The organism is Variovorax sp. DAIF25, assembly GCF_050711835.1.
GTDB lineage: Bacteria > Pseudomonadota > Gammaproteobacteria > Burkholderiales > Burkholderiaceae_C > Variovorax.
Genome location: NZ_CP136637.1, coordinates 511,429 through 566,287 on the forward strand (window position 1 = coordinate 511,429; position 54,859 = coordinate 566,287).

The window sequence follows — 54,859 nt, forward strand, 5'->3', positions numbered from 1 at the left end:
ACAGCTGCTCTCGCTGGAAGCCGCGGGCCTCGTGCGGGCGACCTTCGATCGGCCGCTGCGGGAGCGAACGGGGGAGTTCTACATTCCGCGCGCCATCGTGCTCGAAGTGACCGCCGAAGGGCTCTCGGCGTTGACGCGCGCGCAGCGTCAGCAGCCGGGCATTCTCGGGGAAGCGCAAGGCCGCCGACCCGCGCGGTCGAGCCGGGGGCCCAAGGCCGGAACGCGCGCGGAGTCCATTCCCGGACCCTCGATAGTGAAATGACATGGCGCAAGCCCCGCGGTCTTGGCTATCATCCGCGCCCGTCGGAGGTCTCCCCATGCCGATGGATTTTTTACGCCGTATCGAGGATTCGCAGTTTCCGCTCGCGCTTCATGAAGAAGCCGACATCCGCAACGCCATCGTTCTCGAGGCCGCGGGCCTGATCGAGGCGCGGCTTCCGCCGCCGGGTGTTCCATTGACCCAGGCCCCCTCGATCATCTTTCGGGTGACGCCGGAGGGCAGGGCGGCCCTCTCGAAGGCCAAGCGCCCGGATTAAGCCCGCACGCGGCGGGCTCGATCCAGGGCGCGACGACTCAAGCCGCCGCCGTCAACTCGGCCATCAGTTCTTCCTTGCGCGCCGCCATCAGCTCGCGCATGGTCACGAGGTCCAGGCCCTTGGCCGCGCGTGCCTTGGGGAACATCTCGTTGCGCTCTTCCTTGACGTGGTGGTCGATGTATTCGCCCAGCACCTTGACCTTGGCATCGAACATCTCGTCGACCTCCCCGGCGTCCTGGATCTGGGCGATCAGGTCCTTGGCGCTGGCGTGCTCGACCTCGGCCTCGTCGAGCAGGTCGGTTTCCTTGATTGCTTCGCGCACCGCCGGATAGAAGATCTCCTCCTCGATCTGGGTGTGCACCGTGAGTTCGGCGCAGATCTGCTGCGCCAGCTGGCGCTTCTTCTCGGTCGCGCTCGCGGCCTTCGAGCCGACGAGTTCGTCGTAGGCCGTGAACAGCTTCTTCACGTTCTTGTGGTCGGTATCGAGCAGGCTGCAGGCATCGGGTTCGGCGCGTTTGGTGGTCATGAATGGCTCCTGGTTGGGGTTCGTGGGAGCCATGACATTCGGTTCGGGGTTGCCTGCATCGCGTAGGCCTGCAGCGCATCGCCACGCAGGAATGCCGCAATCCGCGAGCGCGCCGCCTCATGCCATGTTGGGTTGTCCGTTCGAGGCCATGAGCCCGCCGTCCACCGGCAGCGCCACGCCCGAGACGAAGCTCGCGTCGTCGCTCGCCAGGAAGGCCACGACCGCCGCGATCTCCGAGGGCTCGGCTCCGCGCCCCAGCGGAATGCGCTCGCGGAATTTCGCCATCAGCTTGCGGTCGCCCTTCATGTCCTCGGTCATCGGCGTGAAGGTCAGGCTCGGGCAGACGGCGTTGACGCGCACGCCGTCCTTGCCATGGTCGAGCGCGAGGGCCTTGGTGAAGTTGACGATCGCGCCCTTCGAGGCGTTGTAGAAGCCGAGCGCCCAATCGCCGCCGAGCCCCGAGACCGAGCCGGTGTTGACGATGCAGCCGCGGCTCGCGATCAGGTGCGGCATGGCCGCGCGGCAGCCGTGGAACACGCCGCCGACATTGGTCGCCATGGTCTTCGCCCAGCCGTCGAAGGGCGCCTCGGTCACGCTGCCCTCGACCGCGATGCCCGCGTTGTTGAACAGCACGTGCAGCGCGCCGAAGCGCTTGACGGTGGCGGCCACCAGGGCCTGCACCTGCTTGTAGTTCGACACGTCGGTGAGCTTGACCAGCGTGCGCTCCGGCGGCAGGTCGGCTGCGACGCGCTCGAGCTTGGCCCTGGTGTCGCCCGCGAGCACGACGCTGGCGCCCTCCTGCGAGAAACGGCGGGCCGTGGCCTCGCCGATGCCGGAACCGGCGCCCGTGACGATGACGACGCGATCGATGAAACGTTGCATGCTGCTGCTCCTGGACGTTGAAGCGCCGCAGCTTGTGCAGCCGCAGCGGCGCGCGGTGTCGGTGCGCGGCGATTGCGTTGTCGGACGCGCGCCTGCGGGGCGGTGGCCGGCAAGGGCCGCGCGGTGCCTGCTCACGCGCGTTGCCGGCAGGCTGCGTGTCCCTCGGATTGCGGCCCGGGCATCATGCGCGCGACGAAATCGATGAACGCCCTGACCTTGGCCGGAACGTGCTCCCTGCCCGGGTAGTAGACATAGAGCGGGAAGGTCTCGTCGGGCCAGTCCGTCAGCACCGGCACCAGCGTGCCCGCGCGCAGGTGCGTTTCGATGCCGAGGTCGATCACCTGCGCGATGCCGTAGCCCGCGAGGCAGGCGCCGATCTTGGTGCCCGCATCGGTGACCGTCAGGCTGCCGCGCACGGCCACCTTCAGCTTCTCGTCGCCGCGCCAGAACTCCCAGTCGAAGAGCCGGCCGGTGGACGGGTCGATGGCATGGATGCATTCATGGCCGCCATCGACCAGGTCCTGCGGCGACGCCGGCCGGCCGCGTTGCGCGAGGTAGGCGGGCGCGGCCACGGTCAGGATCCGCGGGCTGTAGAGCCTGCGGCAGACCAGCGTCGACACCGATGGCGCTCCGAACCGGATGGCGAGATCGAATCCGTCGCTCACCAGGTCCGGGAGATCGTTGCGCGTCTCCAGCTTCAGTTGAAGCGCGGGGTGGCGCTGGAGAAACTCGGCCAGCTCCGGCGCCAGCACGAGGCGGGCGAACACCGCATCGCAGGCCACGCGCAGCGTTCCGTCGACGACCGAGGTCTGAGCCGACGCACCGACCGTCGCCTCCTCGATGCCCTGGAGCAAGGGCAGCACCTTCGCCAGCAACGCGTGCCCCGCATCCGTCACTTCGACCTGCCGGCTGGTGCGATGCACGAGCTTCGCGCGCAGCCGGTCTTCCAGCCGCTGGATGGCGCGGCTCACCGCGGGCTGTGTCCGGCCCAGGCGCGAGGCGGCAGCACTGAAGCTCTTGCAGTCGGCGACCGCGGCCAGCACCAGCAACCCGCCTACGAGTCCTCCATCGAGGTCTTCCATGATCCATGTGTTCCTGTAATGGCAGCGATGCCCGATTCGCGGTAGCGGGGAAGGGGAGGAGCTTTCACCATACGAAGCTTCCATCCCTTGAAGAGATTTCGCAATGACCCAGACCCAAGCCGTCGCCGCCCTGATCGACGACTATTTCCATCTCGCCTACGAGCCGAAGAGCCGCGACTTCCACCAGGTCTTCCATCCGAGCTGCCTCGTCCAGTGGCTTCAGGACGGCGAGCTGCAGACCCTGTCGTCGACCGACTATGCGGCGCTCATCCACGGGAGGCCGAGCCCCGGTTCGACGGATTCGCCGCGCGAGGAGGCGATCCTGTCGATGGCGCACATCTCGGACAGCCTCTCGACGGCCATCGTGAAGGTGCGGATCGGCCAGAAGCTGTTCAACGATCACTTCGTGATGCACGAGGTCGAGGGCCGCTGGTCGATCACGAACAAGTCGTCGTTCGTGGCGCGGACCTTCGACTGAGACGCGCGGCGGCATGCCTGCTCAGGCGCGCCGCGCCTCCGACCGATTGGCCCGGCGAATGACCTGCGGCGGCTGCCCATAGGCCCGCAGGAAGGCCCGGCGCATGCGGTCGGGATCGCCGAAGCCGGTGTCGCGCGCCACGGTCTCGATCGGCAGCAGCTGCGACTCGATCATCAGCCGCGCGGTCTCGGTGCGCAGCCGCTCGATCGCCTTGGCGGGCGTCTGGCCGGTCTCCTCCCTGAACACGCGGCCGAACTGGCGCGGGCTGAGGCTGGCGGCCTCGGCGAGCTCCTCGAGCGAGAGCTCGTTCGTCAGGTGGCTCTTCGCATAGGTGAGCGCCTTCTGGATGCGGTCGGTGCGCGGGCGCAGCTCGAGCAGCGCGGAATGCTGCGACTGGCCGCCGGTGCGCCGGTGGTACACGACCATGCGCTTCGCCACCAGCTTGGCGACATCGGCACCGCAGTCCTCCTCGACGAGGGCCAGGCCGAGGTCGATGCAGGCGGTGGCGCCGGCCGAGGTCCAGACGCTGCCGTCCTGCACGAAGATGCTGTCCTCCTCGAGCAGCACCTCCGGGTGATGGCGCCGCATCTTGACCACGTGGGCCCAGTGGGTGGTCGCGCGCTTGCCGTCGAGCAGCCCGGCCTGCGCGAGGTTGAAGGCGCCGGTGCAGGCCGCGCCCATGCGCCGCGCGCGGCGCGCCGACTTGCGCAGGAAGCCCAGCATGGCGGGGGAGCCCTCGGTCACGACGGTATCGCCGACCACCAGCACGGTGTCGTAGCGCGCGTTGCCGAACGGCACCGTGCCGACCTCCACACCGCACGAGGACCGGACGGGCCCGCCGTGCTCGGACAGCAGGGTGTGGACATACAGCGGCTCGGCCAGCGACATGTTGGCGTACTCGAACACCGAGACCACCGCCAGGGTGAGCAGCTGAAAATCGGGATAGATCACCACGCCGACACGAATCATCCGACACCTCGTTGCATGGTGCGCACAGGGCGAACCCATGGCGCAAAAAGACGGAAACCTGACCTTAACGCCATCGAAGTTTAGACCGAAGATCCCTGCCTGTCACCCCGCGAGGGGCCCCACTTCAGGAGCACGCATTGACTTCCACCCACTCCGACCCGACGAGAAACACGGTCGCGCATTTCCGCCAGCTTCACCGCGCCGCCACGCCACTCGTTCTGCCCAATGCCTGGGACGCGGCCTCGGCCCGGCTGTTCGAGCACGCCGGTGCCGCGGCCATCGCCACCACCAGCGCGGGGCTCGCCTGGTCGCTGGGCCATGCGGATGGCCGGGCGCTGCCGGTCGACGAAGCCGTCGGTGCGGTCGCGAGGATCGCCAGGGTGCTCACGGTGCCGCTGTCGGTCGACATCGAGAACGGCTATTCGGACGACCCACAGGCCGTCGTCGATCTCGTGCAGCGGCTGCTCGACCTCGGCGTGATGGGCATCAACATCGAGGACGGACGGGACGCCCCGGCGATCCTGGCGGCCAAGATCGAGGCGATCCGGGCCTTCCTGCACCGGACGAACGCCGACCTGTTCGTGAACGCGCGCACCGATGTCTTCCTCGCCGGGCTCGCGGAGCCCTCGGAGCGCGTGGAGGAGACGATCCGGCGCGCGACGCTGTACTCGGCCGCGGGTGCCGATGGCCTGTTCGTGCCGGGCCTGCGCGAGCCGACGGAGATCGAGGACGTCGCCCTCGCCACGCGGCTGCCGCTGAACGTCATGGCCTGGGGTGGCCTGCCCGGCGCGGCGGCGCTCTCCAAGCTCGGCGTACGGCGCCTCAGCGCGGGGTCCGCGATCCCGCAACTGGTGTGGGGGCAGGCCGAACGCGCCGCCCGGGGCTTCCTCGAGACCGGCCACTCCGATCCGCTCTCGGCCGACGCGAAGCCGTTCGCCGAGGTGCAGCGGCTCTTCGTTGCGTCGCGCTGAAGGAAAAGCCATGGACAAGCGATTGCTGGTGCTGGCGCTCGGGATGTTCGCGCTCGGCACGGACACCTTCGTGATGGCCGGCATCCTGCCGCAACTGGCGCACAGCTTCGACGTCGACATCGCAGTGGCCGGCCAGTTGACGACGCTCTATGCGATCGCCTATGCGCTGCTGGCGCCGACGATCGCCGCCGTCGCGGGCAACGTTCCGCGCAAGCAGCTGATGCTGGCGGGGCTCGGCATCTTCGTGCTCGCGAACCTCGCCACGGCGCTCGCGCCCAGCTTCGCGGTCGCGCTGGTGTCGCGCGTGTTCGCCGGACTGGGCGCGGCCATGTACTCCCCGACCGCGACCGGAACGGGCGCGAGCATCGTGGCGCCGAACCGCCGCGGCCAGGCGATCGCCGTGATCGTCGCGGGCCTGACGGCGGCCACGGCGCTGGGCTCGCCGATCGGCACGGTGCTCGGGGGACTCGGCGACTGGCGCTGGACGATGTACTTCGTCTCGGCCGTGGGGCTGGCGGCGGGCCTGGGCATCCTGGTGCTGCTCAGGCAGGTGCCGCTGACGCCGCGGATCGGCCTCAGGGCGCGCCTGGCGCCGCTGAAGGATTCGCGCATCGGCTGGACCCTGCTGACCACCTACCTGGGCATGGCGGGCAATTTCCTGGTCTACGTCTACTTCTCGGTCGTGTTCGATCGCGTGCTGGTCAACGCCCTGGTGTTCGGTGCGCTGCTGGTGGTCTGGGGCGCCAGCGGAACGCTCACCAACATCGCGCTGGCGCGCGTGCTCGACAGGACGAGCCCGACGAAGGTCATGTTCGTGGTGCTGGCGGCCCAGGCGGTGGACATGGCCTTCCTGCCCTGGACCAGCGCCTCGCTAGGGCCCGCCGTCGTGGCCGTCGCGATCTGGGGGGCGACAGGGTGGGGCATCCAGGGGCCGCAGCAGTATCGGCTGGTCAATATCGCGCCGCCCATCGCCCCGGTGCTGCTCGGCCTCAATACCGCGGCGACCTACCTCGGCGTGACGACGGCCGGCATCCTGGGCGCCGTGGGCATCCATCTGCTCGGCGCCCACTACCTGAGCCTGCTGAGCGTGGGCGTCTTCATGCTCGCGATCTTCACCTCGCACATGGCCGGCCGCCGGATCGCCGGGTACCGTGCCGAGGGGGTTGCGAGCGCCGCGCTGCCGGCGCGCTCATGACGAGGGGCGCGTCGCGGAGGCCGCCGGCTGCTGCTTGTTGCGGGCCGATCGCGAGGCTTCGCTGCGCGCCAGCCACAGGCCGCTCGCGACGATCAGCGCGCCGCCACCCAGGGTCCAGGCATCGGGCACGGCCTGCCAGAACAGCCAGTCGAGCAGGATGGCCCAGGCCAGCGCGCTGTACTCGAAGGGCGCGATGGCGGCGGCCTGGCCGTGGCGGAACGCCTCGGCGATGGCCAGTTGCCCGAGGAAACCGCTGAGGGCGAGGCCCGCGAGCATCCATGCGTGCTCGCTGCGGATCGGCACCCATTGCGGCGCCGCCAGCAAGCTGCCGCCCAGGGCCATGCCGACCGTGGTCCAGAACACCAGCGCGGCGCTCGGCTCGGTGCGGCTGATGAGCCGGCCCAGCATGTTCGACAGCGCATAGCAGACCGCGGCCACCAGGATCGCGATGGCGCCCGTCGAGAGGAAGGCACCTTGCTCGGGCCGCAGCGCGATCACCACGCCCGCGAAGCCCAGCCCGATGGCGATCCAGTGTCGCGCGTGGATCGACTCGCCGAGCATCGGCACGGCGATCAGCACCATCAGCAGCGGCGCGATGAAGGTGAGCGTGTAGGCCTCGGCCAGCCCCAGGGTCTTGAGGCCATGGACGAAGAGCACGAGCATCGCCATGTTCAGCACGGCGCGCAGCAGGTGCAGCCGCCAGCGCAACCGGCGGTTGAAGACGCCGGCCGCCTCGCGGCGCCAGGCGACGTAGAGGCAGACCAGGGGCAGGGCGGTGAGGCCGCGCAGTGCCATCACCTGCGCCGGCGGATAGTGCGCGGCCAGGGTCTTGAGCAGCGCGTCCATGCAGGCGAAGAAGGCGCAGGCCAGCAGCATCGCGGCGATGCCGCGCAGGGTTCCGGTCGATTGCATCGGGTGGGTTGTCTCGCGACGGGGCGGGATCGTTGCCGCCGTCGGGCTTTTGCGGGATGTTTGGCGCATTCTGCCTGTGCGGCGAAATCCTACCCACGATTCCGACGGCTGCCCACGGGCCGCGCGGGGCGCATGCGTAGCCTCTTTTCTTTGTCGCAAAGGAAGCCCCGCATGGCCCACAAGAAAGTCGCCGACCTCGTCATCGAAACCCTGCAGAAGGCCGGCGCCAGACGTTGCTACGGGATCGTCGGCGACACGCTGAACCACGTGACCGACGCGATCCGCCGCAGCGAGATCGAATGGGTGCATGTGCGCCACGAGGAAGCGGCCGCCTTCGCCGCCGGCGCGGAGTCGTACCTGACGAGCGAGCTGAGCCTCTGCGCGGGTTCGTGCGGGCCGGGCGGGCTGCACTTCATCAACGGCGTCTTCGAGGCGAACCGCAATCGCGCACCGGTGGTGCTGATCGCGAGCCAGATCGTGACGGCCGAGCTCGGCATGGAGTTTCCGCAGGAGGTGGACTTCAAGTCGCTCTACGCGGGCTGCAGCGTCTTCTGCGAACAGGTGCAGTCGGCCGAACAGGCGCAGCGCGTGGTGGCGCTCGCGGCGCAGGCGGCGCTGTCGCGGCGCGGCGTGGCCGTCGTCATTTTGCCGAGCGACATCGCGCAGACCGAGGTGAAGGAAGGCCTGGGCTTCTCGGTGCACCGCGCCGCGCCCGTGATCCGGCCCAACGATGCCGAACTCGCGCAGCTGGCGGCCCTGCTCGGCAAGGGAAGGAAGATCGCGATCTATGCCGGCCATGGCTGCGAGGGCGCGCACGAGATGCTGCTGGCGCTCGGCCAGTGCCTGAAGGCGCCGATCGCCCACACCTCGCGCGCCAAGGATTTCGTGGAGTACGACAACCCCTTCAACATGGGCATGACCGGCATCTTCGGCGTGGAGTCGGGCTACCGCGCGCTGCAGGAGTGCGACACGCTGCTGCTGCTGGGCGCCGACTTCGCATGGAGCCAGTTCTATCCGGCCAAGGCGACCATCCTGCAGATCGACGTCGACGGCAGCCATCTCGGGCGCCGCCATCCGGTGGCGCTGGGGCTGGTGGGCGACATCGCGCACACCATCGAGGCGCTGATCCCCCTGCTCGAGGAGCGTGCCGACCGCAGCTTTCTCGACGAATGCCTGCGCCATCGCCAGGCTTCGCTGGAGACGCTGCGCCGCGACGAGCGGCCCGGCAAGGCGGGGCTGATCCATCCGCAGCACCTCACGCGGGTGATCGACGAACTGGCGGCCGACGACGCCGTCTTCACGGCCGACGGCGGCAGCCCGATGGTGTGGTCGCTGCGCCACCTCACGATGAACGGGCGCCGCCGCACGCTCGTGAGCCTGCTGCACGGGACCATGGCCAACGCCATGCCGCAGGCGCTGGGCGCGCAGAAGGCCTTTCCGGGCCGGCAGGTGATCTCGCTGTCGGGCGATGGCGGCATCGCGATGCTGCTGGGCGACCTGATGACGGCGGTGCAGGAGAAGCTGCCGATCAAGGTCGTGGTCTACAACAACGCGAGCCTGAACTTCGTGGAGCTCGAGCAGAAGGTCGAGGGTCTGCTCGACAACTACACCGACCTGCTGAACCCCGACTTCGCGCGGCTGGCGGAGGTGATCGGCTTCTACGGGCAGAAGGTGGAGCGCGCCGAGCAGTTGCCCGATGCCGTGCGCGCCTTCCTCGCGCATCCCGGGCCGGCGCTGCTCGACGTGAAGGTCAACCGCACCGAGCTGGTGATGCCGCCGAAGGTGGAGTTCAGCCAGGTCGCGGGCACGATGCTGTACTCCGCCAAGGCGGTGCTCGGCGGGCGCTCGTCCGACGTGGTGGACCTGATCAAGGACAACTTCACCGAATGACGCCGGCCCTGTCCATGCTGCACGGCAACGTTCTTCTGTCCCATGGCGAGACGCTGCTGCGCCTGTTCGTCGCCGCCGCGCTCGGCAGCCTCGTCGGCCTGGAGCGCGAGCGCCTGCTGTGGGCCGCGGGCATCCGCACGCACATGCTGGTGAGCGTGGGTGCCTGCCTCTTCATGCTGGTGTCGGCCTATGGCTTCGCGGACAGCCTGCGCGGCGAGCACGTGGTGCTCGATCCGTCGCGCGCGGCCGCGCAGGTGGTGTCGGGCATCGGCTTCCTCGGTGCCGGCGCGATCCTCGCGCGCGGGGAGATCGTGCGCGGACTCACGACCGCCGCGAGCATCTGGACCGTGGCCGCGATCGGGCTCGCGGTCGGCGGCGGGCTCTACTTTCCGGCGGCCGCCTCGACCGTGATCATCCTGGTGATCCTCGCGGGCATCAAGCCGCTGGAAGAGGCCTACCGCGCGCGCAGCCAGAGCTGCCGGCTGCGCGTGGTCGCGACGCACGGCGCGGTGAGCCCGGAGTCGCTCGAGCAGGGGCTCGAGCTGCAGCCCGCGCGGTTGCGGCGTTTCCTGGTCGCGGTGCGGCCGGGCGGTGAGCTCGACGACATCACGGTGCAGCTGGTGCGCGTGTCGTCGGCCGACATCGGCAATTTCGTGCGGCGGCTGGAGACGCTGGAAGGCGTGCAGTCGGTCGAGGTCGTGACGCGCGGCGGCGGGCACGGCGCCGAGGCCAGCTGAGGGCGTCGCGCGGGCTCAAGCCGACGGTTGCGCGGCGAGTTCGTGGCTGCGCAGCGAGGGTTCGAGCGAGAGCGCACGCCTCGCCGCCTGCGCCCGCGCGGCATCGAGCTCGACCAGCAGGCTGATCTCTCCCGCCACGCTGGTCGCGATCGGCACGCCGTCGCAGTACAGCACGCGCGAGCCCGCGACCCGCGGCACCTTCGGGCCGTTCACGACGGTGCCGAGCAGGTTGGCCGGGTCGCTGGCCGCGAGCGCGATCAGCGCGCCGTCGCCCGGCTCGCGGCGCACGCGCCGCATCGACGCCACCGCCTCGGGCAAGGCGAACTGCTCGCCCGACACGCCGGCGATGAAGCGGCCGCCACGGATCTCGCCGCGCGCCTCGAGCCGGCGGCACACGCGCACCAGTTCGCGCCAGGGCGGCAGCCACGCAGCCTCGCGCTCGAGCAGCCGCCAGCAGACGACGCCGTAGCGACGCAGCAGCACGTGCACCACCTGTTCGATCGCCTCGGCGGAGCTGGCGGCCAGCGCTTCGGCGGCGGCGGGGGGCCGCACCAGGGTCCAGCGCCCGGCGTCCTCGATGCTGAAGAGGGGCGCGCGCCGCCGGCGCCGCAGGTCGGCCGAGGCGCGCTTGGCGGCCGGCACCAGCAGGGCGCGCAGGCCCGCGTAGCTGTCGCAGCGCGCGCGGCCCTTGGCGACCAGTTCGGTCAGCGCCTCCTCGATCTCGACCGGCAGCAGCCGGGTGCCGTGCGCGATCTCGTCGAAGAAGCAGGCGCCGTGCTGGGCCAGGTGAGTGGCGACGCGTGAAGCGCGCGAGCCCAGGTTGTCGTCGTCGGCAGGTGCGGGCGCGAGCGTGGTCCACAGCGCCGAACTGCGGCGCGGCAGCAGCACCACCGGCGTGGCGCGCAACGACAGGCTGCCCGCGCCCTTGCGCCCCTCGGTGGCCGTCGGCCGCAGCCGCGTCCACAGCACGCGCCCGGCGGTGCACAGGTCGTCGAGCCAGGCGCCCGCGTAGTCGCTCACGCGCGCGGACAGCAGCTCGGCCTCCCACAGCGGCGCGGGAGCCTCATAGCCTTCGAGCTGCGAGAGGATGCCCGACAGCGCTTCCGGGCCGCTCACGCGCGAGCCCGCGCCGATGTGCTGCCATTCGAAGAGAAAGCGCACGAAGTCGCGCGGCTCGACCGGTTCGATCTCGCGGCGCAGGCGTCCGAGCGTGTAGCGATGGATGCGTGCCAGCAGATGGCGCTCGCACCATTCGGGCTCGGTGCCGCCGGGCGTGAAGCGGCCCTGCAGCACGCTGCCTTCGGCTTGCAGCGCGAGCAGGGCGCCTTCGACCTCCGCGGCCGACAGGAAGAGCGGCGCAGCGAGCTGCGCGACCGTCACCGGGCCGAGCCCGCCCAGGCGCGAGCGCAGCAGTTCGCGCAGCGCGGTGTCGCGGTCGGCGGGCTGCTCGGCGTCGTCCGGCGCGACGATGGCGGGCTGCATCGGCGCATCGGGTGCCACGGCGCGCAGCAGGCCCAGCCGTTCGGCAGTCACCCAGAGGCCGCGCGCGGAACGCCCCTTGCCCTCGAACAGCAGGCGCGTCGCGCGGCCGGCCTTGGCCAGTGCCGTCAGCCATTTCTTCCAGTCCGCCTGCTGCGCCACCTCGTCGTCGCTCAAGGCGCCGAGCATGCCGAGCGCCTCGTGCATCTCGTCGGCACTGCGCGGCTGCGGCCAGGCCTCCTCGCGCACGCTCGCGATGGCCTGCGCGTCGAGCTGGCCGACGTCGTCGGCGCTCTGCGGATCGGTGTAGCGCCGGTTCTGCACGGCCTGCGTGCGGCGTTCTTCCAGCGGCGCGTCGTCGAGGAAGGCATAGGGCCGCGCGTTCAGGGCCTCGAGCGCGAGCGGCGAGGGCGCGGGCAGGTCGCGCGCCAGCACGCGCACCGCGCCGACCTCCATGCGCCGCAGCAGCGCGAGCCAGCCGTCGGCGTCCATCGCGTCGTGCAGGCAGTCGTCGAGCGTCTGCGCGACCAGCGGATGCTCGGGGATCTCGCGCTCGCCGACGATGTTCTCCGCGCACGCGACCTGGTCGGGAAAGACGGCCGCGAGCAGGTCCTCGGAACGCATGCGCTGCAGCTGCGGCGCCACCTTGCGCCCGCCCGTGAAGCGCGGCAGCGCGAGCGCGGTGGTGGCGTTCCAGCGCCAGCGCACGCCGAACAGGGGCGCGTCGAGCAGCGCCTGCACCAGCACGTGCAGCGCCGAGGCCGAATGCAGGTAGCGCGCCACCTCGTCGAGCGGGAAGCTGTGGCTGGTGGACAGCGACAGCACGATCGCGTCTTCGGTCGCCGCGGCCTGCAGCTCGAAGTTGAAGGTGCGGCAGAAGCGCTTGCGCAGCGCCAGGCCCCAGGCGCGGTTGAGCCGGCTGCCGAAGGGCGCGTGGATCACCAGCTGCATGCCGCCCGAGGCATCGAAGAAGCGCTCCATCACGAGCGTGTGCTGCGTGGGCAGGTCGCCGAGCACGGCGCGCGCCTGCGCGAGGTGCGCGACGATCTGGCGCGCGGCTTCGTCGTCGAGGCCGATGGCCTGCGTCAGCAGCGCCATCGCCGCGTCGTCGCCGCCCGCTGCGAGCGCCTGCGACACCTCCTCGCGCAGCCGCGACACGCCGAACGACAGCTCGTCGCTGCGCCCCGGCGCTTCGCCGAGCCAGAACGGGATGTTGGGCGCCGCGCCCTGCGCGTCCTCCACCCGCACGCGGCCCGGCTCGATCTTGAGGATGCGGTAGCTGGTGTTGCCCAGCTGGAACACGTCGCCCGCGAGGCTCTCGACCGCGAAGTCCTCGTTGACGGTGCCGATCTTGTCGGCCTGCGGTTCCAGCACGACCGTGTAGTCGCCCGTCTCGGGGATGGTGCCGCCGGAGGTCAGCGCGGTCATGCGCGCGCCCTTGCGTTCGCGCAGCAGGTGGTGCACGGCGTCGCGGTGCACATAGCCCGCGCGCTGGCCCTGCCGCGTGGCGAAGCCCTCGGACACCATGCGCACCACCTCCATGAAGCGCGCCTGCGACAGCTGCGCGTACGGCCAGGCGCGGCGCACGAGGGCGAACAGCTGGTCCTCGTTCCATTCGCGGCAGGCGGTCTCGGCCACGATCTGCTGCGCGAGCACGTCCAGCGGCGCCGGCAGCACGCGCAGCGCATCGAGCTCGCCGCGGCGGATGCAGTCGAGCAGCGCGGCGCATTCGACCAGCTCGTCGCGCGACTGCGCGAACAGCCGCGCCTTCGGCACGCCGCCCACCGCATGGCCCGAGCGCCCGGCGCGCTGCAGGAAGGTGGCGATGGCGCGCGGCGAGCCGAGTTGGCACACGAGGTCGACATCGCCGATGTCCAGGCCCAGCTCGAGCGAGGCCGTGGCGACGAGCACCTGGAGCTCGCCGCGCTTGAGGCGCTGCTCGGCGGCCAGCCGCGTTTCCTTCGACAGGCTGCCGTGGTGCGCGGCCACCGCCTCCTTGCCGAGGATGTCGCCCAGGTGCCGCGCCGCGCGCTCGGCCATGCGGCGCGTGTTGACGAACACCAGCGTGGTCTTGTGCAGCCACACCAGTTCGGCCACGCGCGCATAGACCTGCGTCCACTGGTCGCCCGACATCACGGCCTCGAGCGGCGTGGGCGGCAACTCGAGCGCGAGGTCGCGCTGCTTGGCATAGCCGATGTCGACGATCTCGCAATCGGCCGTGCCGTCGGCGCGCAGCGCGCCCGCGCCGACCAGGAAGCGCGCCACCTCGTCGATGGGCTTCTGCGTGGCCGACAGGCCGATGCGCACGGGCCGCGCGCCACCTTGCGCCGTGCAGAGCTCCTGCAATCGCTCCAGCGACAGCGCCAGGTGGCTGCCGCGCTTGCTCGCGGCGATGGCGTGGATCTCGTCGACGATCACGCTGCGCACCGTCGACAGCATCTTGCGGCCCGAGGCGGAGCCCAGCAGCACGTAGAGCGACTCGGGCGTGGTCACCAGCACGTGCGGCGGCCGGCGCAGGCTCTGCTGGCGCTCGCGCTGCGGCGTGTCGCCGGTGCGCACGGCGGTGCGGATGTCGACCTCGGGCAGCCCCAGCGCCGCCAGCTCGGCGCGAATGCCCGCGAGCGGCGCATCGAGGTTCAGGCGGATGTCGTTGGACAGTGCCTTCAGCGGCGAGACGTAGACGACGGCGGTCTCGTCAGGCAGGCCGGCGGGATCGAGGCCGCGGCGCACCAGGTCGTCGAGCGCCGCGAGGAAGGCCGTGAGCGTCTTGCCCGATCCGGTGGGCGCGGCGACCAGCGTGTCGCGCCCGGCCCGGATCGCCGGCCACGCCTGGGCCTGGGCCGAGGTGGGGCCGGGGAAGGTTCGCAGGAACCAGCGGGCGACGGAGGGGTGAAACGAGTGCAGGTCCACGGAGCGTGCAGGCTACGGCAGCGAGCGCGGTGGCGCAACGCATGGGGCCGTAGACCCTGCAGGTCGGGACGTTGCGGGGCAACTCAAGAGCGGCTGCGGCAGCTTCTCGTGTGCCGACCCGTTTCAGGGCTTCTGGACGAATTGCTTGTAGAAAGCACCCGTCGCCATCGCCCCCGCATGCTCGTTGATGATCTTGCCGACCTGGCCGTTGGTGACGTCGCGCGTCCAGTCGGCCTGCAGCTCCAGAAGCACCGGCAGCCAGGTGATCGGAACCGCCCCCGCCTGCACCAGCCGCTGCACCGCGCGCTCGTGCGAGGCGGCATCCGGGTCGCCGCTGGCGTCCGTGACGACATAGACCTCATAGCCTTCCTTGAGCGCCGCCAAGGCCGGCAGCATGACGCAGTTGTTCGTCCACAGGCCGGCAATAATCAATTTCTTGCGGCCCGCTTTCTTGAGGGCATCTCGCACGCGAGGCTCGGCCCAGGCATTGATGGGCGTCCGGTCGATCACCGAGACATCGGGTGCGGCGGATTGGATTTGAGGAAACGTGGGCCCGGCATAGGCTTTTGCGGTGATCGTCGTGATGACCGTCGGGAGCTTGAAAGCCTGTGCCACCTTTGTCAGCGCCGTGGCGTTGTTCAGCAGCGCATCGATGGTGATGGATTGCGTTGCAAATGCGTACTGCGGCTGGTAGTCGATCAGCAGGAGTTGGCTGTTTTCCGGTGTCAATTGATCGTAGACGGGCCGCGGTTGCGCGCTCGACTCGGCGGCATTGGAAATTGCCGCGCCAAAGGAAAACAAGGCGAGGAGGGCGATCGCGGCCCTTTTCTTGAAGCGATTGATCATGGAAAACCTTTAGCGATTTCAGAGCTGCGGATTCTGCATGTGCCGACGGCTCGCATCGTTGCCGTCACGCGATTTGATCATTCGCCGAGCAGCAACAATCAATTCTCCGGGCCGGGATTTTTTCTATAAATTCAACCGCGCATGAATCGCCTTGCTTCCATGGAAATATTCGTTGCCGTCGTCGAAAGCGGATCCTTTGCCGCGGCCGCGGAGAAACTCGGCATCGTCCGCTCGGTCGCGAGCCGCCGCGTCAAGTGGCTCGAGGAGCAACTGCAGGCCAGGCTCCTGCACCGCACCACGCGCTCCGTGGCGCTGACCCCGGCAGGCCTGCAGTTCTACCGAAAGGTTCGCGAGGGCCTCGGGTCGATTCGCGACGCGGAGATGGAATTGCATGCGAAGCGGGACGAGGCGACGGGCAAGCTCGTCGCGGGCGTGCCCATGAGCTTCGGGCTCATGCATGTGCTGCCCGCCCTGGCGAGCTTTCGCCTGTCCCATCCGAATATCGAGCTGGAAATCGTTTTCGACGACGCCAAATCGGATCTCGTCAAAAGCGGCATCGATGTCTCGCTTCGAATATCGGAGCTTGCTGATTCTTCGATGGTGGCCCGGCGTCTGGCCACCATTCGACATGCGGTTGTCGCGTCTCCCGCCTATTTAGCCGCCCGCGGAATTCCTCTCGAACCGCCGGACCTCGCCAGGCACGATTGCCTCGTCTATACGATGAAGCTCCAGCCGCAACGCTGGCAATTCACGCGTGCCGATACCGAATCGGTCGTATCGGTGCGCGGCGGAATTTCGGCCAACAACAGCCTGGCGATCCGGGAAATTCTTCTGGCGGGCATGGGGATTTCGCTGGTACCCATTTACCTCGTGGACCAGGATTTGCGCAGCGGGGCGCTGAAAGAGGTGCTGGCCGATTGGAAGGCTTCCGACCTGGCGCTTTCCGTCATTTATCCGACCCGGCAACACGTGCCCTCCACGGTCCGGGCATTCATCGCGTTCGTCGAGAAAATAGTCGAGCACTCGAGTTTTTCGAATTGAAACGTCGGTCAGGAATTCCGGTGCGGATGAATTCCTGAGCGAAGGAGGTCCTCACGAGGACCCGTCGCGCACCATGTCGATCAGGGCACGCAAGGCACCGGAGACGTGGCGGTGTCCGGGATAGTAGAGACACAGGCCCGGATAGGCGGGACACCATTCATCCAGCACGCGTTCGAGCCTGCCGTCGCGCAATGCCTCCAAGGCGAGGTGGTCGGGCACGAAGGCGATGCCGATGCCCTCGATCGCGGCATCGACCATCAGCGGCTGGTCGGTGAGGGTGATCGGCCCCTTGACGTCGATGCTCTCCTCGACGCCATGGCGGGCGAACTCCCAGCGATAGAGGGCACCGCTCTCGAAACGGAACCGGATGCAGTCGTGCTGGTGCAGGTCCTGCGGCACGGCAGGCCGACCGCGTGCCGCGAGGTAGCTCGGCGAGGCAACGGCCGCAAAACGCACCGGCCCGCCCACGCGTACCGAAATCATGTCCTGCGGCACGGCTTCGAACAGGCGAATGCCCGCGTCGAAGCCGTCGGCCACGACGTCGCCGAGCTTCCCGTCGCAGACGATGTCGAGATGGACCTGCGGATAGGTGCGCACGAAGCGCGCGAGCAGGGGCCGCAGCACCAGGCGAACCGCGCCTTCGCTGGAATTGATGCGTATCGTGCCGCTCGGGGTGTGCTGGAACTCGTCGACCTCCTGCAAGGCCTGCGTGAGCGACGACAAGCTGGGCCGCAGCTTGACCGCCAGCCGCTCCCCGGCATCGGTCAACGACATGCTGCGCGTGGTCCGGTTCAGCAGTCTCACGGCCAGGCGCTGCTCGAGCGTCTTGATGGAGTGGCTGACGGCTGATGCCGTGATGTCCAGCTCCCGGCCCGCAGCACGAAAGCTGCGATGCGTCGCGACCGAAAGAAAGACATTCAAGGCGAACAGATCGCAGCCCTTGAATTGATGAACGGGATTCATCGGAGCAACAAGCGTTGGTGGGATTGTCCGAATGGTATGGCCTTCCTAGACTGGCTCGCACAGTCACACGAAAGGTATTCGAACCATGTCCCAGAAGATCTTGATCACGGGTGCGAGCTCGGGCTTCGGCCGCGGCTCGGCCATCGAACTGGCCCGGCAAGGCCACCAGGTGGTGGCCGCCGCTGAAACCTGGCCGCAGGTCCGCGGCCTGCGCGCGGATGCCGCCGCCGCCGGGGTCGAGATGGAGGTGATCAAGCTCAACCTGCTCGACGGCATCGACATCGCACACGCGGGCTCCTTCGATCCCGACGTGCTGGTGCTCAACGCCGGCGTCATGGAGGGCGGCTCGATCGCCGACATCCCGATGCAGCGCGTGCGCGAGTCGTTCGACATCAACGTGTTCGGGCATCTGCAGCTGGTGCAGGCCATCCTGCCCAGGATGGTGGCGCGCCGCTCGGGCAAGGTGGTGTGGACCTCGTCGATGGGCGGCATCCTGGTGGTGCCTTTCCTCGGCATCTACTGCGCGACCAAGCACGCGATCGAAGCCATTGCCGGATCGATGAAAGCGGAACTCGCGCCCCTCGGCATCAAGGTCGCGACCGTCAACCCCGGCGTCTTCGGCACCGGCTTCAACGACACCGGGGCCGAGAGCTTCGTGCAGTGGTACGACGCCGACAAGGCGGTCGTGCCGATGCCCGACTTCAGCGGGAGCCTGCTCGATCAGGCCGATCCGCAGGAAATGATCGACGCCATGGTCGAGATCATTCCCGCCGACGAGCACCTCTACCGCACGATGCGTCCGCTGGCGACGATCGATGCCGCCAGGCAGTGGCAGGCGACGGAGTGGTCGCAGAATGCCTGACATCGCCATCGACCATGCCCACCGCGTGGTGGCCCGGGGCCGGCAGGCCGCACAAGAGGCCGGCGTGAACGCGGTGTTCGCGGTCCTCGACCGCGGCGCGAACCTCGTCACCTTCTCGCGCATGGACGATGCGTGGCTCGCCTCGAGCGAACTGGCCATCGCCAAGGCCCGCGCCTCCGTGATGTTCAGGATGCCGAGCGAAGCGCTGAATGCGCCGCTGCAGGTGGGGGTACCGGCGCCGCACTTCGACCACATCCACGCGGGCGGTCTGCTGCTGATGGGCGGCGGCTTGCCGCTGTTCGATGGCGACGGTGTGCTGATCGGTGCGCTGGGTGTGTCCGGCGGAACACCCGATCAGGATGCGGCACTCGCACGCGCGGCGGTGGCGTGATCGACGCGAGAGGGCATGCAGGCGCCGATGCCCTCGCGTTCAAGCCTCGGGCGGCACCGCGCCATAGGCATCGGTGATCAGGTGCGCGAGCGCGCGCGAGGCTTCGTTCATGTTGCGCTTGCTGCGATGAACCAGGCCGATGTCCCGATGGAAGGTGTCTTCCTCGAGGTCGATGACGCGGACCGCGGCGGGCCAGCGCCGGTTGCGCATCGTCTGCGGAACCAGCGACGCGCCCAGCCCCAGGGCGACCAGACGGACCAGCGCCTCGAGTTCGTCCGCTTCGCAGACGTCCCTCACGGCCATATGTTCGCGTCGCAGGAATCGGTCCACCTGCCGGCCGGCCAGCGATGCGCGGTCGTACCGGATGAAGGGGAGCGTCATGAGGAGTTCCCGCCAGCCGATGTCCGGCGCATCCCTCGGAACGATGAGCCGGAAGGGCTCCTGCGCCAGCGTGGTCCATCTCAGGTCGCTGTGCAGGGAGAAGGGCGGTCGGATGACGATCGCCATCTCGAGTTCGCCGGCATCGACGAGCTGGGCCAGGTCCATCGAGAGGCCCGGCACCAGCCGGGTCCGGACCTCCGGAAACTGCCGATGGAAGCGCGCGATCGCCTCGGGCAGCAGGTGCGATTGCGCCGAAGCGATCGAGCCGATGCTGAACCGGAACGAGGTCGGCGTTCCGATGTTGCCGGCGCACAGGTCCGAATACATGCGGATGAGCTGCTCGGCCTGGCCGACCATCTGGTGCCCGCGATCGTTGAGGCGGGCGGTGCGGCCGGCGCGGTCGAAGAGGTCGTGGCCCACCTCGGCCTCGAGGCGCTGCATCTGGGCGCTGATGGCCGACTGGGTGAGTCCGATCTTGTCGCCGGCGGCCGAGAAGGTGCCCTCGCTCGCGACCGCCAGAAGGGTCTTCAGTTCTCGGATCATGGAAGCGATCTGCTGTTCTCGAGCACCGGGGCGAGCCCGGGCCTCTCGGCTTCATACAAAAATTATTTGTCTAAAACCGCAATATTAATTGCTTTTTTTATTGCATCGGCATGCCTATCGTTCGAGCCTGTACAACCACACCGAGGACCCCGATGCTTGCCCCCCGCACCAACCCCGCGATGCTGTCGCCGTTCCATGTCGCGTTTCCCGTGCATGACCTCGCGCTCGCGCGCCGGTTCTATGGAGAGACCCTCGGCTGCCCCGAGGGCCGCAGTTCTCCGGACTGGATCGACTTCAATTTCTACGGCCACCAGATCGTGGCCCATCTCTCGCCCGAGGAGGCCGGAGTCGCGCAGAAGAACGATGTAGACGGCAAGGGCGTTCCGGTGCGCCACATGGGCATCGTGCTTCCGCGCGCCGATTGGGACGCGATGGCGGACCGGCTGAAGACCGCCGGCATCCGGTTCATCATCGAACCCTACATCCGCTTCAAGGGCGAAGCGGGCGAGCAGGCGACGATGTTCTTCCTCGATCCGTCGGGCAACGCGATCGAGATCAAGGCGTTCGCCAACATCGAGATGCTGTTTGCCAAGTAGCCGGGAAGGTCGCGCCCAAAGAAAAACGGGCCAGACGCCTGAGCGTCTAACCCGTGGTTCTAGAACCGAAATTCTGGTGCGGCTGGCAGGAATCGAACCCACGACCCCTTGGTTCGTAGCCAAGTACTCTATCCAGCTGAGCTACAGCCGCGAAGCCTTCGATTATAGCCCGGAAATCGGCACCTACCCTCGCGGGCTGGCCGTGCACCACGCCCACGATCTGGCGGCTGGCGCCCAGCGAGGATTCGCCGTCACCCCTGCGACTATCAGCCCGAGGACCGGCCGCTGCCTGGCCAGGTGGCAAGCGCTTGATCGGCGACGGCCTCCAGCACTTCGCGGCTGAAGCCCGCCTTGGCCTGCACTGCCATGCCGTGGCACACGGCGCAGACATAGGCCGCCAGCGCATCGCACTTCGCATCGGAGGGCAGGTCACCCTCGCGCTTGGCGCGCTCGAAGCGCTCCTGCAACGTCGCTTGAGCGGCGGCACGGGCCTCGACCAGTGCTCGACGCACCGGCTCCGCGTCGTCCGACCCGGCCAGCACGCCGTGTATCGCCAGGCAACCGGCGCGTTCGGGGTCGCGGGTGTTCAGTTCCGCCGTGTTGTAGAGGATGTGCGCGGCAACCTCGCGCGAGGTCGGCAACTCGAGCGCGGCGGGGAAGAACGCCAGGTAGTGGGCGTAGTAGCGCTCTAGCGCCTGCCGGAACAGGGCTTCCTTGTTGCCGAACGCCGAATAGAGCGCCGGGCGTTCGACGCCGATGGCTTGCGTCAGATCGGTGTACGAGGTGCCCTCGTAGCCCTTGCGCCAGAACATGGTCAGCGCGGCGTCCAGTGCCTGCTCCACATCGAATTCGCGCTGACGTCCCATCGGTCACACCACCTTGGTTTTTTCGTAACGATCGATATTAAACCGCTTGACGCTCCTCGTCCATTTCCATATCGTTCGTTACGATACCGATCGTTATGAATTCCCGATGCCCGGGACACGGCGCCCGGTTGTCTTCGAAAGAGCATGTCATGCAGCAATTCTTGAAGGGCAAGCTTGCCCTCATCACTGGCGGTTCGCGGGGGCTGGGTGCCGCGACCGCGGAAGCGTTGGCCGACCTTGGCGCCGACATCGCGATCACCTACGTGGCCTCTGAGGAAAAGGCGAATGCGGTGGTGGAGAAATTGAAAGCCAAGGGCGTTCGGGCCCTGGCCATCCAAAGCGACCAGGCCGACACGACCGCAGCGAAGACCATGGTCGACCAGGTGCTGTCGCACTTCGGCCGGATCGACATCCTCGTCAACAACGCCGGCATCGCCGTGCAAGGCAAGACCGTCGACGATCCCGCACTCGACACGGTCAACCTCGACCGGCAGTGGCAGGTCAACGTGATGGGAACGGTGGCCACCACGCGCGCGGCGGCACCGGTGCTTTCCGATGGCGGGCGCATCGTCTTCATCGGCTCCTTGCTGGGCACCCATGTTCCGTTCGCCGGGGCAGCCGACTACGCGGGAAGCAAGGCGGCCCTGGTCGGCTATGCGAAGGGCGTGGCGCGCGACCTCGGCGGTCGCAACATCACCGTCAACGTCGTGCAGCCGGGCGTCATGCCGACCGACATGGCGGCCGAGGTCCTCGGCGACGGAGTGCCGGAGGCGCTCCTGAATCTGCATCCGATACGCCGCATTGCGACGCTCGAGGAAGTGGCGGCCCTGGTCTGCTTCCTGGTCGGACCGAACGGCGCCTACATGACGGGCAGCGTGATCGACGTGGCCGGCGGCCTGGCCGTCTGAGCTTCAGCGGCTCGGCCAATGAAATTCGAACTGAACAACGTGCAAGAACCAAGATATGAGCAGGAAATTTGATGCGAAATCGACCGCCCAAGACGTGCTGGCGGATGTCGATCTGAAGGGCAAGCGCTTCCTCGTCACGGGGACATCGGCGGGGATCGGTGTCGAGACCGCGCGTACGCTCGTCTCGCGCGGCGCCAGCGTTGTGGGACTGGTGAGGGACCTGGCCAAGGCCCAGGCGGCAACGGCATCGGTGCGCAATGCGGCGTTGCAGGCCGGAGGCAGCTTCGAGCTGGGCGAACTCGATCTCGCTTCCCTGCGAAGCGTGCGCGCCAGCGCCGACAGACTGCTCGCCGACGGTCGTCCGTTCGACGCCATCATTGCCAACGCCGGCGTGATGGCCACGCCGTTCGGTCTGACGGACGATGGCTTCGAGATCCAGTTCGCGACCAACTACCTGGGTCACTTCGTTCTGATCCATCGGGTCGAACCGCTTCTCGTCGACAACGGTCGCCTGGTCATGTTGTCGTCCCAAGCGCACCGCGTTGCCGATGTGGACCTCGACGATCCGAACTTCTCGCAACAGCCCTACGACCCGTTCGTCGCGTACGGTCGATCCAAGACGGCGGAGACCCTGTTTGCGGTGGCGTTCGACAAGCGACATCGCCATCGTGGCGTCCGGGCGGCTGCGGTGATGCCCGGCAACAGCCTGACCGAACTGCCGCGCAACTTCTCTGCGGAGCAATTGCAAGGCCTGTTCGAAACCGTGGGCAAGGCGCGTGCTGAAGCAGGTCTTCCCCCAGGGCAACTGAAAGATGTCGGACAGGCAGCCGCGACTTCGGTCTGGGCGGTGGTCGTCGCCGACCCGGACGAGATAGGAGGCCGCTATCTCGAGGACTGTGCCGTCGCTCCGGTGAACGATTCGCCCAATCCGTTTGCCGACGGTGTCAGGTCCTATGCACTCGACGCTGGACGCGCCGAGCAACTTTGGGCCAGGACACAGGCACTTCAGGCCGATCGGATTGCAGGTGCCGTGCCCATCGGTACGATCGGTACGTAATGCATCTCATGGGCAAGGGCGCAAAGACGGCCAAGGTGGCCTTGCCCTCGCTGGCCCGCTCGCCGAAAAGCTCCGCCTCGCCAGTCCGCACTGGATGCGTCACACGCACGCGACCCACGCGCTGGCGCGGGGGGCCGAGCTCACCATCGTTCGCGACAACCTGCGGCACGCCTCCCTGCGGACCACGTCGGTCTACCTGCACGCCGATGAAGTCGCGCGTTCACGGCAGATCGACGAAGCATTTCCGTCTCGGGACTGATTGCTGAGCTTCACGGCCAAACGGGCCAGAAGCACACCCACCAACAGAATCATTTATTTTACATAACACTCATTGGATGAATTCACCGGATCGGTGTCGCGAGGATATCGACCCTAAACTCAATGGTTGATCCAATAAGAAGTCCGGCATATGATGGCCCGAGCCCACTCTCAGCCACCAGCGCTTCGCCCGATGGATCTAGACACGCCCCCCGATCAAGCCACTTTCCGCAACGAGGTCCGTCGATTCATCAGGGACCGGCTTCCCGCCGACATCCGCGAACGCCTGCGCCTGGGCCATCCGCCGCGCAAGCAGGACACCGTCACCTGGCAGCGCATCCTCAACGAGAACGGCTGGGCCGCGCCGCATTGGCCGCGTGAATACGGCGGCGCCGAGCTCGGCCAGGCCGAGCGGCTGATCCTGCTCGACGAGCTGTTCCGCGCGCCCGCGCCGCTGCCGCAGGTGTTCAACGTGGGCATGCTCGGGCCGGTGCTGCTGAAGTTCGGCACCGAGGCGCAGAAGCGCTTCTTCATGCCCCGGCTCGCGAACCTCGACCTCTGGTTCTGCCAGGGCTTCTCCGAACCGGGCTCAGGCTCCGACCTGGCCTCGCTGCGCACCTCGGCCAGGCGGGAAGGCGAAGGCGAGGACGAACACTACGTCGTCGACGGCCAGAAGATCTGGACCACCACCGCGCATCTGGCCGACTGGGTGTTCGCGCTGGTGCGCACCGACGGCACGGGCAGCAAGCAGCACGGCATCTCCTTCCTGCTGATCGACCTGCGCAGCCCCGGCATCACGATCCGCCCGATCACCTCGATCGACGGCCAGCACCATCTCAACGAGGTCTTCTTCGACGCGGTGCGCGTGCCGGTCGACAACCTCGTCGGCGAGGAAGGCCGCGGCTGGGACTGCGCCAAGTACCTGCTGATGAACGAGCGCACCGGCATCGCCAACGTGGGCCTGTGCCGCGAGCGGCTGGACTATGCGCGCGAACTGGCCGGCCGCCTCACGCAGGCCGGCCGGCCGCTGCTCGACAGCCCGCGGTTGCGCGCCGAGATGGCGATGCTCGACGCCGAGATCCGCGCGCTCGAGGTCACGAACTGGCGCTTCCTGCTGTCGAGCGACACGGCGCAGAAGAACCCGGGCTTCGCCTCCGTGCTCAAGCTCAAGGGCACCGAGCTGCAGCAGGAGATCGCGCAGCTGCTGCAGCGCATCGCCGGCCCCGCGGCGATGGAGCGCCGCGCGCACGACGGGCCCGGCGCCGAGCACTGGGCCGGACCGCTGGCGATGCGCTACTTCTACAGCCGCGCGGCCAGCATCTACGGCGGCACGAGCGAGGTCCAGAAGGACATTCTTTCCAAGACGATCCTGGGATAGGCCCGCATGAACTTCGAACTGAATGAAGAGCAGCAGGCGCTGCAGGCCAGCCTCTCGCGTCTGCTCGGCGATGTCTACGGCTTCGAGCAGCGCCGCGCGATCGCGGCCACGCCCGCGGGCTGGAGCGAAGCGGTGTGGCGGCAGCTGGCCGAGCTGGGCCTGACCGCCCTGCCCTTGCCGCAGGCGCATGGCGGTTTCGGTGGTGGCGCCGTCGACCTGCTGCCGGTGATGCAGGAGCTCGGCCGCGCGCTGTCGCTCGAGCCCTTCCTCGCCTCGGTCGTGCTCGGCGCCACCGCGTTGCGGCTCGCGGGCGACGACGCCCTGCAGGCGCGCTTGCTGCCCGGCGTGGCCAGCGGCGAAGTCCGCCTCGCCTGGGCCCACGACGAAGCGGCCGGGCACCATGCTCCCCTGTGGATCGAGACCGTCGCGCGCCGCGATGGCGAGCGCTGGCGGCTCGACGGCGCGAAATGCAACGTGCTGCATGCCACGGCCACTCACCATGTCGTGGTGAGCGCGCGCGTGGCCGGCGCGCCCGACGATGCGCAGGGCCTCGCCCTGTTCCTGGTCGATGCCGAGGACCCGGGCGTGCAGTGCCGCGCCCATCGCCTGATCGACGACACGCCGGCCGGCGAGCTGCGCTTCGAATCCGCCACCGCGCTGCAGCTGCACGATCCGCACGATGCCGCCACCGCGCTGCGCGCGCTCGAGGGAACGCTGGCCGCCGGCACCGCCGCGGTCTGCGCCGATGCCGTCGGCCTCATGGAGTCGGCCTACCGGCTGGCCGTCGACTACCTGAAGACGCGCCGCCAGTTCGGCCGCCTGATCGGCGAGAACCAGGCATTGCGCCACCGCGCGGCGGAGATGCTCGTGAGCCTCGAGATGTGCCGCAGCATGGCACTGGTGGCGGCGGTCGCCGCCGACGATCTAGCCGCGCCCGGCGCGCGCGCCGACCTCGCGCGCGCCAAGCTCATGATCGGCCGCCACGGCCGCAGCCTGTGTCACGCGGCGATCCAGCTGCATGGCGGCATCGGCATGACCGAGGAATACGCGGTGGGCCATTGCCTGCGCCGCCTCGCGCTGCTCGATCAGCTCTTCGGCGATGTCGACGCGCAGTCGGCGCGGCTGGCGGCGATGGCATGAGCGGTCCCACTTTCGAGACCTTGCGCTGGGACCTGTCGGGCCCGGTGCTCACGCTGACGCTGCACCGCCCCGAGCGCATGAACGCGATGACCCGTGCGATGCGTCGCGAGCTCTGCCATGCGCTCGACCTCGCGGATGCGCGGGACGCGGTGCGCGCCATCGTGATCACCGGCGCGGGCCGTGCCTTCTGCGCCGGCTTCGACCTGTCGGAAGGCGCGCAGGCCTTCGACCCGGCCGCGGCCGCGCGCGACACCGAACCCGGCGAGGAACCGGGCCGCGATGGCGGCGGCGTGCTCGCGCTGCGCCTGTTCGCGAGCACCAAGCCACTGATCGCCGCCGTGAACGGCGCGGCCGTCGGCATCGGCGCCTCGATGCTCTTGCCGATGGACATCCGCATCGCCTCGCGCGACGCGCGCTTCGGCTTCGTCTTCGCGCGCCGCGGCATCGTGCCCGATGCCTGCGCGAGCTGGTTCCTGCCGCGCGTGGCCGGCATCTCGAAGGCGCTGGAATGGAGCATGGGCGGCCATGTCTTCGATGCCGAGGAAGCCCGCGCGGGCGGCCTCGTGAGCGAGCTGTGCGAGCCCGGCGAGCTGCTGGCGCGCGCGCAATCGCTGGCCGCCGAGATCGCCGCGCATGCGGCGCCCGTGTCGGTGGCGCTGACGCGGCAACTGATGTGGCGCATGCTCGGCGCGCCGCATCCGATGGAGGCCCATCGCGTCGAAAGCGCCGCGCTGCGCTCGCGTGGCGCTTCGGCCGACGCGGCCGAGGGCGTGGCCTCGTTCCGCGAGAAGCGGCCCGCGCGCTTTCCGGATGCCGTCAGCACCGGCATGCCCGCGCCCTACCCCTGGTGGACGGAGCCGCCGTTCGCCCCCACCGGAGACACGACGACATGAGCCAGGTGATCCTCGACGGGCGCGCCATGGCGCGCGACCTGCTGACCCGCCGCGCCTCGCAGGCCGCACGCGGCCTCGACGCGCTCGGCGTGCGCGAAGGCGATGCGGTGGCACTGCTGCTGCGCAACGACTTCGCCTTCCTCGAGGCGCAGCAGGCCGCGGCCGCGCTCGGCGCCTACGCCGTGCCCATCAACTGGCACGGCAAGCCCGAGGAGGTGCTCTACATCGTCGAGGACGCGCGCCCGCGCGTCCTCGTGGGCCATGCCGACCTGCTCGCACCGGTGCGCGACCGCATCCCCGCGGACATCATCGTCGTGACAGTACCGACGCCACCCGAGGCAATGCGCGCCTTCTCGTTGACCGAGGAAGACGCCGCGCCATCGACCGATGCGCTCGAATGGAACGCCTGGCTCGAGGGCTTCGCGCCCTGGGACGGTCCGCCGATGCGCAGCCGCGCCACCATGATCTACACCTCGGGCACCACCGGCCGCGCCAAGGGCGTGCGACGCGAGGCCGCCACGCCCGAGCAGGCGCGCGCCTATGTCGAGCTGCTGCGCAGCGTGTACGGCCTGCAGCCCGGCGTGCGCGCGCTGATCGCGGGGCCGCTGTACCACGCCTCGCCCAATGCCTACGCCCGCCAGGCGCTGCCGGCCTGCGAGCTGCTGGCGATGCAGACCAAGTTCGATCCCGAGGCCGTGCTCGCCGCGATCGAACGCCACCGCATCAGCCACATGGTGGCCGTGCCCACGATGTTCGTGCGCATGCTCAAGCTGCCCGAGGCGGTGCGCGGCCGCTACGACCTCGGCTCGCTGCGCTGGGTCACCCACACCGGCGCGCCCTGCGCGCCCGAGACCAAGCGCGCGCTCATGGACTGGTGGGGACCGGTGGTGTACGAGACCTATGGCGGCACCGAGGTCGGCACCGCCACGCTGAGCACGCCGCAGGACTGGCTGGAGTTTCCGGGCAGCGTGGGCCGGCTGACGCCCGGCGCGCGCATGGCGCTCTACGGCGAGGACGGCCGCCTGGTCGCACCGGGAGAGATCGGCGAGATCTTCGTGCGCGTGCCGGCCTATGCCGACTTCACGTACCACAACCATCCCGAGAAGCGCCGCGAGGTCGAGCGCGACGGGCTGATCAGTTGCGGCGACGTGGGCTACGTCAAGGACGACCACCTCTACCTGTGCGATCGCCGAGCCGACATGGTGATCTCGGCCGGCGTGAACATCTATCCGGCCGAGATCGAGGCCGTGCTGCTGCAATGCCCCGCGGTGCGCGACTGCGCGGTGTTCGGCATCCCCGACGACGAGATGGGCGAATCGCTGGCTGCGGCCATCGAATGCATGCCCGGCGCCGCGCCCGATGCGGAAGCGATCCGCGCCTTCCTCGCCGAGCGGCTGGCCCGGTACAAGGTCCCGCGCCGCATCGATTTCCATGCGGCGCTGCCGCGCGAGGACAGCGGCAAGATCTTCAAGCGCCGCCTGCGCGACCCGTTCTGGCAGGGCGCCGGCCGCAGGATCTGAGATGGAACCCGCCACGGAAGCGATGGCGCAACGGCTCGCCGCAGCGCTGGGCCGCCATGCGGGACTGCACGGCCGCGTCGAGGCGCTGCGCCGCCTCACGGGCGGCGCGACCAAGACCACCTGGTCCTTCGAGCTCGCGACCGCCGACGGCCGGCTTGCGCTGATCCTGCAGCAGGCACCCGCGGCCACACCCGAAAACAAGGAATCGTCGGCACCCAAGCTCGATGCCGCCGACGATGCGCGGCTGATGATCGCCGCGCGCAGCCACGGCGTGCCGGCGCCCAGGGTGCGCGCCATCCTCGACCTGCACGACGGCCTCGGGCGCGGCTACATCACAGAGCATGTGGAAGGCGAGACGCTGGGACGCAAGCTGGTCTCGGACCCCGCGCATGCCGGCGCACGCGCCGCGATGGCGGAGCAGGCCGGACGGATCCTCGCGACGATCCATCGCATGCCCACCACCGGGCTGGATTTCCTGCAGCGGCTCTCGCCCGCGCAGGAACTCGCGGTGTACGCGGGCCTGCTCGACGCCACGGGCTTCCGTCATCCCGCGCTCGACTTCGCGCTGCAATGGGTGCGCCGCCATCTGCCCGCGGACGATACCGACGCACTGGTGCACGCGGACTTCCGCACCGGCAACCTGATCGTCGGACCCGAAGGCATCCGCTGCGTGCTCGACTGGGAGATCGCGCGCCGCGGCGATCCGATGCAGGACCTCGGCGTGCTGTGCATGCGGACCTGGCGCTTCGGCGCCGCGCCCGAGGTCGGCGGCTTCGGTGCGCGCGAGGCGCTCTACGCGGCCTACGAACGCGCGGGCGGCGCGCCGGTCGATCCCGCGCGCGTGCGCTTCTGGGAGGCCTTCTCCAACCTCAAGTGGGCCATCGGCTGCGTGCGCCGCGGCCTCGCCACCCGCGACGACGGCACGCCCGCGAGCCTCGAGCTGTGCGCCGTGGGCCGGCGCATGGAAGAGCCGCTGTGGGACTTCTTCCAGCTTGTCGAGCACTGAACAAAGGAACCGCGGCCATGTCCGACAGCGTCCCGCCCGCCCCCACCCTGCTCGCGGCGACCGCGCGCTATCTCGAGGACGAGCTGATGCCCTCGCTCGAGGGCTACCACCGCTTCCAGACCCGCATCGCGATCAACGTGTTGCGCATCGTCGAGCGCGAACTGCGGCTCGGCGCCGCGCACGACGCGGCGGCGCGCGAGCGTCTGCTCGCGCTGCTGCAGGACGCGCCCACGCCCACCCCCCCGTCCCTCGCGCTGGCCGATGCGCTGCGCGACGGCCGGCTCGACCCCGACGCGCCCGGCGTCGCGACGCACCTGCGCGCCGCGCTGGCCGAAGCGCTGGCCATCAACAACCCCCGCTGGATCACCAAGGACCTCCCCCCATGAACTTCACCGAAGAACAGATCGCCTTCCGCGACAGCGTGCGCCGCATGGTCGAGCGCCATGTCGCGCCCATTGCCGCCGAGATCGACGAGAACGACCGCTTTCCCGAGGAGCTGATCCCGATCTACGGCGACATGGGACTGCTGCAGCTGTGGGTGCCCGAGGCCTACGGCGGCCCCGGCGCCAACCTCACGATGGTCTGCATCGCGCGCGAGGAGATCTCGCGCGTGTCGGAGTCGTGCGCGCTGATGGCCGGCATGAACACCATGTTCGCGCTGCCGCTGATGCACTTCGGCACCGAGGAACAGAAGCAACGCTTCCTGCCGCTCCTGGCCGAGGGCCGCACGGTGACGGCGATCGCGCTGTCGGAACCCGACTGCGGCAGCGACGTGGGCGGCATGCGTACGCGCGCGGTGGCCGACGGCGACAGCTACGTGCTCAACGGCCAGAAGCAGTGGTGCACCTTCGGCAGCCGTGCCGACTACATCCTGGTCTTCGCCAAGACCGGCGAAGGCGGCGGCGCCGACGACATCAGCCCCTTCATCGTCGACGCGAAGAACAGCCAGGGCCTGAGCTTCGGGCGCAACGAGCGAAAGATGGGCATGAAGGGCACGATCAACGTGCCGATCTACCTCGACAACGTGCGCGTGCCGGCCGAGAACCGCCTCGGCGAGGAGGGCAAGGGCTTCCGCTCGGCGATGCGCGCGCTCGACCTCAACCGCCCCGCCATCGCCGCGGCCTCGGTCGGGCTGGCGCAGGGCGCGCTCGATGCGGCGCTGGCCTATGCCAAGCAGCGGCGCCAGTTCAAGCGCGCCATCATCGAGTTCCAAGGGATCCAGTTCATGCTGGCCGACATGGCGATGCAGATCGAGGCCGCGCGCTGCCTGGTCTACGAGACCGCGCGCCTGGCCGACACCGGCGACTGGGCCGCGCTGCCCAAGTTCGCGAGCATGGCCAAGTGCTTCGCGAGCGACGTCGCGATGAAGGTCACGACCGACGCGGTGCAGGTCTTCGGCGGCTACGGCTACGTGAGGGACTATCCGGTCGAGAAGATGATGCGCGACGCCAAGCTCAACCAGATCTTCGAAGGCACCAACCAGATCCAGCGCGTGGTGATCGCACGCGAACTCATGCGGTGAAGCCGGGTGCGGGCGTCGCGCCCGCCCCGGCCTCGCCTCAGGCCAGCAACTGCCGCGCGATCATGTTGCGGTGGATCTCCGAGGCGCCCTCGTAGATGCGCAGCACGCGCAGGTCGCGGTACACGCGCTCGACGATGGTGCCGCGGCAGTAGCCCGAGCCGCCGAAGATCTGCAGCGCCTTGTCGGCGATGCGGCAGGCCGCCTCGGTGCAGATCACCTTCACCATCGAGGCCTTCATGCGCGCATCCTCGCCGCGCGTGGCGCGCCACACGGCCTCGAACAGCACCATACGCGCGGCATGCAGGTCCATCGCCATGTCGGCGATCATGTGCTGGATCGCCTGATGCTCGGCCAGCGCCTGCCCGAAGGTGACGCGCGTGCGGGCGTGCTCGATGGTCTCGTCGAGCGCGATCTGCGCCGGGCCGAGTGCCTGGCAGCCCACGTTGAGGCGGCCCTCGTTGAGCCCCGACATCGCGTACGAGAGGCCACGACCCTCCTCGCCCAGCAGGTTCTCCACCGGGATGCGGCAATCGGTGAAGGTGATCTCGCAGAGGCTGTCGTCCATCCAGCCCATGGTCGGCATGGTGCGTGCCACCTCGAAGCCCGGCGTGGTGGTGTCGAGCAGGAAGGCCGAGATGCCGTGCTTGCCGGCCGCGCGGTCGGTCGAGGCCAGCACGGTGATCGAGTGCGCGTGGTTGGCGTTCGAGATGAAGGTCTTCGTGCCGTTGAGCACGTAGTGGTCGCCCTCGCGCTTCGCGGAGGTCAGCATCCGCGCCGCGTCGGAGCCCGCATGCGGCTCGGTGATCGCGATGCAGTTGCGCGAGCGGCCCGAGGCGATCTCGGGCAGCCACTTCTTCTTGAGGGCCTCGCTGCCATGGTCCACGATGATGTGCACGCCGGGCCCGATGGCCGAGCGCACGAAGGGCCAGAACTGCGGCGGCAGCCGCGCGAGCTCGAGCTGCACTGCCACGCTCGTGAGGTGGTCCACCGGCATGCCGCCGTAGGCCTCGGGGATCGCCATGCCGTAGAAGCCCATCTCGCGCAGGGTGCTCTCGACCTGCTCGGGCACCTCCCCGGTCTCGTGGTAGCGCGGTTCGAGCTTGAGCAAGGCGTCGACGGCGTCTCGCGTGGCGACGCGCATCTCCTCGGCGTCGGCGGGCAGGTTGAAGTCCATCATGTCTCCTTTGGTAGAACCATTGATTCTACGCAAGCGCATTCGATCCTGCACGTTCCGTCGGCGACAACAGGGACATCGTGAGGATCGCCTTGCCGCAGGTGCGGCGCTGCGCCAGGGCGGCCAGCGCCTCAGGCAGTCGCACGAAGTCGAAGGCCGTGGCCTCGAGCGGGCGCAGACGCCCTTCGCGCCACCAGTCGCGGATCTCCTGCGCCAGCCGGCTCGCCAGGGCCGGCTCGCGCTTGCGCACCTCGCCCCACAGCACGCCGATGGCCGAGGCATTGGCGAGCAGCAGCCGATTCGCCGGCAACTGCGTGAGCGCACCGCCCGCGAAGCCGACCACCAGCAGCCGCGCGCCGAAGCCGAGGCAGCGCGCGCTTTGCGCACCGACCTCGCCGCCCACCGGATCGAAGACGAGATCCACGCCGCGCGGCGCGAGTGCGCGCACCGCATCGACCCAGCCGGCGTCGCCATAGTCGACCACCGCATCCGCGCCCAGCGCGCGACAGAGCTCGCGCTTGGAATCGCTGCCCGCCGTGGCGATCACGCGCGCGCCCATGGCCTTGCCCAACTGCACGGCCGCGCTGCCCACGCCCCCCGCGCCCGCATGCACCAGCAGGGTCTCGCCGGCGGCCAGGCGGCCCGCATGGCGCAGCGCGTACAGCGCGGTGGGATAGTTGCCGCGCAACGCGAGCGCCACGCCGGGCGGCACGTCGGCCTCGAGCACCACCGCCTCGGCGCGCGGCACCAGCGCGTACTCCGCGAAGCCGCCGAAGCGCCCGGACGGCGTCGCGGCCGCCACGCGCAGCCCCGCCTCGGCCCCGCCGACCACGGTGCCCACCACCTCCATGCCGGGCGTGAACGGCAGCGCGGGTCGCACCTGGTAGCGGCCCTCGACCAGCAGGGTGTCGAGGAAGTTGAGGCCCGCCGCCTCGACCTTCACGAGGTACTCGTCGGCGGCCGGCTCGGGCGGGGGAACGTCGGCGAGGCGCAGGCCGGCCGGATCGCTGATCGCCTCGACGCGCCAGGCCTTCATCGCAGCTCGGCGCGGCCGTGCGTCAGCACCAGCACGTCGCGCTCGAGCGCGCGTGCGCGAAACGCCACCTCGTTGCCGTTGCGCCAGCTCTCGAGGCGGATCGTCTCGCCCGGATAGACCGGTGCCGACAGGCGCGCGCGCATCGCCACCAGCCGCGCCGGATCGAGGCCGGCATGCGCCTCGAGCAGGCCCCGGCCCGCGATGCCCCAGGTCGCGAGGCCGTGCAGGATCGGTTTCGCGAAGCCCACCTTGGCCGCGAAGGCCGGCTCGGCATGCAGCGGGTTGAGGTCGCCCGAGAGCCGGTAGAGCAGCGCCTGGTCGGGCCGCGTGGGCAGGTCCAGCACGTGTTCGGGCGCGCCCTCGGGCGTGGCAGGCGCCGGCGCGGCGGCTTCGTCGCTGCGCCCGTCGGCCTGGGAGAAGCCGCCGTCGCCGCGCAGGAAGTACACGCTCTCGACGGTGGCGAGCGCCCGGCCCTCGGCATCGGCCAGTTCCTTCTCCACATGCAGCACCGCGCCCTTGCCCTCGCCCTTGTCGACCACGCGCGTCACGCGCGTGCGCCCGAGCACCGTGCCCAACGGCGGCAATGGCGCATGCAGGCGCAGCGCCTGTTCGCCGTGCACCAGCTTCATGAAATCGATGCCGATCTCGCGCCGCTCGCGCATCCAGAAGCCCGGCGAAGCGAGCACCGCAGCCATGGTCGGCAGCGCCGCGAGTTCCTTTTCGTAGACGAAGCGCAGTTGCCGCTCATCGAGCGGATCGGCGCCCAGACCGAGACCGAGCGCATAGAGCATGGTGTCCCTCGGTGCGTAGTCGTGGCGCACCTCGCCGGATTGCCAGTCGCGGGCCTTCTGATAGTCGAACATCGTCGCTTGCCTTGTCGTGTCGTGGATCTATCGGGTCGCCGCGCTTCACGCAGCGGCGGGCGGCCAGCGGAACTGCGCGGGCTCGCGCGCCGCGAAGCGCCGCACCGCCTCCTTCGCGTAGTCGCTGTTCGAGGCCAGCGCCTGGCCGGACGACTCGATCTCGAGCAGCGTCTGGAGATCGCTGCCGAGCGAAGCCTGCAAGGCGCGCTTGGCGATGCTCATCGCCACCGGCGAAGCGCCCGCGAAGCTGCGCGCGATCGCCTGCGCGCGCGCCGCCAGCGCCTCGGCGGGCACGACCTCCATCGCCAGGCCCAGGCGCAGCGCCTCGGCCGCATCGATCTCGCGCGCCGAGAAGATCAGCTCCTTCGCGCGCTGCAGCCCCACCACGCGCGGCAGCGTGTAGAAGGCGCCCATGTCGGGCACGAGGCCAATGCGCTGGAACACCATGCACAGGCGCGCGCGTTCCGAGAGCAGCACGATGTCACACATCAGCGCCAGGCTGAAGCCCGCGCCGTAGGCCACGCCGTCGACGGCGGCGATCACCGGGCGATCGAGCGCCATGAGTTCGGTGCAGATGCGCGTGTAGCGCGCCAAGCCGGCGCGCCGTTGCTCGGGCGTACGCGGTCCGCCCTGCCCCATGGCCTTGACGTCGCCGCCCGCGCAGAACGCGCCGCCGGCGCCGGCGAGCACCAGCACCCGCACCGACTCGTCGGCGCGAATCGCGGCGAGGCATTCGCCGAGCTCGTCGGCCATCGTCGGATCGAGTGCGTTCTTCGCCTCGGGGCGATTGAGCGTGAGCGTCGCCACGCCATCGTCGAGCCGGTAGTCGAGCGTCTTCATCGCGCCACCGCCTCGCGCACCGAGATCGGCACGCCGTCCACCATCAGGTCGCAGTACTCCGACATGCCCAGCGCGCTACGCCCTTCGCAGCGGTACTCGGTGATGCCCTCGGTGATGCGCGTGTAGTCGCCGGCGCCGCCGGCCGCGCGGCGATGCCGCAGCGGCACCAGCGCGCCGACCTTCCCGGTCAGGGTGTAGCTGCGCTCGGCCGTGCGGACCTGCGCGGTGAAAGCGCGCGGATAGTGCTGCGCGTCGTAGTCGGTCTCGATGCGCCCGTCGATCACCGGCTCGTAGCGGCCGTCGCGCAGCACGTTGCCGCTCACGTGGTTGGGCTGCCCCTTGCGGCCCTTGATCGACAGCAGCACACCGAAGTCGTCGCCGAAGGTCACGGGCAGCCACTTGTACCAATAGAAGCTGTGCCAGTGGCGTGGACCCCAGGACTTGTCGCGGTAGCCGTGCCCCGCGATCTCGAAGCGCTGGCCATCCACCGCAATGTGGCCGGCCACCGCCATGTTCTGTTCGATGTGGCCCCGGTACACCGCATGTTCGGGGTCCAGCGCGATCGGGCTGCCGTCGAGCGCGACGATCTCGCCGCCGTGCATCGGCGAAACGCCGCGGAAGTCGAGCGCGATCGAGGCGGGCCGCTTGGGATAGCGCTTGAAGGCGCTGCTCGGGTCGGCCATCGCATGCGGATCGTCCATCAGCAGCAGTTCGCCCTCGTAGCGCACGCGCAGGTGCCTGAAGGGCTCGACCACCTCGAAGCGCATGCCGCCCGCGTCCAGGGTCTCGTTGTGCTCGATCTTCGGCCGCTGGTGCATGAAGCCCACGCGCCCGTCGGGCAGGTAGACGCAGCAGCTGAGCTCGGCATGCCCCTCGTGCGGCCGGTTGCCCAGGCGCATCCAGGCGCCGATGCCGCGCGCGCTGTCGAAGGCATTGAAGTACGCGCTCTCGTTGTAGTTGGACACGGCCTCGGGCACGTGGTTGTACTCGTCCTGCGGATCGAGCCGCAGCTTGCTATGGGGCGGCATGTACATGGTTCGCCCCGTACCTACAGGCTGATGTGGAAGCCGCCGTTGACCCCCAGGTGCTGGCCGGTGATGTAGGAGGCCGCGTCCGACATCAGGAAGCACACCGTCTTCACCACCTCCTCGGGCGTGGACCAGCGGCCCAGCGGAATCTGCGCGAGCATGCCGTCGCGGAATTTCTCGCCGCGCACCACCTCGGTCATCGGGGTCTCGACCACGCCGAAGCAGATCGAGTTGGTGCGGATGTTGTAGCGGCCCCATTCGCGTGCCGCCGTCATCGTGACGCCCAGCATGCCGGCCTTGGCGGCCGCGTAGTTGACCTGGCCGATCGAGCCCTTGCGGCCGGCGTCGGAGGAGATGTTGACGATGGCGCCGCCGCTGCTGTCGCCCGCCTTCGCGCGCGCCACCATGTGGCGGCCCACGGCCTGCAGCCAGTAGAAGGTGCCGGTGAGGTGCACGTCGATCACCTCCTGCCATTGCTGCGGCGTCATCTTCTCGATCATGGCCGGGCGCGTGATGCCGGCGTTGTTCACCAGGCCGTGCACGCCGCCGAAGCGCTCCACGGCCTCGGCGACGGCGCGCGCGGCGAGCTCCGCGTCGGTCACGCTGCCCACCACCTGCTGCACGCGGCCGGCGGGCAGCGCCGACATCGCCGTGCCCAGCGTGTCGGGATTGAGGTCGAGCGCGACGACGTTGCCGCCGAGCTCCACGGCGAGCGTCGCGATCGCCTTGCCGATGCCCTGCCCGGCGCCGGTCACGACGATGGTGCGGCCTTCGAGATTGACGAGGTTCTGCATAGGTCTCCGTTGGATGATGGATAGAGGTTGAACTGGGGGTATATGGCGCTGCGGCTCGCTCAGGCGGACGCCATCGCGGCCTTCGCGCGCTCGGCGTCCTGCAGCTGGCGCCAGGCGATCTTTCCGGTCGGCGACTTGGGCAGCTCGCGCACGAACTCGACCAGCCGCGGGTACTTGTAGGCGGCCATCTTCTGCTTCGCCCATTCGATGACGTCGGCCTCGCGCACGTGGCCCGCATGCGCCTCGCGCAGCACCACCACCGCCTTCACGGTCTCGCCGCGGTAGGGATCGTGCGCGGCGATCACGCAGGCCTCGGCGATGGCCGGATGCTCGTGCAGCATGGCCTCGACCTCGGCCGGCCAGACCTTGTAGCCCGAGGCATTGACCATGCGCTTGAGCCGGTCGACGATGAAGAAGTAGCCGTCCTCGTCGCGCCGCCCGAGGTCGCCGCTGCGCACGAAGCGCCGCCCGTCGATCTCCAGCAGCGCCGCGCGCGTGGCCTGCTCGTTGCGCCAGTAGCCCGTGAAGACCTGGGGGCCCGACATCACGATCTCGCCCACCTCGCCGGGCGGCAGCTCGCGCAGGGTCTCGGGGTCGACGATGCGCAGGTCGGTGCCGAACAGCGGCATGCCCAGGCACTGGCGCTTGAAGGCCTGCGGCGGGTTGCCCGAGACATGCGCCGTTTCCGACAGCCCGTAGCCCTCGAGGAAATCGAGGCCGGTCAACTGCTTCAGGCGCTCGCACACGGCTTCGGGCATGCCCGCGCCGCCACCGCCGATGCGGCGCACCGAGCTCAGGTCGTATTCGGCCAGCCGCGGGCTCGCGAGGAAGTCGATCACCATGGTCGGCATCGCCGTCCAGTGGCTGACCCGGTGCCGCGCGATCAGCGCCGCGGCCTGGTCGCGGTCCCAGCGCTTCATCAGCACCAGCGTGCCGCCGCCGTAGATCGGCGCGTTCAGCAGGTTCTGCATGCCGGTGATGTGGAAGTACGGCAGCGCCACCAGCTGCACCGAGTGCGGGACCATGCCCATCCAGTGCGCGACCGCGACCGTGCTGGCGTTGAGCGTGCGGTGCGTGTGCATGCAGCCCTTGGGCACGCCGGTGGAGCCCGAGCTGTAGAGGATCAGCGCCAGCGCATCGGGCAGGTGCTCGAGCGCCGTGGCGGGCGCGGCGGCCGCCGCGAGCACGCGGCGCAGGCCGATGGTGCGCGATGCACCCGATGCGTTGTCGGGCCCCTCGGCCGCCTCCACCGGCTCCTCCGCCGGCCCCGGCTTGCCGACGATCACCACGCGGCGCAAACGGTGCGCGCCCGGCACGGCCAGCAGCTCCGCCACGTTGTCGGCGCCGCAGAAGGCCACCACCGCTTCGCTGTCCTCGAGGTAGTGCGGCAGCTCGTCGCGCTTGTTCATCGGGTTCACGGGCACCACCACCGCGTTGATCCGCAGGATCGCGAAGTAGGCTGCGATCCAGCCGCGCCCGTTGGGCAGGTACAGCAGCACGCGGTCGCCCAGCCGCACCGCCAGCTCGTTCTGCAGGAAGGCGGCGATGCGCTCCACCTGCTCCACCAGCGCCGCGTACGACAGGCTGCCGAAATCGTCGACCACCACCGCGCGCTGTGGAGAACGCATGGCCGACACCAGCAGGTTCGCGCACAGGTTGGTGGGCGGAACGTCGATGTCGCGCGGCAGGGCGCGCGGCCAGTGCTTGGAGTCGTGCGGGGTCATGGCTGTCGTCCTTGGTCTTCGCCGGGCGCGGCATCGCGCGGGACGGCGCTGCCGATTTGCCTGTTGATTTATTTTGGTTGAACCAATGATAATCAGCCTCGCGACACAGCGTCAAGGCGGGACGGCGACGATCCGGCCGGCGCGACGCACCCCGAGCCCGCAACGGGCGATCACACGGAGCCATTGGAATGAGCATCAAGCGACAGGCCTGCATCGCGGGCGCTTTCGAACACCCCACGCGCAAGGCGCCCGACAAGACGGTGCCGCAGCTGCATGCCGAATGCGCGCGCGGCGCGCTGGCCGACGCCGGCCTGTCGCTGCAGGACGTCGACGGCTATTTCTGCGCGGGCGACGCGCCGGGCATGGGCCCGCTGAGCATGGTCGACTACCTCGGCCTCAAGGTGCGCCATGTCGACAGCACCGACACCGGCGGCTCCGCCTACCTGGTGCAGGTCTCGCATGCCGCGCAGGCCATCGCCGCGGGCAAGTGCAACGTGGCGCTGATCACGCTCGCGGGACGTCCGCGCAGCGAGGCCAGCGGCGTGGGCACCGGCCCGCGCAACGTGACCGCGGCCACGCCCGACGTGGCCTGGGAAATGCCCTATGCACCGGTCACGGTCAACATGTACGCGCTGGCCGCGGCACGCCATATGCACGAGTTCGGCACCACCAGCGAGCAGCTCGCCTGGATCAAGGTCGCCGCCGCCGCGCATGCGCAGCACAACCCGAACGCGATGCTGCGCGATCCCGTCACCGTGGAGGAGGTGCTGGCCTCGCCGATGATCTCCGACCCGCTGCACAAGCTCGACTGCTGCGTCGTGAGCGACGGCGGCGGCGCGCTCTTGGTGGTGCGCCCCGAGATCGCGCGCTCGCTCGCGCGGCCCGTGGTCAGCGTGCTCGGCGCCGGCGAGACCGTGAAGGGCCAGGCCAATGGCCAGCTCGACCTCACCTACTCGGGCGCCGCCGTCTCGGGCCCGATCGCGTTCGCCGAAGCGGGCGTGACGCCGGCCGACATCCAGTACGCATCGATCTACGACAGCTTCACCATCACCGTGCTGATGCAGCTCGAGGACCTGGGCTTCTGCCGCAAGGGCGAAGGCGGCCGCTTCGTGGCCGACGGCAACCTGATCGCGGGCGTCGGCAAGCTGCCGTTCAACACCGACGGCGGCGGCCTGTGCAACAACCATCCTGCCAACCGCGGTGGCATCACCAAGGTGATCGAGGCCGTGCGCCAGTTGCGCGGCGAGGCGCATCCGAAAGTACAGGTCCCCGGCTGCGGCCTCGCGCTCGCGCAGGGCACGGGCGGCCTGCTCGGCTCGCGCCACGGCAGCGCCACCCTGATCCTCGAAAGGAATTGAAGATGAGCACCCCCTACCAGGAACGCGCGCTGCCCGCGCCGATCGTCGACGCCGCCACCGAGGCCTACTGGAACGCCGCGCGCGAAGGCGTGCTGCGCATCAAGCGCTGCACTGCCTGCGCCAAGGTCCACTGGTATCCGCGCGCGCTGTGCCCCTACTGCCTGGGCGACACCGCCTGGGAAGACGCCAGCGGCCTCGGCACGATCTACAGCGTCAGCGTGACGCGCCGCGCCGGCCCGATCCCCTATGCGATCGCCTACGTCACGCTCGACGAAGGGGTGACGATGCTCACCAACATCGTCGATGCCGATCTCGATGCGCTGCGCATCGGCGATCGGGTGAAGGTGTGCTTCAAGCAGGCGGAGGGTGGGTTCGCGGTGCCGATGTTTGCGCCGGCTTGAGCGCTGGAAAACGAAGGCAATTGGAGGCGCTTCGCCTGCTGGTCTTCCACACCCGATCTTGGGCGGGAACCACCGCCCCCCCTTCCAAGGCGATCTACGCCAGTTGCAACGGCTGACCAGGCCGAAGCGGAAAGTGCGAGCATCTGCTCTTCGGCAGACTTTCGCACTCCCTCCAGCATCCAGTCAAATCCCCATTGCGATAGTCGAACGAGCGGAGACCGTTCGTCTCCTCGAGCGTGATCGATGTACTTCGAGTCAAGGTGGAGCGGTCATCACTGCCCCATCTTTTGGCGGTAACTCCTGATCGCTGTTTCGAGGCGCGGCCCTGGTTCAGAGGGCGCGAGCAAAGCGCTCACAAAAGCAATCTGTTCCTCTCGACTCAGATGAATGATCTCGTGCTCCAACACAATCTTCGCCGCCGCTTCCTGCGGACCGCCGACGATGGATTCGTTCAATGTACGTTCCGTCGAAGCTGCGGCACGCTCAACGATTTTCTTTTTCTTCACGGAAAACTCCCACATCCGAGTGAAGGTCGAGCTGCTTGTTACCGGGTTCACCTTGCTGCAGTCGATCCATCTCCCGATGTTCTTTCTTTGTGCATGGATGTCAAGGAAACAGCCGGCCTCCTATTCTCGAATCAATCCGTCCTGATGTTGGCCTCACGAATCACCGAAGTCCACGTCGCATACTCCTCCGCGATCCGCGCCCCCAGTTGCTCGGGCGTGCTGCCAGTGGCCGCCGCGCCGGCGGTCTCGAACTTCTCCTTCACCTCGGGCAGCGCCAGCGACTTCACGATCGCGTCGTTGAGCCGGGCCACCACCTCGCGCGGCGTGCCCGCCGGGGCGAACAGGCCGAACCAGACCTCGGGGTTGAAGCCCGGCAAGGTGTTGGCGATCGGCGGCGCGCCGGGCGCAAGCGGCGAAGGCTGCAGCGAGGACACGCCGAGCAGGCGCACCCTACCCTCCTTGATGAAGGCATTCATCTGCGACGAACTCGTGCTCAGCAGCACCTTCGACTCGCCGGTCAGGATGGCCTGGGTGGTCGGGGCCTGGCCCTTGTAGGGGATGTGGGTCATCTCGACGCCGGCGCGCCGGCTGAAAAGCTCGGTGGCGAGGTGGCCGAAGGAGGCCGGCCCGGCGGTCGCGAAGTCGAGCTTGCGCGGATTGGCCTTCGCGTAGTCGATCAGCTCCTGCACCGACTTCGCGGGCACCGAGGGATTGATCGCTAGGATCATCGGCTGCAGCGACACCAGCGACACGGGCGCGAAGTCCTTCAGCGGCGCGTAGTCGGCCTCCTTCGAGACCTGCGGCGAGATCACCAGCCCATTGTTGGGGAACAGCAGCGTGTAGCCGTTGGCCGGCGCCTTGGCGACGAACTTGGTGCCCAGCACGGCCGAGGCGCCGGCCTTGTTCTCGATGATCACGGGCTGCTTGAGGAAGCGCTGCATCGGCTCCTGCAGCACGCGCGCGAGCACGTCGGTGGTGCCGCCCGGCGGATAGGGCACGACGATGGTGATCGGGCGGTTCGGGAAGTCCGACGGCGCGGACTGCGCGATGCCGGCCTGCGGCAGCGCGAGCGCGCCGGCCGCGAGCAACGCCGCCCAGAAGCCCCGGGCCGCGGCGCGCACCGGGCCTTTCGCCTTGCCGGCGACTCCCGGCAGGCGCATCCAACTGTTCATCATGTCTGTCTCCTTCGTTGTGTGTCTCAGCCGCGCACGTGCAGCGCGCGGCTCTCGCGCAGCGCCGCGATCCGCTCCTCGCCGAGCCCGAGCAGGCTGCCCAGCAGCGCGGGGCCGTCGGCACCGAGCTCGGACACGCTGCCGCGCGCATGCGCCGCGGTGCGGGCGAAGCGGAAGGCGGGGTTGGGCACCTGGAACGCGCCGGCGCCGTCGTCGATGGTCTGGAAGGCCTGGCGCTCCACCAGCGGCGGCAGCTTCATCGCCTCGCGCACGGTGAAGTAGCGCGAGCACGGCACGCCCGCAGCATTCATCTCGGCCTCGCATTGCGCCGCGCTGCGATCGGCGGCCCAGTCGTCGAGCAACTGCATCAGCGCGCCCCAGTGGTGCTCGCGCTCCTGGCTGGTCGCGAAGCGCGCGTCGGTGATCCATTCGGGATGGCCGGTGCCGCGCGCCAGTGCCTCGAAATTGTTCTGGCTCACGGGCGCGATCAGCAGGAAGCCGTCCTTCGCCTTGGTCGGGCGATAGAGCGGGCGGCGCCGCTCGGCCGGGAACTGCGCCTCCTGGCATTCGTAGACGAGCAGGCCCAGCATCGCGTCCATCAGCGCGAGGTCGATGTGGTCGCCCTCGCCGGTGCGCGCGGCGCGGAACAGCGCGCTCTGGATCGCGCCGAAGGCCAGCGAGCCGCCGAGCACGTCGGCCACGAAGATGCCGTTCTTCAGCGGCCGCTCGACGTCGCCCTCCTGGTAGTCGAGGTTGGCCATGTCGTAGCCACTGGCCGCGTGCAGCACCGGGGCGTAGGCGCTGCGGCCCGACCAGGAACCCTGCTGCCCGAAGCCCGAGATCGAGCAGTACACCAGGCGCGGGTTCAGCGCCGAGAGCGTCGCGTAGTCGAGGCCCAGGCGCTGCATCACGCCGGGGCGGTAGTTCTCCACCAGCACGTCGCACTGGCCGACGAGTTCCCGCACCAGCGCCACCGCCTCGGGCTTCTTGAGGTCGAGCGCGAGGCTCTTCTTGCCGGCGTTGAGCTGCGCGAAGTAGGTGCTGCGGCCCTGGCGCCGCGGCGGCCGCAGCCGGATGTGGTCGCCCTCGGGCGGCTCCACCTTGATGACCTCGGCGCCAAGGTCGGCCATCAGCCGCGTGCAGTAGGGGCCCGACATCATCGCGGTGAAGTCGAGCACGCGCACGCCGTCGAGCACGCCGGGCTTTGCGGTAGCGGGGGCGGTGGGGGCGGCGGGGTTGGTGGTCGGCTCAGCCAAGGTTGCTCTCCGTCACGGCGAGGCCGGCAAGGCGCGAGCCGCCGAGCGCGTCGAGGTAATCGGCATGCGCCGCGGTGCCGCGCGCATAGCGCGCGAGGTAGGCATCGAAGGCCGCGTCGTCGGCGCTCGCCTTCACGTACTCGCGCAGGTGGCGCTCGTCGGCGCGGTACAGCGTGGGCGAGGCGCTCGGATGGGCGCCGTAGGGCGCTTCCACCACCGCGTCGACCATCACGCTCGGCAGCTTGGTCAGGTGGTTCGAGCGGCGGATGGTGTCGGAGGACACGATGCGGTCCACCGAGACGATCACGTGGCGCGAGGCCTGCGCGAGCATCGCGTCGAAGAAGGGCGTCGCGAGGTACTGCACGTTGCCGTGCTCGTCGGCCTGCTGCGCATGGAGCAGACACACGTCGGGCTTGATCGCGGCCGCGGCGAGCATCTTGCGCTCGCCGGGCTTCGAGGGCAGCGGCCAGTAGTGCTCGGGCGTGTGGCGCGGCAGGTCGGTGCCCAGGTCGGGAATCGCGGTCCAGGGCATGTCGCAGATGCCGGCGCGCAAGCCTCCGGCGATGCCGGGCCCGTCGAGTTCGTAGACCTTCAGCGTGCCGGCCTCGGCGCGGCGGCGGAAGTGCGGCGCGAGGCCGAACTGCTCGAAGCTGATGAACACGCAGGCGGTGCTGCGCGCGCAGCCGGCGCCGATCAGCATGTCCGGCGCGATCGAGCCGGGCGCGGGCACCAGGTCGAGGTCGCGCGCGCCCTTGCGGATCAGCGCGCGCACCAGCGCCATCGGCTGGGCATTGAAGATCCAGCCGCCCAGGCCGACGCGCTGGCCGTCCTGGATGACCGACACGGCCTCGTCGAGGGTGGTCAGCTTGCTTTTGTTGGAACTCATGGCTCGTCTCTTCAGGGGAACTTGCGGCGCAGGGTGCCGCGCGTGTCGACGCGGGTGCGCAGCAGGCGCAGCTCCTCGGGCTCGGGCATGCGCGTGACGGGCGGCGTGCCCTCGACCACCAGCTCGAAGCCGGTGGCCTTGCGGATCTGCTCGAGCGTCACGCCCGGATGGACCGAGCGCACGCGCATGGCCTTGCTCACGGGCTCGAAGTCGAACACGCCCAGCGGCGACACCACCAGGCGCGGCCCGCCCGGCGGCAGGCCGGCCTCCTCGCGTGAATTGCCGCCTTCCATGTGGCCGGGTCCGCAGAGGAAGTCGACGCGCGGCACGAAGGCGCCGGGATCGTGGCGCGTGAGCGCCACGTAGAAGCGCTTGGCCAGCCCGCACAGCGCGCTGATGCCCACCGTGCCGGGGCCGCGCACCTTGGGCCGGGCCTGGTCGCCGACCACCACCGTGTTGATGTTGCCGAAGCGGTCGACCTGCAGCGCCGAGAGGATCGCGAAGTCGAAGAAGTGGATCTTCCAGTCGATGAAATCGATCATGTTCGGCAGGTCCATCCAGGCCTCGGAGGACTCGATGTTCTCCGAGTCGGCCGTGGACAGCAGGTGGTCGCGCACCGGGTTCACCATGCCGCCGGGCCCCGAGATCCACCACAGCCGCGGCGCCTGCATCTCGCGCGCGAGGTTGCAGGCGGCGAGCTGGATGTCGGAGTTGGTGCCGATGATGACCTTCTCGCCATCGGCGAAGTCGCGTGCCAGCAGCACGGCGAGCAGTTCGCCGGTCGACGGCTCGTCGTCGACCGGTGTTCTTTGCTTGATATTTGGTTCAACCATTCATTGATGCTAGGAATCAACCATGGCACTGTCAAGCGGGATTCACCTGCCGGGCGCGCAAGAAGAAAGGACCGTGCGCCTTGCGGCGGACGGTCCTTGGCGGATCGGGTGAAGGGCGGCGGCGCGCGCCGCGCGGGTTCAGCGCGTCGTCTTCGCGGCGCGGGTGGCTGGCTTCGCGGCCGCCTTCACGGCCGGCTTTTCAGCCGGGGCCTTGGCCGCCGCCTTGCGCGGCGCCGGCGCGGCGGCCGGAGCCTCCTGCGCGGCGTCCTCCCCCACCTTCGACAGGTAGCTGCGCTGCAGCCGCTTGAGGCTGGACTCCATCTCCGCCGCGGCCGCGTCGGCGTCCTTGGCCGCGAGGTGCTTGAGGAAGCGGCGGCGCGAGGGCAGCACGTAGGCGTTCTCCTCGTGGCCGATCTGGCCGATGAACTCGGCCAGCACGTTGAGCACGCCGTTCATCACGATCACCATGATCGGATTGCCGGTCATGCGCGCGAGGATGCGGTGGAACTCGAGGTTGGTCGCCGCGCGCGCGGGGAAGTCGTCGCGCCGCAGCGCTTCCTCGGCCGCGTCGATGTTGGCCGCTAGCGCCTCGAGGTCGGCAGGCGTGGCGCGCGCGCAGGCCTCGCGCACCAGGATCGACTCGAGCCAGATGCGCGCCTCGGTGAGCTGCGCCGGCTGGATCGCGCCCATGTGGTACATGTCCATCAGGCCGGTGGCGATCGCATCGCCGCTGCGCCCGCTGATGAAGGCGCCGCCGCTGGCGCCCTTCTGCAGCCGGATCAGGCCCGCATGCTCGAGCGAGCGCAGCGCCTCGCGCAGCGTGTTGCGCGATACGCCGAACTGCTCGGACAGCGCGCGCTCCGACGGCAGCCGCGTGCCGACCTTGAGCCGGCCCTGCGACAGCTCGCCGCGGATCTGCTGGGCGATCTCCTCGAAGGCACGCGCGGAACGGATGGGCTGGAACTTGGCGCTCCGTGCGTCGGCCGCGGGCGGCGACGGTTCTTTGGCGTCCATGGGGAATCCTCCGTTGGAAAAACTAAAAGTTGGACCTTTGAGCCAAATGATAAGGGGCGGCGTGGCGCGGGCCGCTGCGGGCCGCTGCGGGTCGAGCCCTCGCGACCACCGTGGTTGCCGGATCTCATTAATGGTTCTACCATTCAATTTTTCTGAGACTCAGGAGAGACACGCCCATGCCCCCGACCACCCTTCCCGGCGACGAAGAGCGCGCCCTGCTGCGCGACTCGGTGCGCGGCTTCCTCGAGCGTCACTGGCCGCCCGCCACCGCCGTGCAATGGTCCCGCGAACCCGCGCGCGTGCAGGCGCTGTGGCAGCAGCTCGCGGCGCAGGGCCTTGCCGCATTGGGATCGGATCCCTCCGAGGGCGGCCTGCGCGAGATCGCGCTGGTCATGGAGGAGCTGGGCCGCGCGGGCTGCACCCTGCCGCTGCACCACGGCACGCTGCTGAACCTCGCGGCGCCGCGCACGCCGCAGGGCGAGGAGCCCGCACTGCTCGCGCTGCAACGCGCCGGCGAGGCGCGCGTGGTGCTGTGCTTCGGGGCCTTCGACGGCGACCGCGGCGCGGGCCAGGCGCGCATCGACGACGACGGCAGGCTCCATGGCGAACTGGCCTTCGTCGAACATGCCGACAGCGCCACCCACCTCGCGGTGGTGGTGGATGGCCCCGCGCTCGCGCTGGTCGACCTGCGCGCGGTGGGCGTGCGCATCGAGGCCACGCCCGCGATGGGAACGCAGGGACTGTTCCGCGTCGCGCTGGACGGGATCGCGGCCACTGTCCTGCCCTTTTCCGAGGAGCAGCTCGGCGCGCTGCACGCGATGGCCCGCCTCGCGCTGTGCGCGCGCGCCACCGGCGCCGCCGAACGCGCCTTCGAGCTCGCCGTGGCCTATGCGGGCGAGCGCCGGCAGTTCGGCCGCCCGATCGGCAGCTTCCAGGCGATCCAGCACAAGCTCGCCGACGGCCACATCGCGCTGCTGGGCGCACGGCTCACGCAGGCCGGCGCCGCGCGGCAGCACGATCTCGGCGCCGACAACTGGCGCGTGTTCGCCGAAGCGGCCTGCGCGCTGGCCGCGGCGACGCTGCGGCGGGTGTCGCTGGAGACGCAGCACACCTTCGGCGCCATCGGCTACAGCGAGGAGCACGAGGCACCGCGCCACTTCAAGCAAGTGCACCTCGACGTGCTGCGCCATGGCAGTGGGCGCCGCGCGCGCGAGGCGCTGGCCGATCACTTCCTCGGCGACACGCCGCGCACGCTGCCCGAATACGACCTGGGCCCGGCCGGCAACGCCTTCCGCGAGGAGGTGCGCGCCTGGTTGCAGATGCACTGGTCGGGCGAGCGCAAGGCCGCGCACGAGGCGCTGGACTTCAAGGCGCGCGAGTACGACCGCGAGTTCGCACGCGAACTCGGGCGCACCGGCTGGATCGGCCTTTCGTGGCCGCAACGCTTCGGCGGCCAGGCGCGCGGCGCCTTCGAGCAACTGGCCTTCGTCGAGGAGATGGAACGCGCCGAGGCGCCGCGCGTGGGCGCGCCGGTGCAGGCCGCGATGCTGCAGGTGCACGGCAGCGCGGCGCAGCAGGCGCGCTACCTGCCCGAGATCCTGCGCGGCGAGGCGATCTACGGCATGGGCTACAGCGAGCCCGACGCGGGCTCCGACCTCGCCTCGATGCGCACCCGCGCGGTACGCGACGGCGACCACTACGTGATCGATGGCCAGAAGATCTGGACCACCACCTACTGGGGCGACTACATGCTGCTGGCCACGCGCACCGACCCCGAGGCGAGCCCGCCGCATGCCGGCCTGAGCCTGTTCATCGTGCCGATGGACACGCCCGGCATCACCATCCGCACCTCGACCACGATGTACGGCGGCAGCTTCGCCAATGTCTTCTACGACGGCGTGCGCGTGCCGGCCACGGCGATGGTGGGCGAGCTCCACGGCGGCTGGAAGGTGCTGGTCGGGGCGCTGGCCACCGAGCGCGGCTTCATCGGCGGCGGCATCGTGATGAAGGTGGCGCATGCCTTCGAGCAGCTGTGCGAACACCTGCGCGGCGCGACGGGCGCCGACGGCCGGCCGATGCGTCTCGATCCGCTGGTGCGCGAGCGCATCGCCGATCTGGCGGCGCAAATCGAGGCGGGGCGCCGCATGATGATGCATTGCGCCGAGCGCGTCGACGCGGGCGAGACGCCGCTGCACGACGCGGCCGCGAGCAAGGTCTATTCGGGCGAGCTGATGGAGCGCTTCGGCGAGGTGGCGCTCGACCTGCTCGGCATGGAAGGCACGCTCGGCGAGGGCAGCCCCGGCGCGGTGCTGCGCGGGCGCATCGAGCAGAACCTGCGCCATGCGCTGATGTGGGTGATCAGCATCGGCACCAACGAGATCCAGCGCAGCCTGATCGCGCAGCGCGGGCTCGGCCTGCCGCGCTGAACGCGCCCCGGGCCGGCGCGGCTCAGCGCGCCGGCTTCTTGCGCTCCATCTCGAGCAGCAGCACGTTCAGCGCGTTGAGGTGCTTGGCCAGCGCGGCGCCGGCCTTGTCCGCATCGCGGTCGCGCATCAGGCGCAGCACCTTGCGGCGCACCTGCACCACGTTGCTGTGCGGCGTCTGCAACTGCGCGATCAGCCCACGCAGGATCTCCGACAAGGCATCGATCAACATCACGATCACCTCGTTGTGGGTGGCGCGGCCGATCAGGCGGTAGAACTCCGTGATCTGGCCGCTGTCGCGCACCGGCCGGCCCTGCTTCACCAGCTCGGCGAAGCGCTCGATGTCGGCCTCGATGGCGGCGAAGTCCTCCTCGGTCGCGCGCTCGCAGGCCAGCCGGATCGCCAGCCCGCACAGCAGGATGCGGGCCTCGGTCAGGTCCGACACCGGAACCTGCTTGAGCGCCACCATGTCGCGCACCGCCTGCGTGATGCCCTCGGGATGCGACTGCTTGATGTAGAAGCCGCCGTTGATGCCGGTCACGGCCTCGACCATGCCGGCCATCTCGAGGCTGCGCAGCGCCTCGCGCACGCCGCTGCGGCTCACGCCGAACTGCTCGGACAGCTCGCGCTCGCTGGGCAGGCGGTCGCCGGCGCTCAGCACGCCCTCCACCACCTGCTGGCGGATCTGGTCGCAAATCGCCTCGAAGGCGCGGCGCATGCGCACGGGCGCGAAGACTGGTGCGGATTCCGACATGGCTCCTTTCCTCCTCTGGATCACGAACGTCGATGGCTGGATGCCGAGCCGATAGTGTGCCTGTGCCTGCCCTGGCACAGGCTCCAATTGACCATCATCCCTGGTTTCGCTATGGTTCAACCAATTACATCACAAACCATCCGACCAGGAGACAAGCCTCATGACCCACTCCCGCCGCCACGCGCTGGCCACCGGCCTCGGCCTGCTGGGCGCCACGGCGCTGCCCGCCTTTCCCCTGGCCGCGCGCGCCGCGCCGGGGTATCCCGACAACGTCATCAAGTTCATCATTCCCACGCCGGCCGGCGGCGGGCACGACACGATGATGCGGGTCATCGGCCAGAAGCTCACCGAGGCCTGGGGCCAGCCCTGCATCGTCGAGTCGAGGGCCGGCGCGAGCGGCGCGATCGCGGCCTCCGCGGTGGCGCGCGCCACGCCCGACGGCTACACGCTCGGTGTCGGCTACAGCGCGCTGATCAGCAACCTCGTGCTGCAGCCCGCTCAGCAGCCCTACAAGCTCGCCGACCTCGCGCCCATCAGCATGCTCGCGCTCACGCCGATCGCCATCGGCGTGCGCGAGTCGCTCAACGTCAGGACGCTCGACCAGCTGGTGGCGCTCGCCAAGTCCAGGCCCGGCAAGGTCTCGTACGGCTCCTACGGCCCCGGCTCGGGCGGCAACTTCGTGGGCGAGCTGCTGAACATGGCCGCGGGCATCGACACCGTGCACGTGCCCTACAAGGGCGAGGCGCCGGCGCTGCAGGACCTGATCGGCGGCCAGATCGACACCGCCGTGGTGTCGCTGGGCGGGGTCTCGCGCTACCCGGGCAAGATCCGCGCGCTGGCGGTCGCGAGCCCGACGCGCTTTCCGCTCTATCCCGACGTGCCCACCTTCGCCGAGGCCGGCTTCCCCGACGTGAACATGCCGGGCTTCGGCGCGCTGTTCGCGCCGGCCTCCACGCCCAAGGCCATCATCGACAAGCTCGATGCCGAGATGGCGCGCATCGTGAAGCTGCCCGACGTGGCGCCCAAGCTGCTCGAGCTGGGTTTCGAGCCCGCCGGCTGGGGCCCGCAGAAGCTCTCGAGCTTCCTGGCCGAGCAGCTGGCGCTGACGCAGAAGCTGGTCGCGACCGGGCGCATCAAGGTCTGAGCGGGCGCGCCGCGAGCGGGCCGGCGCACGCATCTATATGATTTGCCTCGCCCGCCGCCGATCGCCCCGCGCTTGAATCCCAGCAATCCCACCGCCCCGAACGCAGCCTCGCTCTGGAGTCCGCTCGCCCAGCCCGCCTTCCGCGGGCTGTGGGGTGCCGGCAGCCTGTTCTTCGTCGGCAATGCGATGCAGAACATGGCGGCCTCGTGGCTGATGATCGAGCTCACGGCCTCGTCCTTCCTCTCGGCGCTGGTCCAGACCGCCTCCTTCCTGCCGATGTTCCTGCTGTCGCTGCCCGCCGGCGTGCTGGCCGACACCATCGACCGCCGGCGGCTGATGCTGCGCATCCAGGGCGTCTACGGGCTCGCCGCCCTGACGCTCACGCTGCTCGCGCTGGCCGGCTGGATCGGCCCGGGCGGGCTGCTGTTCTTCACCTTCCTGCTCGGCGTGTGCACGGCGCTGCAGTCGCCCTCGTGGAATTCCGCCGTCAGCGACACGGTGGCGCGCACCGAGCTGCCGCTGGCCATCACGCTGGTGTCGATGACCTTCAACGGCGCGCGCGCCGTCGGACCCGGGCTCGCGGGCGTGCTGTTCGCGCTGACCGGGGGCGCCGCCGTGTTCGCGGTCGCGGTGCTGACCGCCTTCGGCATGAGCTGGGCCACGCGGCGCTGGCCGCCGCGGCCGCCCTCGCCCGGGCGCCTGCCGGCCGAGCGGCTGTGGGGCGGCATGCTCAGCGCGCTGCGCTATGCGCGCCATTCGCCCGCGATCTTCGCGCAGCTGGTGCGCACGGCCGGCTTCAGCGGGCTCGGCTCGGCCCTGTGGGCCCTGCTGCCGGTGATCGCGCAGCAGCGCCTCGGGCTGGGCGCGGCGGGCTACGGCCTGCTGATGGCCTGCCTCGGCACGGGCGCCGTCGCCGCCGGCTTCTTCGTCGGACGCATCCGTTCGCGCTTCTCGCTCGATGCGCTGGCCGCCGGCTGCTGCCTCGTGTTCTCGGGCGCGATGCTGGTGGGCGCGCTCTCGACCTGGCGGCCGCTCGTGTGCGCCAGCTTCGTGCTCGGCGGCGCGGCCTGGATGACGATGATGTCGACCTTCAACGCCGCGACCCAGACCAGCGCGCCGGCCTGGGTGCGCGCACGCGCCGCGTCGATGCACACGCTGTGCTCGCTCGGCGCTTTCGCGCTCGGCTCCGCGCTCTGGGGCGCGATGTCCTCGCTGATCGGGCTGAGCGCGGCGCTGTGCCTGTCGGCCGCGGGCATGCTCGCGAGCATCGCGCTGGCGCGGCCTTATCCGCTGCGTATGGGCGCGGACGACGAGGTCACGCTGGCCCCGCCGCACGAGGAGTTCTCGGTGTTGCACGAGCCCGAGTTCGAGGCCGGGCCGGTCGCCGTCGAGGTGGTCTACCGCATCCGCGATGCCGACGCGCGGCGCTTCCTCGACGCGGTGCAGCAGCTCGCGGTGCCGCGCAAGCGCGACGGCGCCACCTTCTGGCGCGTCTACCGCGACCTCGACGACCCGAGCCGCTACGTCGAGCGCTTCATCGTCACCTCGTGGGCCGACTACCTGCGCCAGCGCGCGCGGGCCACCGTCGCGCGCCACGAGCTGGAGGCGCTCGCGCGCAGCTTCCAGGTGCCGGAAGAGCCGGTGCTCACGCGCCACTACCTGGCCGAACGCAGCCCCTGAGCGCGGGCCTCGCCACCGTGCGTATCAGTCCTCGACCCAGCGCGCGGCGTCGCCGACGGTAGCGCGCGAGGTGCGGAAACCGTTGGCCGGGTGCGCCGGATCCTCGTAGCCGAAGGAGATCCCGCAGACCACCTGGCGGTCGTCCGGGATGTCGAACCAGCGGTGCAGGAACTTCGCGCGCGAGGCCAGCGCGGCCTGCGCGATGCTCGCCACGCCGCGGCTGCGCGCCGCCAGCATGAAGTTCGACACGTAGGCGCCGCAGTCCAGCGCGCCATAGGCGCCGAGCGCGGCATCGGTGTGGATCAGCGCCACGTGCGGCGCGCCGAAGAACGAGAAGTTCAACAGCCCCTGGCGCGCCGAGGCCTCGCGGTCGCCGTGGGCGATGCCCACGCTGTCGTAGAGCTGGAAGCCGCATTCGCGGCGGCGCTCGCGGTAGACGCCGCGGTATTCGGCGGGCGGCGCGATCTCGAAACCCTGGTCGACCAGCGCCTCGGGCGTGGCCATCGCCGCGCGCAGGCGCTCGGTGGCGGCCGCGCCGGTCACGACCACCTGCCAGGGCTGCGAGTTGCACCACGAGGCCGTGCGCTGGGCGGCGCGCAGGATCGCGTCGATGACGTCGCGCGGCACCGGATCGGCGAGATAGCCGCGGCAGCTGTAGCGCGCGTCGAGCACGGTGTCGAGGGCCGCGGCGAGATCCGGCGCGGGAACGGGCGGGGAAGTGGTCATGGCTCGGGCAACGGGATGAAGACGAGGGAGCCTAACCGTGCCGGCGCGCTCGCGCTGGCGACACGGCGAAAGACATGCGCGACGGCTGCCACCTCGCTCGCCTTAGCAATCTATGGTTGATCCATTCACAAGGTTATTGAGACAAACGCTTTGCATCGCGCGGGCTCGAATTTAGCATTGGTCCTACCAATCTGGTCGTCCAAGGTGGTCCACCACGCCGGATGGCCCTGCCCCACAAGGAAAACCGCAGCCATGCTCTCGCAAGAAGACAACGAAACCCTCGTGCGCGTCGGCGCCGGCACGCCCATGGGCGAGCTGATGCGCCTCTACTGGATCCCCTTCCTGCCCAGCCGCGACCTCGAGACCGACGGCCAGCCGCAGCGCGTGCGCCTGCTCGGCGAGGAGCTGATCGCGTTCCGCGACAGCGAGGGCCGCGTCGGCCTGATCGACCATGCCTGCCCGCACCGCGGCGCGCCGCTGGTGTTCGGGCGCAACGAGGACTGCGGCGTGCGCTGCATCTACCACGGCTGGAAGTTCGGCGTCGACGGCCGCGTGCAGGACACGCCGGCCGAGCCCGCGCAGAGCCGGCTCAAGGACACGGTCACCATCAAGAACTACCCCTGCCGCGAGCGCAACGGCATCGTCTGGACCTACATGGGACCCGACCGCGAGAACCCGCCGCCGCTGCCGAACCTCGAGTGGAACCTGGTGCCCGAGGAGAACGTGTACGTGAGCTTCCGCGTGCAGGAATGCAACTGGCTGCAGGCCGTGGAGGGCGAGATCGATTCGGCCCACGCGCCGATCCTGCACGGGCGCATCGACCAGCAGGGCGCGATCAGCGACTGGACCGCGAAGAAGGACCTGCGTCCCACCTTCGAATGCAAGCGCCAGGACTTCGGCATGAGCGTGGCCTCCAGGCGCGTGCTCGACGAGAACACGCACTACTGGCGCGTCAACCAGTTCCTGCTGCCCTTCTACACGCTGGTGCCGCCGCAGTCCAACTACCCCGAGCTCAGCGGCCACGCCTGGGTGCCGCTGGACGACCACCACACGCTGTGCATCATGTTCTCGTACACGCCGGCGCAGAAGTTCTACGAGAAGACGCGCAAGCTGTTCGACAACGGCCACGGCGGCCGCGAGACCGGCCACCCGAGCATCAACGCCTATGCGCCGCGGCCCGCCACCGAGCCCTTCGCGAAATACTGGACCAAGTTCAACCTGCAGAGCGCCTTCCTCTTCAACTACGACGCGCAGACCAAGACCTGGTTCTCGGGCCTGCCCGGCCTGTGGGTGCAGGACGCGGCCTGCCAGTCGGGCGTGGCGCCGATCTACGACCGCTCGAAGGAACACCTGGGCATGAGCGACACCGGCATCGCGATGACGCGGCGCCTGCTGCTCGAGACGGTGCGCAACCTCTCGGTGCGCCAGCAGCGCCCGCCGCGCATCGAGGATCCCGACCTGCCGATGGTGCGCGCGGTGTCGCTCACGCTGCCGGCCGGCGAGGCCTGGAGCGAATCGGGCCGCGAGCTGATGACCGCGCGCCTGGGCGCCGACTTCGGCTACACGCCATGAGCCTGGGCAACCCCGCGCCGCTGGACCTGTGCCTGCGCCAGATCCGGCTGGAGGCACGCGGCATCGCGTCGTACGAATTCGTGTCGGCCGACGGCCGGCCGCTGCCGCCGTTCACGGCCGGCGCGCACATCGACCTGCACCTGCCGCGCGAGATGATCCGCAGCTATTCGCTGCTCAACGCGCCCTCGGACGCCGCGCGCTACGTGGTGGCGGTGCAGCGCGACGCGCAGGGCCGCGGCGGCTCGGCCTGGATGCATGCGCAGCCACGCGTGGGCGACCGCATCCGCGCCAGCCTGCCCGGCAACGACTTCGCGCTGGCCGAGGAGGCCGCGCACTCGGTCTTCATCGCCGGCGGCATCGGCATCACGCCGATCCTGTCGATGCTGCACCGGCTCGAGGAACTGGGCCGGCGCTGGCAGTTGCACTACGCGGGCCGCTCGCCCGAGGAGACCGCCTTCGCCGACACGCTGCGCGCCATGCAGGGCGGACGCGGTCGCGGCGAGGTCGAGTTCTGCTTCGGCGACTCGCGCGCCGAGCGGCTGGACATCGCGGCCATCGTGCGCAACGCGCCGGCCGGCGCGCACCTGTACTGCTGCGGCCCGTCGCGCATGATCGACGCCTTCGTCGAGGCCTGTGCCGGCCGGCCCGCGCACACGGTGCACTTCGAGCGCTTCGCCGCCGGCAGCGCGGCCGCCACCGAGGGCGGCTACGAGGTGGTGCTCGAGCGCAGCGGCCAGCGCCTCGCGGTGGCGCCGGGCAAGACCATCCTCGACACGCTGCTCGACAACGCCATCGACGTGCCCTATGCCTGCAGCGCCGGCGTGTGCGGCACCTGCCGCACGCGCGTGATCTCGGGCGAGCCCGACCATCGCGACGACTACCTGGACGCGCAGGAAAAGCAGTCGAACGACGCGATCATGATCTGCTGCTCGGGCTC

Annotated in this window: 52 protein-coding genes, 1 tRNA gene and 1 pseudogene (2 of these 54 running past the window's edge); 28 read left to right on the forward strand and 26 right to left on the reverse strand. The window is 69.7% G+C overall.

The annotated features are described in order from the left end of the window. Together R0232_RS36410 and R0232_RS36415 are read left to right on the forward strand one after the other, a co-directional pair. A protein-coding gene (locus tag R0232_RS36410) for a hypothetical protein (protein WP_431514103.1) crosses the window boundary here: on the forward strand, nucleotides 1-262 show its 3' portion. 116 nt of this gene lie to the left of the window's left edge; only the last 262 of its 378 coding nucleotides appear in the window; its start codon lies beyond the left edge, outside the window; the stop codon is at nucleotides 260-262. A 55-nt stretch (nucleotides 263-317) separates the two neighbouring features. Then, on the forward strand, nucleotides 318-536 hold the full coding sequence (locus R0232_RS36415) for a hypothetical protein (protein WP_208513436.1): 219 nt from the start codon (nucleotides 318-320) through the stop codon (nucleotides 534-536). 37 nt (nucleotides 537-573) lie between these two features. Here R0232_RS36415 and R0232_RS36420 read toward each other — a convergent pair whose 3' ends face one another. From R0232_RS36420 to R0232_RS36430, 3 genes are all read right to left on the reverse strand, one after another. Continuing rightward, complete coding sequence (locus tag R0232_RS36420) at nucleotides 574-1,062, reverse strand: hemerythrin domain-containing protein (protein WP_208513437.1); 489 nt, start codon at nucleotides 1,060-1,062, stop codon at nucleotides 574-576. A gap of 117 nt (nucleotides 1,063-1,179) precedes the next feature. Beyond that, the gene (locus R0232_RS36425; protein ID WP_431514104.1) at nucleotides 1,180-1,944 is read right to left on the reverse strand and encodes an SDR family NAD(P)-dependent oxidoreductase; all 765 of its coding nucleotides are present in this window, start codon (nucleotides 1,942-1,944) and stop codon (nucleotides 1,180-1,182) included. Nucleotides 1,945-2,075: 131 nt separating this feature from the next. After that, nucleotides 2,076-3,026, reverse strand: coding sequence for a LysR family transcriptional regulator (locus tag R0232_RS36430; RefSeq protein WP_431514105.1), 951 nt, complete (start codon nucleotides 3,024-3,026; stop codon nucleotides 2,076-2,078). A gap of 103 nt (nucleotides 3,027-3,129) precedes the next feature. On the opposite strand from R0232_RS36430, the gene R0232_RS36435 reads away from it, so the two are divergent. Then, a complete protein-coding gene (locus R0232_RS36435; RefSeq protein ID WP_398493183.1) occupies nucleotides 3,130-3,504 on the forward strand; it encodes a nuclear transport factor 2 family protein in 375 nt (124 codons plus the stop codon). Nucleotides 3,505-3,525: 21 nt separating this feature from the next. Here the strand turns inward: R0232_RS36435 and R0232_RS36440 are convergent, their stop codons facing one another. Continuing rightward, nucleotides 3,526-4,473, reverse strand: coding sequence for a GlxA family transcriptional regulator (locus R0232_RS36440; protein ID WP_431514106.1), 948 nt, complete (start codon nucleotides 4,471-4,473; stop codon nucleotides 3,526-3,528). A gap of 137 nt (nucleotides 4,474-4,610) precedes the next feature. Here R0232_RS36440 and R0232_RS36445 point away from each other — a divergent pair, with 137 nt between their 5' ends. Beyond that, entirely contained in the window at nucleotides 4,611-5,444 is an 834-nt protein-coding gene (locus tag R0232_RS36445; protein WP_431514107.1) for an isocitrate lyase/PEP mutase family protein, read from the forward strand. Nucleotides 5,445-5,454: 10 nt separating this feature from the next. Then, nucleotides 5,455-6,639 (forward strand): MFS transporter, encoded by a 1,185-nt coding sequence (locus tag R0232_RS36450; protein ID WP_431514108.1) that lies wholly within the window; start codon nucleotides 5,455-5,457, stop codon nucleotides 6,637-6,639. Here R0232_RS36450 and R0232_RS36455 read toward each other — a convergent pair. Then, entirely contained in the window at nucleotides 6,634-7,551 is a 918-nt protein-coding gene (locus R0232_RS36455; protein ID WP_296799818.1) for a DMT family transporter, read from the reverse strand. The genes R0232_RS36450 and R0232_RS36455 overlap by 6 nt on opposite strands. Before the next feature lie 171 nt (nucleotides 7,552-7,722). Here R0232_RS36455 and R0232_RS36460 point away from each other — a divergent pair, with 171 nt between their 5' ends. Continuing rightward, nucleotides 7,723-9,441, forward strand: a complete 1,719-nt coding sequence (locus tag R0232_RS36460; protein ID WP_431514109.1) for a thiamine pyrophosphate-dependent enzyme — start codon at nucleotides 7,723-7,725, stop codon at nucleotides 9,439-9,441. Nucleotides 9,442-9,455: 14 nt separating this feature from the next. Beyond that, nucleotides 9,456-10,178, forward strand: a complete 723-nt coding sequence (locus R0232_RS36465) for an MgtC/SapB family protein (protein WP_431514642.1) — start codon at nucleotides 9,456-9,458, stop codon at nucleotides 10,176-10,178. 15 nt (nucleotides 10,179-10,193) lie between these two features. Here the strand turns inward: R0232_RS36465 and R0232_RS36470 are convergent, their stop codons facing one another. Both R0232_RS36470 and R0232_RS36475 read right to left on the reverse strand, forming a co-directional pair. Continuing rightward, the gene (locus tag R0232_RS36470) at nucleotides 10,194-14,567 is read right to left on the reverse strand and encodes a DEAD/DEAH box helicase (protein ID WP_431514110.1); all 4,374 of its coding nucleotides are present in this window, start codon (nucleotides 14,565-14,567) and stop codon (nucleotides 10,194-10,196) included. Between the two features lie 123 nt (nucleotides 14,568-14,690). Further along, nucleotides 14,691-15,413 carry a hydrolase gene (locus R0232_RS36475; RefSeq protein ID WP_431514111.1) on the reverse strand — a complete coding sequence of 241 codons (723 nt, stop codon included), beginning with the start codon at nucleotides 15,411-15,413 and terminating at the stop codon, nucleotides 14,691-14,693. A 141-nt stretch (nucleotides 15,414-15,554) separates the two neighbouring features. Here R0232_RS36475 and R0232_RS36480 point away from each other — a divergent pair, with 141 nt between their 5' ends. Next, nucleotides 15,555-16,454: a LysR family transcriptional regulator gene (locus R0232_RS36480; protein WP_431514112.1), complete on the forward strand. Its 900-nt coding sequence runs from the start codon at nucleotides 15,555-15,557 to the stop codon at nucleotides 16,452-16,454. Between the two features lie 51 nt (nucleotides 16,455-16,505). Here the strand turns inward: R0232_RS36480 and R0232_RS36485 are convergent, their stop codons facing one another. Then, nucleotides 16,506-17,417, reverse strand: coding sequence for a LysR family transcriptional regulator (locus R0232_RS36485; protein WP_431514113.1), 912 nt, complete (start codon nucleotides 17,415-17,417; stop codon nucleotides 16,506-16,508). Between the two features lie 85 nt (nucleotides 17,418-17,502). Here R0232_RS36485 and R0232_RS36490 point away from each other — a divergent pair, with 85 nt between their 5' ends. Together R0232_RS36490 and R0232_RS36495 are read left to right on the forward strand one after the other, a co-directional pair. Continuing rightward, the gene (locus tag R0232_RS36490) at nucleotides 17,503-18,279 is read left to right on the forward strand and encodes an SDR family oxidoreductase (RefSeq protein ID WP_431514114.1); all 777 of its coding nucleotides are present in this window, start codon (nucleotides 17,503-17,505) and stop codon (nucleotides 18,277-18,279) included. After that, a complete protein-coding gene (locus R0232_RS36495; protein WP_431514115.1) occupies nucleotides 18,272-18,670 on the forward strand; it encodes a GlcG/HbpS family heme-binding protein in 399 nt (132 codons plus the stop codon). Before R0232_RS36490 ends, R0232_RS36495 begins: the two co-directional genes overlap by 8 nt. A gap of 39 nt (nucleotides 18,671-18,709) precedes the next feature. Here R0232_RS36495 and R0232_RS36500 read toward each other — a convergent pair whose 3' ends face one another. Next, on the reverse strand, nucleotides 18,710-19,594 hold the full coding sequence (locus tag R0232_RS36500; protein ID WP_208513467.1) for a LysR substrate-binding domain-containing protein: 885 nt from the start codon (nucleotides 19,592-19,594) through the stop codon (nucleotides 18,710-18,712). Nucleotides 19,595-19,773: 179 nt separating this feature from the next. Here R0232_RS36500 and R0232_RS36505 point away from each other — a divergent pair, with 179 nt between their 5' ends. Continuing rightward, the gene (locus R0232_RS36505; RefSeq protein WP_431514116.1) at nucleotides 19,774-20,190 is read left to right on the forward strand and encodes a VOC family protein; all 417 of its coding nucleotides are present in this window, start codon (nucleotides 19,774-19,776) and stop codon (nucleotides 20,188-20,190) included. 74 nt (nucleotides 20,191-20,264) lie between these two features. Here the strand turns inward: R0232_RS36505 and R0232_RS36510 are convergent. Both R0232_RS36510 and R0232_RS36515 read right to left on the reverse strand, forming a co-directional pair. Further along, nucleotides 20,265-20,341 (reverse strand) — tRNA-Arg (locus R0232_RS36510). A 115-nt stretch (nucleotides 20,342-20,456) separates the two neighbouring features. Continuing rightward, nucleotides 20,457-21,056, reverse strand: coding sequence for a TetR/AcrR family transcriptional regulator (locus R0232_RS36515; protein ID WP_431514117.1), 600 nt, complete (start codon nucleotides 21,054-21,056; stop codon nucleotides 20,457-20,459). Between the two features lie 149 nt (nucleotides 21,057-21,205). Between R0232_RS36515 and R0232_RS36520 the strand changes: the two genes are divergently transcribed. The 10 genes and pseudogenes from R0232_RS36520 to R0232_RS36565 all read left to right on the forward strand — a co-directional run bounded on the left by R0232_RS36520 (nucleotide 21,206) and on the right by R0232_RS36565 (nucleotide 30,738). Further along, complete coding sequence (locus tag R0232_RS36520; protein WP_431514118.1) at nucleotides 21,206-21,964, forward strand: SDR family NAD(P)-dependent oxidoreductase; 759 nt, start codon at nucleotides 21,206-21,208, stop codon at nucleotides 21,962-21,964. A 55-nt stretch (nucleotides 21,965-22,019) separates the two neighbouring features. Beyond that, a complete protein-coding gene (locus R0232_RS36525) occupies nucleotides 22,020-23,021 on the forward strand; it encodes an SDR family NAD(P)-dependent oxidoreductase (protein WP_431514119.1) in 1,002 nt (333 codons plus the stop codon). A 61-nt stretch (nucleotides 23,022-23,082) separates the two neighbouring features. Further along, nucleotides 23,083-23,280: pseudogene (locus tag R0232_RS36530) on the forward strand (tyrosine-type recombinase/integrase); the annotation flags it as partial. A 192-nt stretch (nucleotides 23,281-23,472) separates the two neighbouring features. Continuing rightward, nucleotides 23,473-24,657 (forward strand): acyl-CoA dehydrogenase family protein, encoded by a 1,185-nt coding sequence (locus tag R0232_RS36535; RefSeq protein ID WP_431514120.1) that lies wholly within the window; start codon nucleotides 23,473-23,475, stop codon nucleotides 24,655-24,657. A gap of 6 nt (nucleotides 24,658-24,663) precedes the next feature. Then, nucleotides 24,664-25,797: an acyl-CoA dehydrogenase family protein gene (locus R0232_RS36540; RefSeq protein ID WP_431514121.1), complete on the forward strand. Its 1,134-nt coding sequence runs from the start codon at nucleotides 24,664-24,666 to the stop codon at nucleotides 25,795-25,797. Beyond that, nucleotides 25,794-26,690 (forward strand): enoyl-CoA hydratase-related protein, encoded by an 897-nt coding sequence (locus tag R0232_RS36545; protein ID WP_431514122.1) that lies wholly within the window; start codon nucleotides 25,794-25,796, stop codon nucleotides 26,688-26,690. The genes R0232_RS36540 and R0232_RS36545 overlap by 4 nt, the downstream gene beginning before the upstream one ends. Then, nucleotides 26,687-28,210 (forward strand): acyl-CoA synthetase, encoded by a 1,524-nt coding sequence (locus R0232_RS36550; protein ID WP_431514123.1) that lies wholly within the window; start codon nucleotides 26,687-26,689, stop codon nucleotides 28,208-28,210. Before R0232_RS36545 ends, R0232_RS36550 begins: the two co-directional genes overlap by 4 nt. A 1-nt stretch (nucleotide 28,211) precedes the next feature. Next, nucleotides 28,212-29,216 (forward strand): phosphotransferase family protein, encoded by a 1,005-nt coding sequence (locus R0232_RS36555; RefSeq protein WP_431514124.1) that lies wholly within the window; start codon nucleotides 28,212-28,214, stop codon nucleotides 29,214-29,216. A gap of 17 nt (nucleotides 29,217-29,233) precedes the next feature. After that, nucleotides 29,234-29,602 (forward strand): DUF6285 domain-containing protein, encoded by a 369-nt coding sequence (locus R0232_RS36560; protein ID WP_431514125.1) that lies wholly within the window; start codon nucleotides 29,234-29,236, stop codon nucleotides 29,600-29,602. After that, a complete protein-coding gene (locus R0232_RS36565; protein ID WP_398493150.1) occupies nucleotides 29,599-30,738 on the forward strand; it encodes an acyl-CoA dehydrogenase family protein in 1,140 nt (379 codons plus the stop codon). The genes R0232_RS36560 and R0232_RS36565 overlap by 4 nt, the downstream gene beginning before the upstream one ends. A 37-nt stretch (nucleotides 30,739-30,775) precedes the next feature. Here R0232_RS36565 and R0232_RS36570 read toward each other — a convergent pair whose 3' ends face one another. The 7 genes from R0232_RS36570 to R0232_RS36600 are packed head-to-tail and all read right to left on the reverse strand — an operon-like array spanning nucleotide 30,776 to nucleotide 38,197. After that, on the reverse strand, nucleotides 30,776-31,912 hold the full coding sequence (locus tag R0232_RS36570; RefSeq protein WP_296782450.1) for an acyl-CoA dehydrogenase family protein: 1,137 nt from the start codon (nucleotides 31,910-31,912) through the stop codon (nucleotides 30,776-30,778). A 28-nt stretch (nucleotides 31,913-31,940) separates the two neighbouring features. Further along, on the reverse strand, nucleotides 31,941-32,948 hold the full coding sequence (locus R0232_RS36575; RefSeq protein WP_431514126.1) for an NADPH:quinone oxidoreductase family protein: 1,008 nt from the start codon (nucleotides 32,946-32,948) through the stop codon (nucleotides 31,941-31,943). Further along, complete coding sequence (locus tag R0232_RS36580) at nucleotides 32,945-33,811, reverse strand: MaoC/PaaZ C-terminal domain-containing protein (RefSeq protein WP_431514127.1); 867 nt, start codon at nucleotides 33,809-33,811, stop codon at nucleotides 32,945-32,947. The genes R0232_RS36575 and R0232_RS36580 overlap by 4 nt, the downstream gene beginning before the upstream one ends. Nucleotides 33,812-33,856: 45 nt before the next feature. Beyond that, nucleotides 33,857-34,651, reverse strand: coding sequence for an enoyl-CoA hydratase/isomerase family protein (locus R0232_RS36585; protein ID WP_431514128.1), 795 nt, complete (start codon nucleotides 34,649-34,651; stop codon nucleotides 33,857-33,859). Next, nucleotides 34,648-35,679: a DUF7064 domain-containing protein gene (locus R0232_RS36590; protein ID WP_431514129.1), complete on the reverse strand. Its 1,032-nt coding sequence runs from the start codon at nucleotides 35,677-35,679 to the stop codon at nucleotides 34,648-34,650. Before R0232_RS36590 ends, R0232_RS36585 begins: the two co-directional genes overlap by 4 nt. A gap of 20 nt (nucleotides 35,680-35,699) precedes the next feature. Beyond that, a complete protein-coding gene (locus R0232_RS36595; protein ID WP_296782460.1) occupies nucleotides 35,700-36,473 on the reverse strand; it encodes an SDR family NAD(P)-dependent oxidoreductase in 774 nt (257 codons plus the stop codon). Nucleotides 36,474-36,532: 59 nt separating this feature from the next. Beyond that, on the reverse strand, nucleotides 36,533-38,197 hold the full coding sequence (locus tag R0232_RS36600) for a long-chain-fatty-acid--CoA ligase (protein ID WP_431514130.1): 1,665 nt from the start codon (nucleotides 38,195-38,197) through the stop codon (nucleotides 36,533-36,535). A gap of 188 nt (nucleotides 38,198-38,385) precedes the next feature. On the opposite strand from R0232_RS36600, the gene R0232_RS36605 reads away from it, so the two are divergent. Both R0232_RS36605 and R0232_RS36610 read left to right on the forward strand, forming a co-directional pair. After that, nucleotides 38,386-39,555 (forward strand): thiolase domain-containing protein, encoded by a 1,170-nt coding sequence (locus R0232_RS36605; RefSeq protein WP_431514131.1) that lies wholly within the window; start codon nucleotides 38,386-38,388, stop codon nucleotides 39,553-39,555. A gap of 2 nt (nucleotides 39,556-39,557) precedes the next feature. Continuing rightward, nucleotides 39,558-39,956, forward strand: coding sequence for a Zn-ribbon domain-containing OB-fold protein (locus R0232_RS36610; RefSeq protein WP_431514132.1), 399 nt, complete (start codon nucleotides 39,558-39,560; stop codon nucleotides 39,954-39,956). Nucleotides 39,957-40,228: 272 nt separating this feature from the next. Here R0232_RS36610 and R0232_RS36615 read toward each other — a convergent pair whose 3' ends face one another. The 6 genes from R0232_RS36615 to R0232_RS36640 all read right to left on the reverse strand — a co-directional run bounded on the left by R0232_RS36615 (nucleotide 40,229) and on the right by R0232_RS36640 (nucleotide 45,623). Beyond that, a complete protein-coding gene (locus tag R0232_RS36615) occupies nucleotides 40,229-40,462 on the reverse strand; it encodes a DUF1778 domain-containing protein (protein ID WP_413765455.1) in 234 nt (77 codons plus the stop codon). A gap of 131 nt (nucleotides 40,463-40,593) precedes the next feature. Beyond that, nucleotides 40,594-41,637: a Bug family tripartite tricarboxylate transporter substrate binding protein gene (locus tag R0232_RS36620; RefSeq protein WP_431514133.1), complete on the reverse strand. Its 1,044-nt coding sequence runs from the start codon at nucleotides 41,635-41,637 to the stop codon at nucleotides 40,594-40,596. Nucleotides 41,638-41,660: 23 nt separating this feature from the next. After that, entirely contained in the window at nucleotides 41,661-42,890 is a 1,230-nt protein-coding gene (locus R0232_RS36625; RefSeq protein WP_431514134.1) for a CaiB/BaiF CoA transferase family protein, read from the reverse strand. Next, a complete protein-coding gene (locus R0232_RS36630; protein ID WP_431514135.1) occupies nucleotides 42,883-43,776 on the reverse strand; it encodes a CoA transferase subunit A in 894 nt (297 codons plus the stop codon). Before R0232_RS36630 ends, R0232_RS36625 begins: the two co-directional genes overlap by 8 nt. An 11-nt stretch (nucleotides 43,777-43,787) precedes the next feature. Continuing rightward, nucleotides 43,788-44,609 (reverse strand): CoA-transferase subunit beta, encoded by an 822-nt coding sequence (locus tag R0232_RS36635; protein WP_431514136.1) that lies wholly within the window; start codon nucleotides 44,607-44,609, stop codon nucleotides 43,788-43,790. Nucleotides 44,610-44,747: 138 nt separating this feature from the next. Beyond that, nucleotides 44,748-45,623: a FadR/GntR family transcriptional regulator gene (locus tag R0232_RS36640; protein ID WP_431514137.1), complete on the reverse strand. Its 876-nt coding sequence runs from the start codon at nucleotides 45,621-45,623 to the stop codon at nucleotides 44,748-44,750. 176 nt (nucleotides 45,624-45,799) lie between these two features. Here R0232_RS36640 and R0232_RS36645 point away from each other — a divergent pair, with 176 nt between their 5' ends. Continuing rightward, a complete protein-coding gene (locus R0232_RS36645; protein WP_431514138.1) occupies nucleotides 45,800-48,049 on the forward strand; it encodes an acyl-CoA dehydrogenase in 2,250 nt (749 codons plus the stop codon). A gap of 22 nt (nucleotides 48,050-48,071) precedes the next feature. Here the strand turns inward: R0232_RS36645 and R0232_RS36650 are convergent, their stop codons facing one another. After that, nucleotides 48,072-48,800 (reverse strand): FadR/GntR family transcriptional regulator, encoded by a 729-nt coding sequence (locus R0232_RS36650; RefSeq protein ID WP_093349380.1) that lies wholly within the window; start codon nucleotides 48,798-48,800, stop codon nucleotides 48,072-48,074. Between the two features lie 160 nt (nucleotides 48,801-48,960). On the opposite strand from R0232_RS36650, the gene R0232_RS36655 reads away from it, so the two are divergent. Together R0232_RS36655 and R0232_RS36660 are read left to right on the forward strand one after the other, a co-directional pair. Beyond that, nucleotides 48,961-49,944, forward strand: coding sequence for a Bug family tripartite tricarboxylate transporter substrate binding protein (locus R0232_RS36655; protein WP_431514139.1), 984 nt, complete (start codon nucleotides 48,961-48,963; stop codon nucleotides 49,942-49,944). Between the two features lie 72 nt (nucleotides 49,945-50,016). After that, entirely contained in the window at nucleotides 50,017-51,624 is a 1,608-nt protein-coding gene (locus R0232_RS36660) for an MFS transporter (protein ID WP_431514140.1), read from the forward strand. Between the two features lie 24 nt (nucleotides 51,625-51,648). Here the strand turns inward: R0232_RS36660 and R0232_RS36665 are convergent, their stop codons facing one another. After that, nucleotides 51,649-52,350, reverse strand: coding sequence for a nitroreductase (locus tag R0232_RS36665; protein ID WP_208513123.1), 702 nt, complete (start codon nucleotides 52,348-52,350; stop codon nucleotides 51,649-51,651). Nucleotides 52,351-52,602: 252 nt separating this feature from the next. Between R0232_RS36665 and R0232_RS36670 the strand changes: the two genes are divergently transcribed. Both R0232_RS36670 and R0232_RS36675 read left to right on the forward strand, forming a co-directional pair. Beyond that, nucleotides 52,603-53,922 (forward strand): Rieske 2Fe-2S domain-containing protein, encoded by a 1,320-nt coding sequence (locus R0232_RS36670; RefSeq protein WP_203207167.1) that lies wholly within the window; start codon nucleotides 52,603-52,605, stop codon nucleotides 53,920-53,922. Then, nucleotides 53,919-54,859: the 5' portion of a PDR/VanB family oxidoreductase gene (locus tag R0232_RS36675; RefSeq protein ID WP_431514141.1), read on the forward strand. The gene runs 31 nt beyond the window's last position; only the first 941 of its 972 coding nucleotides appear in the window; it begins with the start codon at nucleotides 53,919-53,921; the stop codon falls past the right edge of the window. The genes R0232_RS36670 and R0232_RS36675 overlap by 4 nt, the downstream gene beginning before the upstream one ends.

What these genes read in the sequence shown, in the direction of transcription:
- R0232_RS36550 (WP_431514123.1), top strand. Translation starts at nt 26,687, where the DNA reads ATGAGCCAGGTGATCCTCGACGGGCGCGCCATGGCGCGCGACCTGCTG.
- R0232_RS36465 (WP_431514642.1), top strand. Translation starts at nt 9,456, where the DNA reads ATGCTGCACGGCAACGTTCTTCTGTCCCATGGCGAGACGCTGCTGCGC.
- R0232_RS36440 (WP_431514106.1), bottom strand. Translation starts at nt 4,473, where the DNA reads ATGATTCGTGTCGGCGTGGTGATCTATCCCGATTTTCAGCTGCTCACC.
- R0232_RS36415 (WP_208513436.1), top strand. Translation starts at nt 318, where the DNA reads ATGCCGATGGATTTTTTACGCCGTATCGAGGATTCGCAGTTTCCGCTC.
- R0232_RS36480 (WP_431514112.1), top strand. Translation starts at nt 15,555, where the DNA reads ATGAATCGCCTTGCTTCCATGGAAATATTCGTTGCCGTCGTCGAAAGC.
- R0232_RS36635 (WP_431514136.1), bottom strand. Translation starts at nt 44,609, where the DNA reads ATGGTTGAACCAAATATCAAGCAAAGAACACCGGTCGACGACGAGCCG.
- R0232_RS36565 (WP_398493150.1), top strand. Translation starts at nt 29,599, where the DNA reads ATGAACTTCACCGAAGAACAGATCGCCTTCCGCGACAGCGTGCGCCGC.
- R0232_RS36450 (WP_431514108.1), top strand. Translation starts at nt 5,455, where the DNA reads ATGGACAAGCGATTGCTGGTGCTGGCGCTCGGGATGTTCGCGCTCGGC.
- R0232_RS36485 (WP_431514113.1), bottom strand. Translation starts at nt 17,417, where the DNA reads ATGAATCCCGTTCATCAATTCAAGGGCTGCGATCTGTTCGCCTTGAAT.
- R0232_RS36655 (WP_431514139.1), top strand. Translation starts at nt 48,961, where the DNA reads ATGACCCACTCCCGCCGCCACGCGCTGGCCACCGGCCTCGGCCTGCTG.
- R0232_RS36640 (WP_431514137.1), bottom strand. Translation starts at nt 45,623, where the DNA reads ATGGACGCCAAAGAACCGTCGCCGCCCGCGGCCGACGCACGGAGCGCC.
- R0232_RS36495 (WP_431514115.1), top strand. Translation starts at nt 18,272, where the DNA reads ATGCCTGACATCGCCATCGACCATGCCCACCGCGTGGTGGCCCGGGGC.
- R0232_RS36600 (WP_431514130.1), bottom strand. Translation starts at nt 38,197, where the DNA reads ATGACCCCGCACGACTCCAAGCACTGGCCGCGCGCCCTGCCGCGCGAC.
- R0232_RS36605 (WP_431514131.1), top strand. Translation starts at nt 38,386, where the DNA reads ATGAGCATCAAGCGACAGGCCTGCATCGCGGGCGCTTTCGAACACCCC.
- R0232_RS36420 (WP_208513437.1), bottom strand. Translation starts at nt 1,062, where the DNA reads ATGACCACCAAACGCGCCGAACCCGATGCCTGCAGCCTGCTCGATACC.
- R0232_RS36490 (WP_431514114.1), top strand. Translation starts at nt 17,503, where the DNA reads ATGTCCCAGAAGATCTTGATCACGGGTGCGAGCTCGGGCTTCGGCCGC.
- R0232_RS36620 (WP_431514133.1), bottom strand. Translation starts at nt 41,637, where the DNA reads ATGATGAACAGTTGGATGCGCCTGCCGGGAGTCGCCGGCAAGGCGAAA.
- R0232_RS36590 (WP_431514129.1), bottom strand. Translation starts at nt 35,679, where the DNA reads ATGCCGCCCCATAGCAAGCTGCGGCTCGATCCGCAGGACGAGTACAAC.
- R0232_RS36630 (WP_431514135.1), bottom strand. Translation starts at nt 43,776, where the DNA reads ATGAGTTCCAACAAAAGCAAGCTGACCACCCTCGACGAGGCCGTGTCG.
- R0232_RS36525 (WP_431514119.1), top strand. Translation starts at nt 22,020, where the DNA reads ATGAGCAGGAAATTTGATGCGAAATCGACCGCCCAAGACGTGCTGGCG.
- R0232_RS36455 (WP_296799818.1), bottom strand. Translation starts at nt 7,551, where the DNA reads ATGCAATCGACCGGAACCCTGCGCGGCATCGCCGCGATGCTGCTGGCC.
- R0232_RS36535 (WP_431514120.1), top strand. Translation starts at nt 23,473, where the DNA reads ATGGATCTAGACACGCCCCCCGATCAAGCCACTTTCCGCAACGAGGTC.
- R0232_RS36650 (WP_093349380.1), bottom strand. Translation starts at nt 48,800, where the DNA reads ATGTCGGAATCCGCACCAGTCTTCGCGCCCGTGCGCATGCGCCGCGCC.
- R0232_RS36435 (WP_398493183.1), top strand. Translation starts at nt 3,130, where the DNA reads ATGACCCAGACCCAAGCCGTCGCCGCCCTGATCGACGACTATTTCCAT.
- R0232_RS36575 (WP_431514126.1), bottom strand. Translation starts at nt 32,948, where the DNA reads ATGAAGGCCTGGCGCGTCGAGGCGATCAGCGATCCGGCCGGCCTGCGC.
- R0232_RS36670 (WP_203207167.1), top strand. Translation starts at nt 52,603, where the DNA reads ATGCTCTCGCAAGAAGACAACGAAACCCTCGTGCGCGTCGGCGCCGGC.
- R0232_RS36475 (WP_431514111.1), bottom strand. Translation starts at nt 15,413, where the DNA reads ATGATCAATCGCTTCAAGAAAAGGGCCGCGATCGCCCTCCTCGCCTTG.
- R0232_RS36545 (WP_431514122.1), top strand. Translation starts at nt 25,794, where the DNA reads ATGAGCGGTCCCACTTTCGAGACCTTGCGCTGGGACCTGTCGGGCCCG.
- R0232_RS36610 (WP_431514132.1), top strand. Translation starts at nt 39,558, where the DNA reads ATGAGCACCCCCTACCAGGAACGCGCGCTGCCCGCGCCGATCGTCGAC.
- R0232_RS36505 (WP_431514116.1), top strand. Translation starts at nt 19,774, where the DNA reads ATGCTGTCGCCGTTCCATGTCGCGTTTCCCGTGCATGACCTCGCGCTC.
- R0232_RS36515 (WP_431514117.1), bottom strand. Translation starts at nt 21,056, where the DNA reads ATGGGACGTCAGCGCGAATTCGATGTGGAGCAGGCACTGGACGCCGCG.
- R0232_RS36580 (WP_431514127.1), bottom strand. Translation starts at nt 33,811, where the DNA reads ATGTTCGACTATCAGAAGGCCCGCGACTGGCAATCCGGCGAGGTGCGC.
- R0232_RS36555 (WP_431514124.1), top strand. Translation starts at nt 28,212, where the DNA reads ATGGAACCCGCCACGGAAGCGATGGCGCAACGGCTCGCCGCAGCGCTG.
- R0232_RS36585 (WP_431514128.1), bottom strand. Translation starts at nt 34,651, where the DNA reads ATGAAGACGCTCGACTACCGGCTCGACGATGGCGTGGCGACGCTCACG.
- R0232_RS36645 (WP_431514138.1), top strand. Translation starts at nt 45,800, where the DNA reads ATGCCCCCGACCACCCTTCCCGGCGACGAAGAGCGCGCCCTGCTGCGC.
- R0232_RS36425 (WP_431514104.1), bottom strand. Translation starts at nt 1,944, where the DNA reads ATGCAACGTTTCATCGATCGCGTCGTCATCGTCACGGGCGCCGGTTCC.
- R0232_RS36665 (WP_208513123.1), bottom strand. Translation starts at nt 52,350, where the DNA reads ATGACCACTTCCCCGCCCGTTCCCGCGCCGGATCTCGCCGCGGCCCTC.
- R0232_RS36460 (WP_431514109.1), top strand. Translation starts at nt 7,723, where the DNA reads ATGGCCCACAAGAAAGTCGCCGACCTCGTCATCGAAACCCTGCAGAAG.
- R0232_RS36595 (WP_296782460.1), bottom strand. Translation starts at nt 36,473, where the DNA reads ATGCAGAACCTCGTCAATCTCGAAGGCCGCACCATCGTCGTGACCGGC.
- R0232_RS36500 (WP_208513467.1), bottom strand. Translation starts at nt 19,594, where the DNA reads ATGATCCGAGAACTGAAGACCCTTCTGGCGGTCGCGAGCGAGGGCACC.
- R0232_RS36540 (WP_431514121.1), top strand. Translation starts at nt 24,664, where the DNA reads ATGAACTTCGAACTGAATGAAGAGCAGCAGGCGCTGCAGGCCAGCCTC.
- R0232_RS36570 (WP_296782450.1), bottom strand. Translation starts at nt 31,912, where the DNA reads ATGGACTTCAACCTGCCCGCCGACGCCGAGGAGATGCGCGTCGCCACG.
- R0232_RS36560 (WP_431514125.1), top strand. Translation starts at nt 29,234, where the DNA reads ATGTCCGACAGCGTCCCGCCCGCCCCCACCCTGCTCGCGGCGACCGCG.
- R0232_RS36430 (WP_431514105.1), bottom strand. Translation starts at nt 3,026, where the DNA reads ATGGAAGACCTCGATGGAGGACTCGTAGGCGGGTTGCTGGTGCTGGCC.
- R0232_RS36520 (WP_431514118.1), top strand. Translation starts at nt 21,206, where the DNA reads ATGCAGCAATTCTTGAAGGGCAAGCTTGCCCTCATCACTGGCGGTTCG.